General features: G+C 55.5%; 51 protein-coding genes and 2 pseudogenes (1 of these 53 running past the window's edge). 35 read left to right on the top strand and 18 right to left on the bottom strand.

Going from position 1 to position 57,671, the window contains the following annotated elements; translation table 11 throughout:
• From CAUR_RS07885 to CAUR_RS07830, 12 genes are all read left to right on the top strand, one after another.
• A protein-coding gene (locus CAUR_RS07885) for a class I SAM-dependent methyltransferase (RefSeq protein WP_012257385.1) crosses the window boundary here: on the top strand, positions 1-95 show its 3' end. It extends 742 nt beyond the left edge of the window; the window shows 95 of its 837 coding nt (coding positions 743-837); its start codon lies beyond the left edge, outside the window; its stop codon occupies positions 93-95.
• Positions 92-1,351: an O-antigen ligase family protein gene (locus CAUR_RS07880; protein WP_012257384.1), complete on the top strand. Its 1,260-nt coding sequence runs from the start codon at positions 92-94 to the stop codon at positions 1,349-1,351. The genes CAUR_RS07885 and CAUR_RS07880 overlap by 4 nt, the downstream gene beginning before the upstream one ends.
• Positions 1,348-2,505, top strand: a complete 1,158-nt coding sequence (locus CAUR_RS07875; protein ID WP_012257383.1) for a glycosyltransferase — start codon at positions 1,348-1,350, stop codon at positions 2,503-2,505. The genes CAUR_RS07880 and CAUR_RS07875 overlap by 4 nt, the downstream gene beginning before the upstream one ends.
• A 31-nt stretch (positions 2,506-2,536) precedes the next feature.
• Entirely contained in the window at positions 2,537-3,631 is a 1,095-nt protein-coding gene (locus tag CAUR_RS07870; RefSeq protein WP_012257382.1) for a glycosyltransferase family 4 protein, read from the top strand.
• Positions 3,632-3,633: 2 nt separating this feature from the next.
• Positions 3,634-4,398 carry a WecB/TagA/CpsF family glycosyltransferase gene (locus tag CAUR_RS07865; protein WP_012257381.1) on the top strand — a complete coding sequence of 255 codons (765 nt, stop codon included), beginning with the start codon at positions 3,634-3,636 and terminating at the stop codon, positions 4,396-4,398.
• A gap of 1 nt (position 4,399) precedes the next feature.
• Positions 4,400-4,642 carry a hypothetical protein gene (locus CAUR_RS07860; RefSeq protein ID WP_012257380.1) on the top strand — a complete coding sequence of 81 codons (243 nt, stop codon included), beginning with the start codon at positions 4,400-4,402 and terminating at the stop codon, positions 4,640-4,642.
• A 162-nt stretch (positions 4,643-4,804) separates the two neighbouring features.
• On the top strand, positions 4,805-5,650 hold the full coding sequence (locus CAUR_RS07855; RefSeq protein WP_242605100.1) for a phospholipid carrier-dependent glycosyltransferase: 846 nt from the start codon (positions 4,805-4,807) through the stop codon (positions 5,648-5,650).
• Positions 5,651-6,697: 1,047 nt separating this feature from the next.
• Entirely contained in the window at positions 6,698-8,068 is a 1,371-nt protein-coding gene (locus CAUR_RS07850) for a sugar transferase (RefSeq protein ID WP_012257378.1), read from the top strand.
• A 105-nt stretch (positions 8,069-8,173) separates the two neighbouring features.
• Entirely contained in the window at positions 8,174-8,542 is a 369-nt protein-coding gene (locus tag CAUR_RS07845; protein WP_012257377.1) for a HEPN domain-containing protein, read from the top strand.
• Positions 8,543-8,593: 51 nt separating this feature from the next.
• Positions 8,594-8,908 carry a nucleotidyltransferase family protein gene (locus tag CAUR_RS07840; RefSeq protein ID WP_012257376.1) on the top strand — a complete coding sequence of 105 codons (315 nt, stop codon included), beginning with the start codon at positions 8,594-8,596 and terminating at the stop codon, positions 8,906-8,908.
• Positions 8,909-9,165: 257 nt separating this feature from the next.
• A complete protein-coding gene (locus tag CAUR_RS07835) occupies positions 9,166-10,602 on the top strand; it encodes a glycosyltransferase family 39 protein (protein ID WP_012257375.1) in 1,437 nt (478 codons plus the stop codon).
• Positions 10,603-10,675: 73 nt separating this feature from the next.
• Positions 10,676-12,007: a Wzz/FepE/Etk N-terminal domain-containing protein gene (locus CAUR_RS07830; RefSeq protein ID WP_012257374.1), complete on the top strand. Its 1,332-nt coding sequence runs from the start codon at positions 10,676-10,678 to the stop codon at positions 12,005-12,007.
• A 662-nt stretch (positions 12,008-12,669) separates the two neighbouring features.
• Here CAUR_RS07830 and CAUR_RS07825 read toward each other — a convergent pair.
• Positions 12,670-13,242 (bottom strand): RNA polymerase sigma factor, encoded by a 573-nt coding sequence (locus CAUR_RS07825; RefSeq protein WP_012257373.1) that lies wholly within the window; start codon positions 13,240-13,242, stop codon positions 12,670-12,672.
• Between the two features lie 430 nt (positions 13,243-13,672).
• Here CAUR_RS07825 and CAUR_RS07820 point away from each other — a divergent pair, with 430 nt between their 5' ends.
• Together CAUR_RS07820 and CAUR_RS07815 are read left to right on the top strand one after the other, a co-directional pair.
• Positions 13,673-13,870 carry a hypothetical protein gene (locus tag CAUR_RS07820; protein ID WP_015909075.1) on the top strand — a complete coding sequence of 66 codons (198 nt, stop codon included), beginning with the start codon at positions 13,673-13,675 and terminating at the stop codon, positions 13,868-13,870.
• Between the two features lie 76 nt (positions 13,871-13,946).
• Positions 13,947-14,750 (top strand): annotated as a pseudogene (locus tag CAUR_RS07815) (transposase).
• A 186-nt stretch (positions 14,751-14,936) separates the two neighbouring features.
• Here the strand turns inward: CAUR_RS07815 and CAUR_RS07810 are convergent.
• On the bottom strand, positions 14,937-15,149 hold the full coding sequence (locus CAUR_RS07810; RefSeq protein WP_012257369.1) for a hypothetical protein: 213 nt from the start codon (positions 15,147-15,149) through the stop codon (positions 14,937-14,939).
• Between the two features lie 419 nt (positions 15,150-15,568).
• Between CAUR_RS07810 and CAUR_RS07805 the strand changes: the two genes are divergently transcribed.
• The 3 genes from CAUR_RS07805 (at position 15,569) to CAUR_RS21890 (ending at position 17,476) form a co-directional block, all read left to right on the top strand.
• Positions 15,569-16,375 carry an IS5 family transposase gene (locus tag CAUR_RS07805; protein ID WP_012256455.1) on the top strand — a complete coding sequence of 269 codons (807 nt, stop codon included), beginning with the start codon at positions 15,569-15,571 and terminating at the stop codon, positions 16,373-16,375.
• Between the two features lie 83 nt (positions 16,376-16,458).
• Positions 16,459-16,761 carry a helix-turn-helix domain-containing protein gene (locus CAUR_RS07800; protein WP_157866406.1) on the top strand — a complete coding sequence of 101 codons (303 nt, stop codon included), beginning with the start codon at positions 16,459-16,461 and terminating at the stop codon, positions 16,759-16,761.
• 463 nt (positions 16,762-17,224) lie between these two features.
• Entirely contained in the window at positions 17,225-17,476 is a 252-nt protein-coding gene (locus CAUR_RS21890; RefSeq protein WP_083772548.1) for a transposase, read from the top strand.
• A gap of 518 nt (positions 17,477-17,994) precedes the next feature.
• Here the strand turns inward: CAUR_RS21890 and CAUR_RS07790 are convergent.
• The 3 genes from CAUR_RS07790 to CAUR_RS21885 form a co-directional block, all read right to left on the bottom strand.
• Positions 17,995-18,567 carry an RNA polymerase sigma factor gene (locus CAUR_RS07790; protein ID WP_012257372.1) on the bottom strand — a complete coding sequence of 191 codons (573 nt, stop codon included), beginning with the start codon at positions 18,565-18,567 and terminating at the stop codon, positions 17,995-17,997.
• A gap of 160 nt (positions 18,568-18,727) precedes the next feature.
• Positions 18,728-19,255 (bottom strand): IS5 family transposase, encoded by a 528-nt coding sequence (locus tag CAUR_RS07785; protein WP_083772547.1) that lies wholly within the window; start codon positions 19,253-19,255, stop codon positions 18,728-18,730.
• Positions 19,162-19,533 carry a transposase gene (locus CAUR_RS21885; RefSeq protein ID WP_012257370.1) on the bottom strand — a complete coding sequence of 124 codons (372 nt, stop codon included), beginning with the start codon at positions 19,531-19,533 and terminating at the stop codon, positions 19,162-19,164. The genes CAUR_RS07785 and CAUR_RS21885 overlap by 94 nt, the downstream gene beginning before the upstream one ends.
• Positions 19,534-19,864: 331 nt before the next feature.
• Between CAUR_RS21885 and CAUR_RS07775 the strand changes: the two genes are divergently transcribed.
• From CAUR_RS07775 to CAUR_RS07755, 5 genes and pseudogenes are all read left to right on the top strand, one after another.
• Positions 19,865-20,062 (top strand): hypothetical protein, encoded by a 198-nt coding sequence (locus tag CAUR_RS07775; RefSeq protein ID WP_015909073.1) that lies wholly within the window; start codon positions 19,865-19,867, stop codon positions 20,060-20,062.
• 280 nt (positions 20,063-20,342) lie between these two features.
• Positions 20,343-20,471 (top strand): annotated as a pseudogene (locus CAUR_RS21745) (transposase); the annotation flags it as partial.
• 133 nt (positions 20,472-20,604) lie between these two features.
• A complete protein-coding gene (locus tag CAUR_RS07765; protein WP_242605099.1) occupies positions 20,605-21,555 on the top strand; it encodes an IS5 family transposase in 951 nt (316 codons plus the stop codon).
• Between the two features lie 9 nt (positions 21,556-21,564).
• Positions 21,565-21,714 carry a hypothetical protein gene (locus CAUR_RS21880; protein ID WP_423191603.1) on the top strand — a complete coding sequence of 50 codons (150 nt, stop codon included), beginning with the start codon at positions 21,565-21,567 and terminating at the stop codon, positions 21,712-21,714.
• A gap of 1,892 nt (positions 21,715-23,606) precedes the next feature.
• Positions 23,607-23,819: a hypothetical protein gene (locus tag CAUR_RS07755; RefSeq protein ID WP_012257369.1), complete on the top strand. Its 213-nt coding sequence runs from the start codon at positions 23,607-23,609 to the stop codon at positions 23,817-23,819.
• Between the two features lie 2,849 nt (positions 23,820-26,668).
• Here CAUR_RS07755 and CAUR_RS07745 read toward each other — a convergent pair.
• Positions 26,669-28,105, bottom strand: coding sequence for a transposase (locus tag CAUR_RS07745; protein ID WP_012257368.1), 1,437 nt, complete (start codon positions 28,103-28,105; stop codon positions 26,669-26,671).
• A 549-nt stretch (positions 28,106-28,654) separates the two neighbouring features.
• Positions 28,655-28,834: a hypothetical protein gene (locus CAUR_RS07740; RefSeq protein WP_015909066.1), complete on the bottom strand. Its 180-nt coding sequence runs from the start codon at positions 28,832-28,834 to the stop codon at positions 28,655-28,657.
• Between the two features lie 461 nt (positions 28,835-29,295).
• Here CAUR_RS07740 and CAUR_RS07735 point away from each other — a divergent pair, with 461 nt between their 5' ends.
• A complete protein-coding gene (locus tag CAUR_RS07735) occupies positions 29,296-29,841 on the top strand; it encodes a sigma-70 family RNA polymerase sigma factor (RefSeq protein WP_044233524.1) in 546 nt (181 codons plus the stop codon).
• A 1,457-nt stretch (positions 29,842-31,298) separates the two neighbouring features.
• Here CAUR_RS07735 and CAUR_RS07730 read toward each other — a convergent pair.
• From CAUR_RS07730 to CAUR_RS07715, 5 genes are all read right to left on the bottom strand, one after another.
• Complete coding sequence (locus CAUR_RS07730; protein ID WP_012257367.1) at positions 31,299-32,105, bottom strand: hypothetical protein; 807 nt, start codon at positions 32,103-32,105, stop codon at positions 31,299-31,301.
• Positions 32,106-32,211: 106 nt separating this feature from the next.
• Positions 32,212-33,747: an O-antigen ligase family protein gene (locus CAUR_RS07725; protein ID WP_012257366.1), complete on the bottom strand. Its 1,536-nt coding sequence runs from the start codon at positions 33,745-33,747 to the stop codon at positions 32,212-32,214.
• 34 nt (positions 33,748-33,781) lie between these two features.
• Positions 33,782-33,925, bottom strand: coding sequence for a hypothetical protein (locus CAUR_RS20810; RefSeq protein WP_012257365.1), 144 nt, complete (start codon positions 33,923-33,925; stop codon positions 33,782-33,784).
• Positions 33,926-33,927: 2 nt separating this feature from the next.
• Entirely contained in the window at positions 33,928-34,710 is a 783-nt protein-coding gene (locus CAUR_RS07720) for a CpsD/CapB family tyrosine-protein kinase (RefSeq protein WP_012257364.1), read from the bottom strand.
• 68 nt (positions 34,711-34,778) lie between these two features.
• Entirely contained in the window at positions 34,779-35,819 is a 1,041-nt protein-coding gene (locus CAUR_RS07715) for a GumC domain-containing protein (RefSeq protein WP_012257363.1), read from the bottom strand.
• Between the two features lie 310 nt (positions 35,820-36,129).
• On the opposite strand from CAUR_RS07715, the gene CAUR_RS07710 reads away from it, so the two are divergent.
• A complete protein-coding gene (locus CAUR_RS07710) occupies positions 36,130-36,693 on the top strand; it encodes an acyltransferase (protein WP_012257362.1) in 564 nt (187 codons plus the stop codon).
• Positions 36,694-36,845: 152 nt separating this feature from the next.
• Here CAUR_RS07710 and CAUR_RS07705 read toward each other — a convergent pair whose 3' ends face one another.
• Together CAUR_RS07705 and CAUR_RS07700 are read right to left on the bottom strand one after the other, a co-directional pair.
• On the bottom strand, positions 36,846-38,090 hold the full coding sequence (locus CAUR_RS07705; RefSeq protein ID WP_012257361.1) for a hypothetical protein: 1,245 nt from the start codon (positions 38,088-38,090) through the stop codon (positions 36,846-36,848).
• 18 nt (positions 38,091-38,108) lie between these two features.
• Entirely contained in the window at positions 38,109-39,713 is a 1,605-nt protein-coding gene (locus CAUR_RS07700) for an alpha-L-arabinofuranosidase (RefSeq protein ID WP_012257360.1), read from the bottom strand.
• Positions 39,714-40,431: 718 nt separating this feature from the next.
• On the opposite strand from CAUR_RS07700, the gene CAUR_RS07695 reads away from it, so the two are divergent.
• The 10 genes from CAUR_RS07695 to CAUR_RS07650 all read left to right on the top strand — a co-directional run bounded on the left by CAUR_RS07695 (position 40,432) and on the right by CAUR_RS07650 (position 51,169).
• Positions 40,432-41,175: an exopolysaccharide biosynthesis polyprenyl glycosylphosphotransferase gene (locus CAUR_RS07695; RefSeq protein WP_012257359.1), complete on the top strand. Its 744-nt coding sequence runs from the start codon at positions 40,432-40,434 to the stop codon at positions 41,173-41,175.
• A 14-nt stretch (positions 41,176-41,189) separates the two neighbouring features.
• Entirely contained in the window at positions 41,190-42,707 is a 1,518-nt protein-coding gene (locus CAUR_RS07690) for a WecB/TagA/CpsF family glycosyltransferase (protein ID WP_012257358.1), read from the top strand.
• A gap of 4 nt (positions 42,708-42,711) precedes the next feature.
• Positions 42,712-44,415, top strand: a complete 1,704-nt coding sequence (locus CAUR_RS07685) for a sugar transferase (protein ID WP_012257357.1) — start codon at positions 42,712-42,714, stop codon at positions 44,413-44,415.
• 57 nt (positions 44,416-44,472) lie between these two features.
• Positions 44,473-44,811, top strand: coding sequence for an STAS domain-containing protein (locus CAUR_RS07680; RefSeq protein WP_012257356.1), 339 nt, complete (start codon positions 44,473-44,475; stop codon positions 44,809-44,811).
• Between the two features lie 10 nt (positions 44,812-44,821).
• Positions 44,822-46,345: a PP2C family protein-serine/threonine phosphatase gene (locus tag CAUR_RS07675; RefSeq protein ID WP_015909064.1), complete on the top strand. Its 1,524-nt coding sequence runs from the start codon at positions 44,822-44,824 to the stop codon at positions 46,343-46,345.
• Complete coding sequence (locus CAUR_RS07670; RefSeq protein WP_012257354.1) at positions 46,342-46,782, top strand: ATP-binding protein; 441 nt, start codon at positions 46,342-46,344, stop codon at positions 46,780-46,782. Before CAUR_RS07675 ends, CAUR_RS07670 begins: the two co-directional genes overlap by 4 nt.
• A gap of 5 nt (positions 46,783-46,787) precedes the next feature.
• The gene (locus CAUR_RS07665; protein WP_012257353.1) at positions 46,788-47,174 is read left to right on the top strand and encodes a response regulator; all 387 of its coding nucleotides are present in this window, start codon (positions 46,788-46,790) and stop codon (positions 47,172-47,174) included.
• Between the two features lie 157 nt (positions 47,175-47,331).
• Positions 47,332-48,300 (top strand): glycosyltransferase family 2 protein, encoded by a 969-nt coding sequence (locus CAUR_RS07660; protein ID WP_012257352.1) that lies wholly within the window; start codon positions 47,332-47,334, stop codon positions 48,298-48,300.
• The gene (locus CAUR_RS07655; protein WP_012257351.1) at positions 48,297-49,826 is read left to right on the top strand and encodes a flippase; all 1,530 of its coding nucleotides are present in this window, start codon (positions 48,297-48,299) and stop codon (positions 49,824-49,826) included. The genes CAUR_RS07660 and CAUR_RS07655 overlap by 4 nt, the downstream gene beginning before the upstream one ends.
• Before the next feature lie 353 nt (positions 49,827-50,179).
• Positions 50,180-51,169 carry a 5-oxoprolinase subunit C family protein gene (locus CAUR_RS07650; RefSeq protein WP_012257350.1) on the top strand — a complete coding sequence of 330 codons (990 nt, stop codon included), beginning with the start codon at positions 50,180-50,182 and terminating at the stop codon, positions 51,167-51,169.
• 123 nt (positions 51,170-51,292) lie between these two features.
• On the opposite strand, the gene CAUR_RS07645 is transcribed toward CAUR_RS07650, so the two are convergent.
• Both CAUR_RS07645 and CAUR_RS07640 read right to left on the bottom strand, forming a co-directional pair.
• On the bottom strand, positions 51,293-51,691 hold the full coding sequence (locus CAUR_RS07645; protein WP_012257349.1) for a hypothetical protein: 399 nt from the start codon (positions 51,689-51,691) through the stop codon (positions 51,293-51,295).
• 99 nt (positions 51,692-51,790) lie between these two features.
• On the bottom strand, positions 51,791-54,994 hold the full coding sequence (locus tag CAUR_RS07640; RefSeq protein WP_012257348.1) for an AfsR/SARP family transcriptional regulator: 3,204 nt from the start codon (positions 54,992-54,994) through the stop codon (positions 51,791-51,793).
• 70 nt (positions 54,995-55,064) lie between these two features.
• On the opposite strand from CAUR_RS07640, the gene CAUR_RS07635 reads away from it, so the two are divergent.
• A complete protein-coding gene (locus tag CAUR_RS07635; RefSeq protein ID WP_012257347.1) occupies positions 55,065-55,361 on the top strand; it encodes a hypothetical protein in 297 nt (98 codons plus the stop codon).
• Positions 55,362-55,493: 132 nt separating this feature from the next.
• Here CAUR_RS07635 and fabG read toward each other — a convergent pair whose 3' ends face one another.
• Together fabG and CAUR_RS07625 are read right to left on the bottom strand one after the other, a co-directional pair.
• A complete protein-coding gene (fabG, locus tag CAUR_RS07630; protein WP_012257346.1) occupies positions 55,494-56,237 on the bottom strand; it encodes a 3-oxoacyl-[acyl-carrier-protein] reductase in 744 nt (247 codons plus the stop codon).
• A gap of 88 nt (positions 56,238-56,325) precedes the next feature.
• Complete coding sequence (locus CAUR_RS07625; protein ID WP_012257345.1) at positions 56,326-57,513, bottom strand: acetyl-CoA C-acyltransferase family protein; 1,188 nt, start codon at positions 57,511-57,513, stop codon at positions 56,326-56,328.
• Positions 57,514-57,671 lie beyond the last annotated feature (158 nt).

The raw sequence follows: 57,671 nt of genomic DNA, 5'->3' as shown, positions 1-57,671 counted from the left end.
ACCGGCTATTCAAGCGCAACAATACGCTTACTGAAATCAACCATTGGCTGGCCTGTGGCTACGTATGTATCGCTCGTAAACCGGTTGATATATGAACATGTTGCGACAACGCATCGAATTGGGCTGGCACGTGATCGCACTGACACTATTGTCTGGTGCGTTTATACCGTTGTGGCGGCAAGAGACTCTTGGAGATACTATTGCGACAAGTGGAGATCCTATCCAACAGGTCGTTCTCCTCTTCAGCTATAGTGGTTTGGTATTGTTGTGGTGGTACCGTCAACAGGCAGTGAGCGTTGCATTACGAGGATGGCTGATCTGGGTAATTATCGGCTGGGCCATTCTCTCTGTCCTCTGGTCTCAGGCACCAGCCCTCACCATCAGGCGCAGTGCTACCCTGCTTCTGGCAACCTTATACGGGCTCTTACTGGCGATCCGTTACCCACCTGCAACCGTGCTGCGTTTAATCGGCAGTGCGATGGCGATCATCGTCGTCAGTAGCCTGATTGCGATCGGTCTCGGCGCACCAGGGGCAATTATGGGTCACCCACATCCCGGTGCCTGGCAAGGGATTATGTACCACAAGAATGCTTTGGGGCGGATCTGCGTGTTAGCACTGATTGTTTTCGGTGTATTAATGTATCAAACTACAATGCCATGGCGGATTGGATGGGGGGTATTGATTGCGAGCTGTGTCGGTCTAATTGTTGGATCCCAATCAGTAACAGCCGCTGTAATCCTGTTTATCATTATCCTGGCCTGGATGGTGTTGATACCATTTAGTATGGCATCGCGCAGAGAAAAGTTTCAAATGACGATGATCAGTCTGGGGATAGCAGCTCCTATTGGCTATTTGTTGTGGAGCTACAGTGAAGACATTGCTCAGTTGCTGAACCGCGATCTCACATTAACGGGCCGCCTTCTATTGTGGCAGGCATTGCTACCGATAGGCTGGAAGCAGGCTTTGACGGGCTATGGCTTTGGCGCTTTCTGGACTGATCCATCTCGAATGATGGATGTGGATATTGCGCTAATGCGTTTGCGATTCTGGTGGGCTTTGCAAGCTCATAATGGGTACATTGATGTCTGGCTAGAGCTCGGGATAGTCGGTGTTTGCATCGTTTTCGCATTGTTGACTTTTATCGTACAGTATGGCATACTTTACACACAAACAAATCAAGCAAATAATAAATATTTTATGCATTTTTTGTTTTTGCTTGCAGTTTTTTTAATTACTTATAATCTTGCTGAAGCTGTCCTTCTTGAAACTAACCTGGGAAAGGCTATTTTTTGGATCATCCCTTCATGGTCTTACTTCGTTACCCAAAAGAACAAGCGAGTTGAACGATGAGCAGACGGGTAATTGTATTTTATAACCAGCCAATAGCGATTTCAGAAACGTTCGTCTACAATCAAATCGCAGGTTTGAAACGTTACCAGCCCATCGTTATAGGGATCAAACATCCACAAGGACCGGAGATTGATGTGTCTCATCTTAATATTCATCTGATCAATCAAGGCGGGATCATTGGTACTATTCGCGAGATTGGGATCAAAGTGCTTGGCTATGTACCGAATGATATCGACCGACTGGTTGATCAGGTACAGCCACACCTGATTCATGCTCACTTTGCTCCATATGGCGCTATTGCCATGCCACTGGCACGGCAGCGCGGGCTGCCACTCCTGGTGAGTGTGCATGGCACTGATGTAACGATGTCCGATACGGCAATCTGGCGTTCGTCATACATGGCACATCGTCTGTACCTGTTGCGGCGACGTGCTCTGGCACAAATGGTCAGTCGGGTTATTGTGCAGTCAGACTTCTTACACCGCATCGTTGTGGAACGACACGGTTTTGCACCCGCAAAAGTTGTGTGTATCCGTCATGGTATTGACGTACAACGCTTCAATCCCAAGACACAGATGACAGTCTGGGGAAAGATATTATATGTGGGTCGGCTGGCAGAGCGGAAAGGGTTACCATTCCTGTTACATGCGCTTGCCCGGCTGCGCAATCGATTTCCAGAGATCCAGCTCACAGTTATTGGCGACGGACCGATGCGCCAACAGTATGAAGCGTTGGGCCGTGATCTGCTTGGTCAGCGGGTCACCTTTCTCGGTGCTCAGCCGAACAAGGTTGTGCAGCAGCATCTGGCAGAAGCCTGTATCTTTTGCATGCCGAGTATTACCATGCCTTCGGGTGAAGCAGAGACCCTGGGTATGGTCTTTCTTGAAGCCATGGCAATGCAAGTCCCACCGGTGAGTTTTCGCAGCGGAGGTATTCCTGAGGTGATCATTCATGGCCAAACCGGGTTTTTAGCCCATGAGCGCGACGTGGAAGAACTGGCGCATTACATTGAGATACTGCTGGCCGATCCAGATCTCCGCCATCGGCTGGGTGTACAGGGCAGACAATGGGTGGAGCAGGAATTTAATCTGGAGAAACAGAATGCGAAATTAGAATCATTATATGATGAAGTTGTTGATGAATATCATCATTAATCGATGATTATTTTGACATTGAGAAGTTACCATGAAAAAACAACTTATTATCAATATTGTTACGCAAATGGAAGCGGGTGGTGCTCAAAAGGCGGCCGTTCAAGTCTGTGAAGGATTAATCCAAAGAGGATACACCTCAGAAGTCTGGTTTCTATACAAAAAACGCGACACTTATGTTAATCGTCCACATATTCGATGGCTTTGCGACGGTAGACCAAAGACGGTATATGATTTTATCCTGCTTTGCATCAAACTCTATCATTGGTTACGTAACGCAAAACCGAGTGGTGTCATAACCTACACACATTATGCAAACGTTATCGGGCAAACCGTCGCTTACCTGGCTGGCATCCCTTACCGCATGGCGACACAACGCAATCCAAGCTGGAGTTATCCGGTCATTGCCCGTTGGCTCGACCGATTGTTGGGTACAATTGGTATCTACACATCAAATATTTTTGTCTCTCACAGTGTAGCAGACTCTTTTCAATCGTACCCCAACATATACAAGAATCGGAGCAGAGTTGTTCTCAATGGACTATCTAAACCAAGGACGGAGTGTACGAAATTAGCAGCGAGAACCAAGTTTGGGTTGCCAGTAGATCGTATTATTGTAACGAACATTGGTCGTCTTGCTGCGCAAAAAAATCAGCAATTATTGATCAAAGCTATCGGTTGTATACCAAACCCCAATTGGTATTTAGTGATTGCCGGTGACGGTGAACTACGATGTGAACTTGAACAAATGATCCATGAGTATGATTGTACTGATCACGTAAAGTTACTGGGTGAACTATCCCCAGAGGAGATCGGTGATCTGTTAATTGCCAGCGATATTTTTGCCTTGCCTTCACGATTTGAAGCGTTCGGTTTTGCAACCGTTGAAGCGATGATGATGGGATTACCAGTAATCGCAAGTGATCTGGACGTTAATCATGAGATTATCGGTGATGCTGGTATTTTTTTGCCAACCACAGATTTCCAGGAATGGAGCGATGCTATTCAATCTCTAGCAAACAATGAACAAGAACGCAAAAGACTAGGAAATTTATCACTGATGAATGCCAAAAAATATGATCTTAATCAAATGATTGACGAATATATCAAGCACCTGTTTATCAAATAAAGATGAGTTGCCATCGCATTTCAGTACTTAAAACCGTTATTGACCCATTCCCGATCTCGGCTCTCAACCAATACATCGGCGAGGCCATTGCTTCGCATAAGCAACGAATCATCGCTCATCACAACTTACACAGCGTTTACCTGTATCATCGTGATGCCAAAATGCGGATGTTTTACGAACGAGCGGACATTATCCATATTGATGGCATGCCCCTTGTTTACTGGGCGCGCCTGTTAGGCTATCCGGTGTCACGTGACCAGCGGGTAACGTACGTTGACTGGATTCAGCCATTGCTGGCAATGGCTACGGCTGAAGGATGGCGTGTGTTCTACCTCGGTGGTAAACCAGGGGTAGCCGCCCGTGCAGCAGAGATCGTATGCCGGCAATACCCGACACTTACCATTGCCACACACCACGGCTATTTTCCGCCGGAAGAGAATGACACAGTATTAGCAACCATTGCCGCCTTTCAGCCCCATATCTTGCTGGTTGGCATGGGGATGCCGCGTCAAGAACATTGGGTACTGGACAATCTCGACAAGCTTACAGCGAATGCTATTCTAACTGCTGGAGCATGCTTTGACTATATTGCCGGCGCGATTCCCACGCCACCACGCTGGATGGGGCGTCTGGGGTTAGAGTGGCTCTATCGCCTCATCAGCGAACCGCGCCGCCTGGGGAAGCGATATCTGATCGAGCCGTGGGCATTGTTACCACTGATGATCGCCGATGTACGGAGCGTGTTGCTGAGGAAAGGAAGGAGCTAATATGCGATTAGCTGCTAATGCTCTACGTAAATCTGCTAAATGGCTGATGACCGGTATGGTTTTTTTACTGGTGCTTATTCTGTTTTCAGGAAGCCTGGATTCGTATCGTATATACCACCCCGATGAAACGTTCTGGATCAGAAGCGGACAGTGGACATTTCAGAAAATGTTTATAGAGAAAGATTTTTCTTCCATACAATGGACAAAAACATACACTGAACTATTCAGTCATTTTGGAATGTGAAATCCGAACCTGGTCAAAATCATTATTGGTGCATCGCTGTACTGGCAGGGATTTACTGACATTCCAAAAGTGTCCTGGGACTGGTCATTATCAACGCAAGCGAATATTGATGCTGGAAATGCTGTCCCGCGTCCAGAATTAAGGGCTGGCAGATACCCCATAGTGCTACTGACAGCACTCACTGCCGGAATCCTTTTCCTGATCGGATTTTGTTTCTCTGAAACATTTGGCTGGATATATGGACTTTTTATCGTTGGCTTCTTTTTATCCCATCCGTTAGTCGAAGTTTTAGGCAAGCAAGCAATGCTTGACGTACCGGCTATTTTCTTCAGTCTTGTTTCAGTATATTGTGCGTGGCGTGGAATACATTATCGTTCAGGAAGGGAAGCGTTCATATTCGGCATAGGCGGTGGTTTATTTAGTGGACTGGCAGTCTCAGCAAAGCTAAATGCCGGACTCGTTGTAATCTCAATCCTGACGATTGGTATCATCAACCTCTATTTGCGTAGAACCAGAAATGATATATTGTTTATTCTGCCTAATCTTATTCTTCCGGCACTCATCTTCTTTGTAGTAAATCCACAAATATGGCATGATCTTTTGACTGGGATCAGGGTCATGCTAGAGCATTCACAAATTATTGCGGCAAGACGAAGTTCACGTCCAAATGAAGCCCTTTGGACGATCAATGATGCGCTAAGAGCTTTTCAAGCCAGAGTTTTCGGTGACTACTTTCATCTGGCTCTATGGATAACCGGCTGTTTACTGATGAAGGCAAACCTCAAACAGAATTACCCATTTGTAGTCTACGGTTTCATCGTAATGGCAGGAGTGATTGCCTGGACGCCCCTGAATTGGGATCGCTTCTACTTACCGGCTGTACCGTTTTATGCCATAGTGTTGGGCTATACACTCGGTAGCTTTTTTGAATCACTGTTTGTAAGAATGACCCAGAAACATGCCATTCCTATGGAAACAAGCAACCCATTACCCGGTTCAAAAGATTAGAACTCATATCGCAATGCTTCACCGTGGTACCACAGGGTGTCCTACATGTAGAGGAACCCTTCAAAACCTGCACGACACAACATCGGGTTAAGCGTGTGCTAAAAATGTCGTCATCCTGGACCTGCCAGGCCCATGATTCCGTGAAGAGTGTATGCCAGCGATTCGCCGGATAGTACCAACTCTTGACCAGCAAGGTGCATTCTTCAGGTGTCAAGCCTGCAATGCGCGCTGATTGGGCAACAACGATTGCCACCCGTGTGACATCGGTATCCCGTAGATGGCTCTATCCTCCCGAACACGCATTGCCAGGTATGCCCGGCCGTGCACCCCTACCGGGCACTGTCAGGACAATCCCTGTTGGCATGCGACCAGAGCAATGCATGGGTGTGATACATTATACCGGCTACCATGCGCCGTACAGGTAATGAAAAGCGCCGGGGTGAATGCAAAGGGATCAGTGTGGTTCAGGAGCGCGTGCTGTGCAGTGGTGAGCGATCCGGAGTCGCGTGCTCCTGGAGCATACCCGTTTGCTCATCACAACAGAGTGTTCAGGGTCGTAGCGTGAGGGTGACGGTAGATAGTGTGCCATAATAAACCAGGTTTGATATAACCCTACGAAATATCAATCATTACCATCTCTGGATTAACTAATACACATTACATACCCAGGCTGTTCCAATGAACTAAATTTCTTACTCGTGCAGGAATTAGAGTAAATTTCTGTAAGTATGAAGACATACAGCTTCGATTTAATTTCGTGCAGTCCAACACATTTCATTCTTGCACATCTTTCATCTTTCATTTTACAAAAAGCAGATTGACTTCTAATCTTTGTTATGCAAAAAATCAACACACATCTCACTTATCTAACTTTCCATTCCCAAACGATATCCCATCAGCTATTGTCATAACCCCCTATACTTGCCTTCTCAGCGCTATCCGTGCTATACTATCAACCGGCATACCCCCTGGATGGGTTTGTACCGGTTGACATGGTGTGAAGGCGCGGCCACGACGCCGGCAGGCGCCTTCACGTAAGGAGCCGGCATGCTGGAACGCCTGCGCACGCGACTGATCGGGAGCGTTCTCGCGTGGGATCTGATAGCAACATTGCTGTGTCTCGCCCTCGTCGTTCGCAATGATCCAACTCTTACACGCCAGTGGCCGCTCTACGGCGGTGTTGCTGTGATCTGGACACTGGTATTCATCGTTCTGGCCCCACAACGGGCACTGTTCACCCGCACCCTTCTCGAAGCCTTTACCCGTCTCTTCCTCGCTGTACTGCTGGCGGCAACCTCATTCGCCGGGTTACTCTATCTGGTGAACGGGGTGGCTATTGATCGGGGAACATTCACCTGGTTCGTCATTCTTAATCTGGTCGTCCTGGGCGTGATCCATCTGGGATTTCGGACGTTCGCCCGCTGGCGGCAGCAGCGTGGAAATGGGCGACGAGTACTGGTGGTTGGCGAGGTGAATGCTGCCATCCGCCTGGCCGATGAATTTGTGCGCCGGCCATGGACCGGCGTACAAGTGGTGGGGTATGCCTCTGATGAGCGCGATGCCCCAACAAGCCTTCCCCGCCTGGGCGGTTTACACGATCTCGTGACCCTGGTGCGTCGGTGTCAGATCGATGAAGTGATCTTCGCGTTGCCACCATCACGCTACGATCAGGTGGTTGAGTTGTCGTTGCAATTACTCAAAGAGCCGGTGATGATTCACACAGTCCCAACGGCGCTCGATCTGGCGTTTGCCCGGACTCCAGTGGATAGTGTAGGTGGTATTCCACTGGTGTCACTCCGCGAGTCGGCACTGACCGACTCGCAACGGGTGGTGAAGCGTCTATTTGATATTGTTGTGAGTTTGCTGTTGATCGTGCTGCTCTCTCCTTTAATGCTGCTGATCGCGCTGCTTATCAAACTCGAGTCGCCGGGGCCGATTATTTTTCGTCAGGAGCGCATTGGTGAGCATGGGCGACGCTTTCAGATGCTGAAGTTTCGCAGCATGTACGTCGATGCAGATCGGCGCTGGCGTGAGGTAGCCCAGCGTGATGAACACGGTCGGCTTATTCATAAGATGAAAGATGATCCGCGCATCACTCGTATTGGGCGAAAATTACGCCGCACATCCCTCGATGAATTACCACAACTGTTCAATGTATTACGCGGCGAAATGAGTCTGGTGGGGCCGCGACCAGAGATGCCTTATATCGCTGCCGAGTATGAGCCGTGGCAGTGGCAGCGCTTCCGGGTTCCGCCGGGCATGACCGGCTGGTGGCAGGTGAATGGTCGTAGTGATAAGCCGATGCATTTGCACACCGAAGATGATCTGTACTACATCCAGAATTATTCATTCTGGCTCGATCTGCGCATCCTGCTCAAAACGGTGATCGTCGTCTGGCAGGGGCATGGCGCATATTGATAAGATCACGTACAATAGCAGCACAGGCGTAGTTTGCATCCCACGGCATCATCACCAGTAGATGCACAATGTACCCATTGACAGACGGCGTGAAGGTGTCATTCGATGAACCGCTGGCGCGACTGGTATGAGCAAGGTAAGCGTGATTACACACGCGCATTGTGGGCGTTTTTCACGTTGCAACAGGCGTCTGAAAAGGTGGTTAAGGCGTTGGGGCTGGCCAGGGGTGTGACCCTTTGGGGTCATTCTCTCACAGACAGGCTGAGACGACTGAACCAGGAGCTGGCGGTGCCAGAAGAGGTGCTGGATAGTGCTCGCTTGCTCGACCTGTACTACATCCCACCTTGCTATCCGAACGGTTTTGCCTCAGGAAAGCCAGCCGATTATGTTACCGAAACGCAGGCACAGGAGGGACTGCATGCGGCGGATCGAGTCATTCGGTTCTGTGAAAGCCATCTCCCTGGATCGCGCTGAGATTATACGTCGCCTGCGTGAGGTTGCCACCTCAGCACTGGTAACCTTTATGTGCGCGCCGTGTACCTGATTGGCTCCCTGGCCAGAGGATCGCACTCGGGCACGAGCGATGTCGCCCTCTTGCTGCGGGTCAGTGAGCGGGCTGCTAATCCAATCGAGGCAGTCCGACCGTATTTCTTCTTCTTTTCGCGCCAACTTGACATCGGGATTGATCTGTTGCTCTGTGATGATACGTCTTTACCCGACATCGAGCAGATGATGGAAGGCAGTATTCTGCTCGCCAGTCGTGATGCAGAAGAGCATCCTGAACACCAGGCATGTGGATCGGGGCAGACGAATAGCAGTGAGGGTCAAGCAGCGGGATAAGTCGTCGATGAACCAGCACCCTACACGTATCCGGTATGTAGTAGAGCTGGCGCTGATGTGTGGCTGCCAGGTAGCCATGTGACGAAACACGTGGGTTGCTGATTGGAGAAGGTTGCCAATCCGATAGTTAGATGGCTTCCAACCGGTACAGAAGCCTTGCCGCTACCTACCTGACGTAATGTGAATGGCTAAACCTCTTAGAGATAGGTGCTGACCGAACTGATAGCAAGTGAGACAACGATCCTGAGCACAATTCCATGACCCAGACTGAGGCAATCGTCGCACTACCTGAACAAGTGGTAAGCGAACAACTACAACCAAGGCAACGTTTCCTGGCTCTCAGCGGAGCAGAAAGGCGTGTAGTATCATGGCTGGCCCCACTTGCGCTGATTCACACCCTGATCTACGTGTTCCTGGTGCCACCCTGGCAACATTACGACGAGCCGGGTCACTTTTTATATGCGGCGTACATTGTGCGCGGTGGAATCACTGCCCCTGATGATGTCGCGATTGCCCGAGAAGTCGCCGACTCGATGTACCGTCACGCCTTCTGGCCCCCTGGGGTACGCCCCGATTTGCTCAGCCCACGTCCGCCTGGTATTCCAACCGATCAACGGCACCATCCTCCACTATACTACAGCGTTATCGCAACCCTGATCGGCCCGTTCCGGTATATGCCGGTCGAATATCAGCTTTATCTCGGTCGCGTATTCAGTGCATTCTTAATGATGTTGACGGTCATCGCGGTGTGGCGCATTGGCCTGACGATGGCGCCTGATGAACCACAGATGGCACTGGTGCTGGCTGTACTGGTAGCCGGCACGCCGGCATTCGTCGATCTGATGAGCGCACTGAACAGCGATGTTCTGATGAACTTTGCCGCAGCCACAGCCTTTCTGGGCTTTGCTATCCTGATCCGCTACGGCTGGTGTGGTAGTGGCGTGCTGCTGGCCGTATTGGGAACCGGCGTGGCCATCCTGACCAAACGCACGGCCATTCCGCTCCTTGTCCCCCTGCTCCTGGCCCTTGTGTGGAGTATGTACCGTCGTCCAGTACGCTGGTGGGTCTACCTCGTGGGTGGTGGTCTCAGTACTGGCGCGTTGCTGATGCTCGGTTTCACCTTCGATACCGCTGGTCTGCGCACCCAACCCTGGCTGGCCGCTATCGAACGCGACTATCTGCGGATGGACATTGTGGTGTGGCTGCAATCATGGTTAAACTGGGAGCGAGCGTGGCCGTGGTACATTCGCACGGTAGAGATCGCGCACAACCACTTTTGGGTACGGCTGGCTTGGGGGCACATTCCAGTCTGGCCTCCGATTGGCGACTGGCTCTTTGCCGGCTTGAGCATTGCGGCAATCATTGGATTGCTGCGTGGAACGCAACAGTGGTCAGCTATTTTACCGAACTGGCAACAACGCTGGCTATGGCTGTGCGCGATTGCAGTGGGGCTGGCGTGGTTCACGCTGCTTGGACGGCTACATCCTCTGGACGAGCAAGAGATACCATATATCCCCCGCGGTCGCTACCTCTTTTGGGCAATCGTGCCCACAATCTGGCTGCTGGCAGCCGGCTGGCAACAACTCTGGCCTGCTCGCTGGCAACCTCTGACACCCTATCTCTTGCTTGCAATCATCACGGTGTTTGATATGGCAGCATTAGCGACGTTAGTAACGTTCTACTATCTGCGTTGACGAAACCAGGTGGCCTCTGCTACAATCAGAAAGCCCGCCTGGTGAACAAAACAAACCTGTCAGGTCTATAGTTATGAATGACGAGATTGATTTAAGGCCATACCTGTCAGCGCTCTTACGTCGCTGGTGGATTATTCTCGGTACTGCCCTGGGGGTAGCATTGCTGGTAGGCGTGCTGGCCTGGATACGAACGCCTCCCCACACTGCCAGTACCTCGCTCCTCATCGTCCCGGCAAGTGCCCAGGTTACGCTCGATAATCGCTTCACCAGTCGCGACTCCCTGCTTTTCACTACGACCGTTAACCAACGTGAGGCATTGCTGGGACTGGCGCGTGATGCAACGCTTGAAGAACGAGTTGCGGCAATCCTGGAGAGCGAGGGAAGATTGCCAGATGGGTATCAATTGGGCAATCTAAGCCAACGCATAACGATAGAAACCGATGGCGATCTGGTACGGATAACTGCGCGTGCTGACACAGCCGATGATGCTCGCCGATTGGCGATTTTGTGGGGACAAGAGTATACACGGCTGGTGAACGAAACCTATACTAGAGATACCAGCTCGTTGGAACTGGTCGAACAACAACTGACCGAAGCCCGCGAACGTTATCAAATGGCTCAGGCCGAACTGGAAGCATTTATTGCTCAGGGTGAACTTGCCGCTGCCGAACAAGAAGTGCGCCGCCTGAGCGATCTGGTGAATAGCGCCCGTGCTGCGGGTACTGATCGTTTCGCTGATTACCTTCGGCGGGCGAATGATATTGAGCAAATCTTGCGCGATGCACAGCTCTTGCGGCAGCGGTTGGGCGATCAATCTGCCGACGAAGTCAATGTAGCAGATGCGTTAGCAGCATTGTTGCTCCGGATTCGCAATCTGAGTGATCAGGGCAGTGATCGTCCTATCTTACAGCTCGACAGCTCGCTGACGGATAATGCCGTCGTGACCGTAGCCGATCTTGACCGTTTAATCACTGCTCTTCGCGCTGAATATCAGGATGTGCGCAGCGAGGCTGAGCGGTTAAGTGAGCTACCACCCAATGAGCTAAGCCCCGACTCGAGCCTGTCATTGTACAACCGTCTGGCCGCAGCGCAGACTCGTCTTGAACAACTAAATGCTCGTCAGCGCGAATTGACTCGTAATCGCGATATTACGTTTGGGCTGATTGAAGTCCTGATGAGGCGTATCGATGAGTTACGAGTCGCAGATGCAGCCCCACAGGTCTCGGTACGCTATCTCGGTACGGTTACCAATCCTGTGGCAACGATAGGTCGTACAGTGGCAACTCAGGCTGCAATTGGTGCCCTGGCCGGCATCTTCCTGGCAGCAGTCATCATTGTGGTACTTGAAGCAGTTGCGGTTGCCCGTCGTAATACTGCACTGACCCCAAAACCGGCTGGAGATTGAGCGTTATTGTTTCGGTTGTTTAGCAAAGGTGAAGTGCATAGAGGAGCTAGCGGGTTAAAATCCTGCCTCAAGGCGTGCCAGCCCCTCCGGGGCTGGCCTTGCGACGGGGTGGGAGTACACGCTGGAGGAGACGGCGGGTAGACCCATCGGTAGGGTAAAACCCTGCCTCAAAGCGTGCAAACCCCTGCGGGGCTGGCCTGGCAGCGGGATATGGATGTCTCTTAGCCCTAGCGGGACTGCTGCGTCAGGCGGCAGGGCTTTAGCCCGCCTGACAGCGGGGTCGGCCTGACGGCGGGGGAGTTTCTCGCGTTCTTCTGCATCGCTACATGACTCCTCCCTGTATGCATCGACGTCAGGGGAGGACAGAAAATACGAGCTACCACCACTTCTGTCGCACAAGGAAGCCTGAAACCAGACTTCTGGTTCTTCCCTCGCCCGTAGCGCGGGCGAGGGGTTAAGGTGAAGGTGTTCAGAGCGTCCTCAAGCCCTCGCGCTTGTCTGCCTGTGCACGTTCTGCCCACTTGTGAACCGCAACGACAGGGTGAGTGGTACGCCAGAGTCACTTTACACACCGGTTGTCAGCAGTGGTTCATCAACAATACTGCCACCGCCCCCTCCACGTTCGTTAGCCGTGCAGGGGGCGGTCGCGCACAGACTCGCGCTCACGCCATCGGTGGTGTCAGCGTGCTGGAGTCGGTGCTCAGCACCTGCATCTGTTTACGTAGCGCCAGAACAGCCCGATAGAGGAGGGTCTTCGTTGCCTCCTGGCTGCGTCCCAGTTGATGGGCTATGTCGGGCAGGGCGAGCTGATACTGATAGCGCAAGAGGAGGACTTGCCGGTACTGGTCTGGCAGTCGCTGCAACGCCACGTATAGGGTTTGCCGATCGCTTTCCGCAATGAAGCGACTGTCCAGGTCAGATGACGTATCGGTCACCGTCGTGCCGGTGAGAGATACTGTGCGTTGGGGATGACGCAGGACGTCGACGACCAGGTCGCGCGCCACGCGGAAGAGCCAGGCCCCGACCGGTACCCCGCGATCTTCAAAGGTGGGAGCGCGTTCGATCAGGCGGGCAAAGACCTCGTGGTGCAAGTCGAAGGCCAGCTCAGGATCACCCAGGCGCCGCAGGATGGACGCATAGAGCCGACGAGCGTAGGTGGTGTATAGCCACTCGATGACGTGCGGATCCCGGGCACGCAGCCCAACGATGAGGTCGTGGTGGGTTGGGTGGGTCATACAAACCTCCGTGAGTGCTAAGCAACGATGAATGCGGATACGACAGAGTATAGGGAAATAGTGGGGGTATTTGGTAAAAAATTTGCATCACTTTGGTTGGGGCCTGGTGGAAAGACGCTTTGCAGAACTATGGGTTGAATCCTTGCCGCAGATACTCACCGCTCGGTACAGCTTTCGGAGCTGTTGGTTAGCGGCGAACGGGGAGTTCACACCCTGCCGCACGATGTGGCAGGTCGACAGGGTTGAGGCTTTGTGCGATGGGGCTTGGTGTCGATAGCACGGGTGGGCATATTATGGTATCACGTACAGTGTGGTTGTGCTCAGAGGAAGAACCTGAACAGATTGGTCCACGTGGGTGTACCTTTTTGGTTCATATTCCGGTTATATATGTACCAGCCCATGTTCTTGATCTTCAGACGAGGAAGACACCATGAAGCAGAACCTGTGCATTGTGCGTTTGCTCACACCACCGCCACCACCTGCACCACCTGCACCACCATCAGACCCTTCGGATCAGCAAGGATGGTGGTCAGAGGAACAATTTGAGCAAGATGGACAGATGCCAGCTTCACTTCCGTTCTGGCATCCGAAAGCGATCCGGCGTGCACTACAACTGCCGATGGTGTGAAAAGGCTTTGACGGAATAGCGCCTGGCCTTAGCGCCTGTGATGGGTGTTTAGGTTCTGCTCGTGTATCATTACGAAATGACACGAACAGCTTATCCACGTGATGATTCCGATGAGGAGTAGGGGTTTGTTGCGCCCTATCTGACGCTGATGGGCGAAGTGTCACCGCAGCGGAACTACTCCCTGCGCGACATCTCCAACAGACTACGCTCTCTGCTGCGCACGAGTGCGCCGTGGTGGATGCGGCCCAACGACGTGCCGCTGTGGTACGTTGGCTATTAACAGACGCAGCGCTGGTTGACGGCGAGGGTGGCGGAGCAGATGGTGCACGATGTGCGGATGCTGCTGCGCGACATCAATGACCGCACGCCCCAACCCCGTGCCGCGATAGTGGACAGCCGGACGCTGCAATCGACACCAGCAAGCGGGGGACGCGCTGGCGACGATGGGCATACACAGCGTAACGGCTCAACGGTGCATCTGGCTGTGGATACGCTGGGGCAGATGCTGGCGGTGGTGGTCACGCTGGTGAACGAACACGACTGTGCGCAGATGACTGCGCTGGCCCAACGGATTCAGGAGGTGACCGGTGAGACGATGGAGGTGGCCGTCGTCGACCAGGGCGCCACCGGTGAGCAACCGGCCGCCGAGGCTGCCGCCCATGGTTTCGCCTGGAGGTGGTCAAGCTGCTGACAACCAGGCGGGGCTTTGTCGTGCTACCTCGACGGGGTGGTCGAGCACAGGTTCGCCTGGATATCACGACTCCGGCGCCTGGTGCGTGATGACGAACGCCTGGTGGAGACCCTGACCGGGTCGTATTTCATCGCCTTCTCCATCGTATTGGCTCATCGATTTGTCTCTTTCATGGTTCAACGTTTATAACAGGCTCTACACGCATAAATGCTTGCGTTACCTTTTGAGCGAGCGTAAACACAGCTTCCACTGCCACCCGCTGCTGACGGGATAGGTGGCAGCCACGTGCTCGCTATTCGCTATATGGATGAGCGAGAGGCTGATGCATGACCAGCCAGTCCGGCTGGCAATCAACACACTTACATCGTCCCAGTATTAATCGGCTGCCACGTCACCGACGTGATCTACCTCATCATGCTGATCACGTGGCGACCACGCTTTCTCGTCAACAATCAATTCAATCGTCTTGAAGCGACGGCCAGTTTCAACATCATATCGATAGCGAACGCAGATGAGGCGATCACCATACAGTGCCTGTAACTTCTTGGTACCACGCTGACCGGGTTTCAGTTTGAGACGAGTGCGCATTGTAAGCTCCATCAAAAATCGATGACATGGCCTGGTACCAGGATACTGAGGCAGTGTTACAACATTGTTACCAAAAGGTTAAGATAGAGGCTTGACGTTTTGGTTTGGTCAGATATGCACCAATGCTAGAAGTGCTATACCCTTTCCTTGAAACCTGCTGCGTCGCAGATCGCTTGAAGGAGGCTGAAGCCTGTGATACTTATTGCGGATTTGCAGTAATCACAGACAAGTTGTACTCCTGAGTGAAGGAACCGACAGGGATAGGCGGGCGGCGTAGTGCATTATAGGCGGGGTGAAGAGTCGGCAAGTTAACCCCCTGCCTCACGACGTGGCAGCCCCTCCGGGGCTGGCCGGGCGGCAAGCAGGAGATACTAGAGCCTGTTATGGACTTTTCGGTTCTGCGCGTATATCATGACGCTATGACACGAACAGCCTATCCCAGTGATGGTTCTGATGAAGAGTGGGCATTCGTCGCGCCCTCTGTGACGCTGATGGACGAAGCAGCGCCGCAGCGAAACTACCCCCTGCGCGACGTCGCCAACGGGCTGCGCTCCATGCTGCGCACGGGTGCACCGTGGCGAATGCTGCCCACCGCCGTGCCGCCGTGGCCCGTGGTGTATCACCAGCCCCAGCGCTGGCTGAAAGCGGGCGTGGGTGCGCAGATGGTGCACGACGTGCGGATGCTGCTGCGCGACATCACCGACCGTGCGCCCCAGCCCCGTGCCGTCATGGTGGACAGCCGGACGCTTCAGTCGACGCCGGAACGCGGGGGCCGTGCTGGGTACGATGGACACAACCGCCGGAACGGCGCGACGGTACATCTGGCCGTGGCTACGCTGGGGCACCTGCCGGCAGTAGTGGTCACCCCGGCCACCGACCACGATCGGGCGCAGGTGGCGGCGCTGGCGCAACGCATGCAGGAGATACCTGGTGACACGGTAGCGGTGGCCGTCGTTGACCAGGGGTACACCGGTGCGCAACCGGCAGCCGAGGCCGCCGCCCACGGCAGTCGCCTGGCGGTGGTCACGCTGCCGACCGCCACGCGCGGCGTTGGCGTGCTGCCGCGGCGCTGGGTGGTCGAGCGCAGGTTCGCCTGGATGACGCGCTTCCGTCGCTTGGTGCGTGACGACGACCGTGTGGCGGCGACGCTGGCCGGCTTGCATGTCGTTGCTGTTGCCATCGTGGTGGCCCATCGGTTTGTCTCGCTCATGGTTCAACGTTCATAACAGGCTCTAAGTAAGTAACAGAAAGTACGTGGCGTTTTGTCTGCTCGTGTGCTCTGCGAGCGGCGGAGGATGCCATGATCTCTGTGAGAACACCAACCGATGACGAGATCAACGAGATCAAACGGATGACCCACCACGCGATCGAACGGGTCGCGCCGCGAGCGCACATGATCCTGCGCTCAGCGCAGCGGCGGACAGTGCCGGAGATTGCCAGCATGTTCGACGTCACGGACAAGACGGTACGCACGTGGATACATCGCGCTGCTGCGCACGGCCCAGGTGGCTTGGACGATGAGGCCCGGAGCGGCCGACCACACACGCTGACCGACCGCGTGCGTCCCACGCGCATCGCGATGATGGCGCACGACCCTGCGCACGCCGGGTAGCTGGCGACGTACTGGACAGTCGCCATGCTGGTGGTGGCCGTGCGCGAGCGCTTGGGTATGCCCCTGAGCGCCAGCACGGTCCGCCACGCCCGGCCCTATGCCACGCTCGCCTGGGGCCGACCGCGGCTGGCGATGCCACGCACGAATGATCCCCAGAAAGCCGCTCAGCAGTGGGCCATCGCGCAGGCGGTCAGCGACGCCAGTCCGGAGGTCATCGTGCGCTCCGCCGACGCATCGCGCATCCAGGTGCTGCCAGTGATCCGTGCCATGGGGCACTGGCGCGGCCAGCAGCTCCGGGTGCCGACTCCAGGGAGCACTGTCACGCGCAGCCTGGTTGGTGCCCGGACCATCCGTACCGGCCAGTGGACCCATCTGGTGCGCGACCATCTGTCCACAGAAGACGTCAGTGCCGTCCTGGACCACCTGGTGACGGTCTCCGCCAGCGGCCCGATCATCGTGATCGGTGACAACTACATCTCGCCACACGGCTGGCGCGGTCTACGCCTGGCTCGCAGCACAGCCCCGGCTGCGCCTGGTCACCTTGCCACCCTCCTGCGCGCACGTGAATCCGGTCGAGACTATCTGGCTGCGGCTCAAAAACGACATCGCCGCCAATCGCTTGCACGGATCGCGCCACTGCCTCCTGGATAGCGTCGCCAGCTTCTTCCGTGCCATGACTCCTGCGCATGCGCTGACGTGGGCGGCTGTCAAATGAACGTGGCACGTACTTTTTGCTACCTACTTAGACGTGCTCAACTGTAGCCCCGACGGGTTGCAGGGTCGGCGGGTTGAAACCTTGCCTCAATTCCTGAAAGCCCCTCCGGGGTTGACTTGGCGGTGGAGAGGGGCGGTAGCCGCGCCGGAGGAGACAGTGGGTAGGTCAATCGGCGGGTTACAACCCAACCTCAAGGCTTGAAAGGCTGGCAGGATTAACCTGGTAGTGAGTGGGGCCGTGGGTACTTCTGCATAACCTGTAGCACCCTGCCGGTGGTCAGAGAGAGCTTCCATCTATCTGAAGACGGGATTGGGTCGCTTGTGGATGTGCTTCCTCCCTGTCTTTAACGACTTCAGGAGAGGAGGGAAAATATGAGCCGGAGAACTTGGCTAAGGCTGCTGATCTTCCCTGCTCCCGCGCTATAAAAGAAGGCTAGAGGTGAGCGCACGCAGGATGCCCTTAAGCCCTGTTTCCCATATGTGCTCCCAGGTAGGGGGCGGTCGTGCACAGACTCGCCCTCACGCCATCGGTGGTGTCAGCGTGCTAGAGTCGGTGCTCAGCACCTGCATCTGTTTACGTAGCGCCAGGACAGCCCGATAGAGGAGGGTCTTCGTTGCCTCCTGGCTGCGTCCCAGTTGATGGGCTATGTCGGGCAGGGCGAGCTGATACTGATCGTGCAAGAGGAGGACTTGCCGGTACTGGTCTGGCAGTCGCTGCAACGCCACATACAGGGTTTGCCGCTCGCTTTCAGCAATGAAGAGACTGTCCAGGTCAGATGACGTATCGGTCACCGTCGTGCCGGTGAGAGATACCGTGCGTTGGGGATGACGCAGGACGTCGACGACCAGGTCGCGCGCCACGCGGAAGAGCCAGGCCCCGACCGGTACCCCGCGATCTTCAAAGGTGGGAGCACGTTCGATCAGGCGGGCAAAGACCTCGTGGTGCAAGTCGAAGGCCAGATCAGGATCACCCAGGCGCCGCAAGATGGACGCATAGAGCCGACGAGCGTAGGTGGTGTATAGCCACTCGATGACGTGCGGATCCCGGGCACGCAGCCCGACGATGAGGTCGTGGTGGGTTGGGTGGGTCATACAAACCTTCGTGAGTGCTAAGCAACGATGAATGCGGATACGACAAAGTATAGGGGAAGCGTGGAGAGTTTTTGGTAAAAAATTTGTATCATTTTAGTTTGGGCCTGGCGAGAAGGGGGGCTGTAGAGCTATAGGTTGCATGCCTGCCGCACAATAGAACTCATTTCAAAATTCGGTCAACGCACCACAACATGATAGCGACGAGACAGAACGCACGAGAGCTATGCAGATAACGATCAGAGCGCACCACCAACCGACGGTCATTGTCCATCCATGCGACGCACCGCTCGACCTTCCAGCGATGCTGATAGCGTGCGCCGGTACGCAGCGGACGCCCGCGCGTGGGACGCTGACGGTTGCGCCGCTCACGAGATGGCATGGTGGGTGTGATCCCACGCCGACGCAGGTCGTTGCGCAACGCTGCACTGTCGTAGGCTTTATCTGCCACCAGTTCGTTCGGTCGCGTGCTGGACCGGCCGCGTCGGCGTGGCACACGCATGGTCCGCACCGTCGCTTCAGCCAGGGTGCGGTCGTGCGGGTGTGCGCTCGCCACGTGCAGGCCGATGGGCACGCCAGTGCCATCGACCACGACCATCACCTTGGCGCCGTTGCCAACCTTCGTTGTGCCTCCGCCAGTGCCCCTTTGGTTGCCGGAACGACGCTGCCGTCCAGTAACGCACGTGCCCATGCCAGCGTGCCGTCCGCAGCGAGGCGGCTCAGGAGGGTGCGACACATGCGCTCCCACGTCCCGTCCTGCGACCACGCGTGCCATCGTCGCCAGCAGGTGCTGGGAGATTCGTCCTCCGTTGGCAGGTCTGCCCAGGCACAGCCCGTGTGCAGCACATACAACATACCATTCAGGGTCCGGCGGTCGTCGTTGCGCGGACGACCCCGCGCACGTGGTTGCTTGGGGATGAGCGGTTCGATCACCACCCATTGGTCGTCGGTGAGATCATGTCTGCTCATACCGCTATTTTAGCATAAGAAGACATTTTTTGAAATAGATTCTAGTGATACCTCGGTACGGCTTGCGACACTGGCGGTGATCGGTGGTTCAAACCCTGCTGCCTGGTGTGGCAGATCGGCAGAGCTGCGTGACGATAGGGCTTAGATTTCGTGCGATGAGGCTTGGATGTCGATAGTACGGGTGTGTATATTACGGGTTCCTATGTATGATGTGGTCGTGATCGGCGGAAGAATTTGAACAGATTTGTCCACGTGGGTGTACCTTTTTGGTTCATATTCCGGTTATATATGTACCAGCCCATGTTCTTGATCTTCAGACGAGGAAGACACCATGAAGCAGAACCTGTGCATTGTGCGTTTGCTCACGCCACCGCCACCACCTGCACCACCTGCACCACCATCAGACCCTTCGGATCAGCAAGGATGGTGGTCAGAGGAACAATTTGAGCAAGATGGACAGATGCCAGCTTCACTTCCGTTCTGGCATCCGAAAGCGATCCGGCGTGCACTACGACTTCCAATGGTGTAAAAAAAGCGTTGACAGGATAGAGCTTTACCTTTATTCTCGTACAATTCATGAGGACGAAATAGGTAGACCAGGCTTCTTCCTGCTGATGCGACGGGGCGAAAACCCTATCTCACTTCTGGCAAGTTCCGCAAGGCTCGGTGGTAATAGCCATCGATAGCGTGCACCTTTGCCCGTCACTCGGCAAACGTCGCAGAGATCAGGTCAGGGTGGCAGACCAGGCTGCAACCCGCCTGACTAAACCCTACTCTGAAGTAACCTTTTTGGGAATGAGTAAAAGCATATGACCTACTGGCAACTTCATTATCATCTCATTTGGTCAACGTATAATCGCCAACCAATCTTGACTGGTGAACGCGAAAAGATATTTTATGGCGTGTTATATCACAAAGCAGAGGAGTTAGGACTAAGAGCCTGTCTAATATTCCAATGGTAAGGGAAGGGAGCGTGCTGAACTGAACATATATAGCGTTTAACGCCACAACCCCCTCACTGATGGAGACTGAAGGTGATGAAGCCAACCAGTCAGACCAGAAGGGAGTGCCATGATGGTAGCACGAGCAGAGCCATGTGTCCAATCGTCATCCGAGTCGGGCGAGACCGATCTGACGCCTGCCGAATGGGCCGTGATTCGTCCGCATCTCGACATCCGAGCCAAACCTGGACCGGCGCGCAAGGTTGACGTGCGGCACGTATTCGACGCCATCTGTTCCACACTGCGCACCGGGTATCAGTGGCGCCTATTGCCCACGGGCGTTCCGAAGCGCTCGACAGTGAGGTATTCCTTCCAGAAATGGACGACATCGGGGGTGCTGGCGCATATCAACGACATCCTGCGCCGCCAGGTGCGCATCGCGGTCGAGGGGCGTGACAACGCCGAGGCGACAGCAGGCGTGATCGACACCCAACGTGTGAAGAGTACTGAAGCCGGCGGTCCCGAGCGCGGCGTTGATGGCGGCACATTGGTGTCGGGACGCAAGCGGAACCTGCTGGTCGACACCTTAGGGTTGTTGATGACGGCGGTCGTCCATGCCGCTCACGTCTACGATGGGGTAGGCGCCAAGCGCGTGTTTACGGCGACAGCGCAGCGGGGGATCCGGTTGCAGACAGTCTTGGCCGACCAAACCTATCGCGGTGATCTCACGGCATGGATGGACGAGCGGCAGTTCGGGGATCTGGAGATTGTGGAGCGCCTGCCAGGACAACGGGGCTTTCAGGTACAACCGCGCCGTTGGGTGGTCGAGCGCACCCACGCCTGGATGGGGCGCAATCGTCAGGTGAGCAAGGAATACGACCACAATCCACGCTCCTCCGAATGTTGGCTTTATCTTGCCTCCATCCGATTGCTCACCCGCCGTTTGACCAAAGCTGCATACATCTGGAGGCGCTATGGTTTGAATACTAGACAGGCTCTAAAGACTCACGCTGCTGGAAATGTGGACGATCATGTGCATATTATTGCATCTATTCCACCGAGATTGTCAGTAGCAGAATGAGTACGGCAGGTGAAAGGTGCAAGTGCTCATGCTATTAATCGCATGGTGGGTGGTAATGGTCAATTTCGGTGGCAGCGTGGTTACGGCGCGTTGACGATAGATGAAAGGACGATAGAGACGATAAAATCTTGGCTCATGTTCAAAAGTAGTGCAGCCTAACCAACCGAGCGATGAACTGAGGAGTGATTCGTTGCTCGTTGCTACGAACCTCGCATATCGCCACATACGCGGCTAAGTACATTTTATGTACACCACGAAACGGGCGGAGGAAATTGCGCACCATTGTCCACCGTCCCTCACAGGTGGTCACATGCACCTCGCGTATCCCATCACCATCCGCATCGCGTGCCCATACCCGGTGGCCGCGGTCAACCGTATGATGCACCTGCGTTAGCTGCGCATACTCGCGCCATTCATCAGGACAGACCACCGCCTGCGCACCGGTAACGCGCGTCACGTGCGCTGCCAGGATGGCGCGGCTGGTCCGCTGCACCACGCGGAGCCGTCCTTGCCCACTCGTCCGACCTACGTGCCCACAATCGGCGGGCGGTCGTGCTCGTCTGTGCCGTGTCCTCGCCGTCGGTTGGCCCGCCGTCGCGGGGGGGGCGGTCGGGTCGGCGTGTTTCGTTCCTTGTTTCCCCCGCATGCTGGAACAGCTCATCGGTTTCCGTGTATTGATCGTCCAATGGGGTATCCGGTTGCCGGTGCTGGGCGGTGTGCTGCATTGCCCGCCGGCGGGTGTGGTCCGTGGTGCGGCTGTTCCCCACGTCCGTTGCCAGCACCGTCGACGGTTCCCCGTTGCCCCCCCGCACCAGCAGAATCACCTGCGCCGGACGACGCTGCTTCCCCTGAACGATGGTTCCCGTGTAAACGGTATCCACCCGGTGACACTGACGACAGCGATACACCGTCACGTTACTGCGGCTCGTGCGCCGAAAGCGACGCGCCGCATCGATGCCACGCCCACAACCTGGGCATGGCACACCGTTGGGATGGAAAGAGGCCATCACCCACTGGTCACTGCGTTCCTCATCGAACAGGTCATCAATCGGAAATTCCATAGGCGTCCCGGTGATATAACGAGTCTCATGAGAGTATACTACATTGCACCGAGTTTGAACATGAGCCAATTGTTTTAATCCGCTGCCTGATTTAACCCGCCAATGAGGCACCTCATCGCCCGGCCCCCCTCCCACCGCCAGGCCAGCCCCACTGTCAGGCGAGTCAAAGCCCTACCTGACAGCGGGCAAGCCCTGCTGGGGCTAGAGGCAACCCTCCCCGCCGGCAGGTCAGTCCCGCAGGAGCTTTCAGGAATTGAGGCAGGGTTTCAACCCGCTGCCCCTGCACCCCGCTGGGGCTACAGTTGAGCACGTCTGGCCCCCTCCCACCGCCAGGTCAGCCTCGCTGTCAGGCGGGCCAAAGCCCTGCCTGATAGCGTGCAAGCCTCTCTGAGGCTAGAGGCACTCTCCCCGCCGGCAGGTCAGCCCCGCAGGGGCTTGCACGCATTGAGGCAGGAGTTCCACCCGCCGCCCCCACAACCCGCCGAGATAAACCCCGCCGCTCTCGTCAGGCCCCCCTCCCCGCCGGCAGGTCAGCCCCGCAGGGGCTTGCACGCATTGAGGCAGGGTTTTAACTCGCCAACCCTGCAACCCGCCGGGACTACGGTTGAGCATGTCTAGTATCGCCTACTTGCCGCCCGGCCAGCCCTGCAGGGGCTTCCACGTCGTGAGGCAGGGGTTTAACCCGCCAGTTAATTGCACCCGCCGATAACGCACCCCGCTGCCCGCCTATTCCCGTCGGTTCCTTCACTCAGGAGTACAACTTGTCTGTGATTACTGCAAATCCGCAATAAGTATCACAGGCTTCAGCCTCCTTCAAGCGATCTGCGACGCAGCAGGTTATGAGGAAAGGGTATAGCACTTCTAGCATTGGTGCATATCTGACCAAACCAAAACGTCAAGCCTCTATCTTAACTTTTTGGTAACAATGTTGTAACACTGCCTCAGTATCCTGGTACCAGGCCATGTCATCGATTTTTGATGGAGCTTACAATGCGCACTCGTCTCAAACTGAAACCCGGTCAGCGTGGTACCAAGAAGTTACAGGCACTGTATGGTGATCGCCTCATCTGCGTTCGCTATCGATATGATGTTGAAACTGGCCGTCGCTTCAAGACGATTGAATTGATTGTTGACGAGAAAGCGTGGTCGCCACGTGATCAGCATGATGAGGTAGATCACGTCGGTGACGTGGCAGCCGATTGATACCAGGACGATGTGAGCGTTACTTACCGGTCAGGCCGGCCTGTCATACGTCAGTCTCTCGTTCATCCACACAGCGAGCGCTTTCGCTGCCACATATCTGTCAGCGGCGGGTGGAAGCTGTGCTTACGCTCGCTGAAAAGGCGACATGGGGATTTCTGCGTGCAAGATGGCAGTAGATTGTCACTCTCCTTTGTAAGGATTGTAATAGGGGGTAGGAGGAAACTCAAGCACGAAAAGCTTTGACAGATAACCCGCCCCGCCCCAGTGTGACCACACGCACATGGTGCGTAACGGTCGCAAAGGCGAATGCTGGCGGTGGATGTATCGCGGATGCAGACGTTCGCTCGGTCTGACCTGGGTCACTCCCATGGAGCACCTGCACACGCCACCAGATGAGTAGCCCGAGCGCTACTGGTCGTCATGTGGCGGGGGAATTTGCGTGCGTCCGAGGAGATCACGGGACACAAGAACGAGGCTACCGGTCGTTGGCTCCAGGCGGTAATGAAACAGGTGACGGCGATTACCCAGGTGCTGATCCGGAACCTCCATTTGAACCAGGCGGACGTGATTGTCTTTTTGTCGTTTGTTAAAAAAGCTTGTGGAACGCTGGCGCTGGGCCAGGCACGACGGGCGAGGTGGGTTCGCAGTGAGGACGTCTGAGCCAGACCGCGCCAGCCGGTTTGGGGTGGCATGGGTGTCTAAACCATCGGAGTATGCCGCAGTGTCTAATGGGGTTCGGTTGACCTACTCGTGCGCAGGCTAGGTTACCCTGGGTCAGTGACGGATGGCAAGCGTATCCCCAGACGATTGTGCGGGTGTATCGCAATCCCCAACTTACGGGTAAGTGTGGGATCCCCCCCTTGATGCTAAGGCAGGAAGTGCGCCTGACACAAGCGGTCAAGCACCGGGTGGATAGGCGAATCGTCCGCGAAGCGATGCGTCCAGTCCTGAGTGCGTCCATTGTGTGTCTTGTATGAGGCACACGTGGAGCGTATGAATGGCGTGCCGCGAGATTGTCTAAACGCTTTTAATCCGCAATACCCATGCGGTCTCATTTTCAAATTCGGTGCAGTAGGGCATACTAGAACCTATTTCAAAGCTGAAGCCAACGGCTTGCTCGATAATGTTGCACACGCAATAGCAGACGGGGTCATAGATGGCGAAGCGACCTGGTCGGCAGCGGCCGGGTTGACGTCGGGGCGGGATGACGGCGCCGATGCCGTGATCTCAGCGCCACTGTCGGATGCGGTAGGTGTGGTCGACCTCGCTGCCGCCAATTCGGCGGGATTGACTGCGAGGGTGCCTCACCAGGCGTTGCACACGCACACTGGTCACAAGCGCCTCGAACTGGGTCGACTCGTAGGCCTGGCCGGGCAGCAATAGCGCACAGCGGGATGTCCGTCCCATCGCAGAGGAGGTGGTGCTTGGTGCCATACCCGCCCTGGGATCGACCGTGGGAGTACTCAGCAGGACCCTTTTTCCCGCCCCGGTGTCGTGGCAGGTCTGGATCTGGGTGCTGTGGATCACCATTGCGCCCAGTCTGGCTAGTCAAGCGCGTCGAGCTCGGTGCGTAACGCGACCAGCATTACCGTACACCGCCCCTCACGGCACCAGCGGCGATAGCGGTCACAGATGCTGCTCCACGGCCCATAGTGCTCAGATATGTTCCGCCATGGCACGACCGACCGCAGCTTACTCTACTCAGCATCCGCCGGAGTGGGGTGACGGTGTATCGCTGTCGTCAGTGTCACCGTGTGGACAACGTCTATACGGGAACAATCCAGGGGAACCAACGGCGCCCGGCGAAGGTGATTCTGCCCGTGCGGGACGTATGTAAAGGGAAACCGTCGACGGTGCTGGCTAAGGAATTGGGGATTAGCCGCACTACGGTCCACACCCTCCGTCGGGCGATGCAGCACAGCGCCCACCCGCGGCAATCGGCCCCCCCAGACAATCAGCACACCGAAACCGATGAGATGTTCCAACATGCGGGGGAAACAAGGAGCGAAGCCCCGACCCGACCGATCCACCACGACGGCGGGCCAACTGGCGGCGGGGGCACGGAACAGGAGAGCACGACCGTCCGCCGATTGTGGGTACGGTGGGCCGGGCGAGCGGGCAGGTACGGCGACGGGTGGTGCAGCGCACCAGCCGCGCCATTCTGGCGGCCCACGTTACTCGCTTTACCTGTGTGCAGGCGGCCGTCTGTACCGATGAATGGCGAGGCGATGCGCAGCGTGCACGGGTGCATCATACCGTCGACCACGGCCACCGTGTGGGCACGTGATGACGATGGTGATGGGAAACACGAGGTACACGTGAATACCTGCGAAGGACTTTGGACAAAGGTGCGCAATTTTCTGCGCCCGTTTCGTGGCGTGCATAAAACGTATCTGGCTGTGTCTGTGGCAATATGCGAGGTTCGTATCAATGAGAAACGAATCGCTCCTGGGTGCATCACTCAGTTGGTTAGGATGCACTACTTTTGAACATGAGCCGAACGTATTTCATAGAAGCTGTACTGCCGTGCTACCCGACCATTACCCAGGCGCATGAACGCTTGCCAATGCCAACGAACGATAGTCTATCCTGCTTCCAGGCTGCCGGTATGGCGGAGAGAAGGGTTGATGACTGACGCCAGGGTCATCACTCGTTGGATTGGGTGCCTTACCCGTTCGCCGTGCGTGTGTCGCAGCGTTTGGAGTGCGGCAGCATGGCTGCCGCACTGGAGGTTGGCTGTTTCGTGGACGCAGGAGGGATGACGAGAGTCGGGAGCAGATGCTGGCGACTCTCGGTTGCGTGCTGGTGGATGGGTCGTTTGGGGGGGGGTAGAAGGCCGCTAGCCCCCCCTACGCCCTGGCCGCCGCGCGTGCGGCGTTGGTCAGGGCGATGATCGTGTGCTCTTTGTTCAGCCAATCGTCCGCGGACGTCGTCCAGAGCGACCGACATGCTGCCGTGCCCCACAGGGCAGCCCGGTAGCTGCACCACCGGGTGGTGAACCTCCACCGCTGTGCGCCCCGCCACCAGCGTTCTGGTCGGGTGGGGCCGCAGATCCATCCCCACGTGCGATAGCCAGCCAGCACCAGCACCGCGTAGACCCAGCCACGCCACGGCCCACTGACCACCGCTGACCGCTGGTTCCAGCACTGGTTCTGACCGACCCCAACGCCAGCGTTCAGCTCGCGCTGAGCAACCTCCCGTTCCCAGCACTGCCAAACCCAGGCCAGGATCTGCCCGACGGACAGGGGTACCACCCAGTCCGTGTCCGTTGTCACCGCCGTGATCAGCGAGCAGGCCGGCTCACGCCGTCCCAGGCGCGGACGGCGCTTCACCCGCTGCCAGGTCGCCCCGCCAAGCACGATCAGGAAGACCGCGTGGTCAGGCACCCCGTCGCACAGGTATGGCCCGTGGACCTGATAGCGCATCGCGATCCGTCGCCCCCGCACCAGCACTCGTTTCCGCCGGAACAGCTCCTGCGTTGCGAGCCAGCTCGCGGGCTGCGGGGCACGCTTCCCGTACCGCCGCGGCCGACCGCGGCCCGTCGGCGGCGGCGGCAGCGACCGACAGCGATTGCGGGCGGTACGCACGATCAGCGCCACCTGCGCCGGCACCCCGCGCCACATCCCCACGGTGGCACACGCGCCATCAGCCAGCACCACCACCCACCGCGCAGCGCGGCCGGCCGCCGTGCGCTGCTGCCGCATCCATCTGATGCACGCCAACCCAACCTCCCATTCTTTCGCCGAGCGTGCGTCCGCCGGCGCAGCCGTGGGCGGCAACGCCGGCAGGAAGCGCAGCGGGATCGCCCGCGTGAACCCCTTCACCCGCGGTGGCAGCCAGGCGCAGTGGACACACCGGTGGGCACGGTGGATGCCACGCTGGAACACGGCGGTGTGGCGTGCACGCAGCCAGCTCCTACCAGGAAAGGTCAGCCTGCGCCGCGGAATCTGGGTGCTGTCAATCCCGATCACAGCGGGATCGTGCGTGGAACACCGCTTCAGCGTCTCACGAACGAGACACTCGTTCAGGGTTGCCTCGTCGAACCGTGACCGACGTAACAGGCGGGAGCACGCCGTCGGGTCCATGTCGTGCATACCGAGCGCGAGCAGCACCTGGGTGACGGTGTGCCTGGCAAAGGCAACCAGCGCGCCAACCAGCAGCGCCACCGCCCGCCGGAAGGTTCGCTCCTGACGAAACGCCGGGCGGTGGGCCGCGATGATCGGCATCAGGGTGGCGAGGAACATCGAGACAGGTGCCTGGGGGGGAGGGGCCTGCTTCCTGGGCATGGGTGCCTCCTGGCTGCTCGTCATGGTCATAACCGTATAGGATACCATATACCATGCTGGTACCCGCATGGCACGTCCCTCCCAGAAAGGGCCAAAGTCCAGGGCGGCAGCATGGCTGCCGCACCAGCCGTGCTCACGATCCGGCCCCTGACACTCAGTACGCCCTGCTGGTCACAGGGATACAGGGTGTGCTCGTCACAATTTGTGGAGTCGGTCGGCAATGAATGGGGTAACTTCTAGTAGATGTTTTGTGAAATAGGTTCTAGCATACCTCCATTCGCTGCACTGATGCGATCCTACACCATCGTTTCCACTCTGGCCCGTCGGTTGCCATACAGGCTCTGGTTTACCAACTTGAACGATGCGAAGTTTGCCGAGTGACAGGCAAAGGTGCACTCTGTCGCTACTACCATCGAGCTTTGCAGGAACTTGCCAGAAGTGAGATAGGGTTTTCAACCCGCCGGCTTAGTCGGATGAATTCTGGTCTCTCAATTTTGCCCTTATGGAGCCTGTGGAGATTAAGCAAAATTCTATCCCGCCGAAGATTTTTCACACTATTGGAAGTCGTAGTGCACGCCGGATCGCTTTCGGATGCCAGAACGGCACTGAAGCTGCCACCCGTTCATCTTGATCAAGTTGTTCCTCTGCCCACCATCCTTGCTGATCCGAAGTGTCTGGTGGTGGGGCAGGTGGCGTGAGCAAACGCACAATGCACAGGTTCTGCTTCATGGTGTCTTCCTCGTCTGAAGATCAAGAACATGGGCTGGTACATATATAACCGGAATATGAACCAAAAAGGTACACCCACGTGGACCAATCTGTTCAGGTTCTTCCTCTGAGCACAACCACACTGTACGTGTACGTGACACCATAATATGCCCACTCGTACTATCGACACCAAGCCCCATCGCACAAAGCCTCAACCCTGTCGACCTGCCACATCGTGCGGTAGGGTGTGAACTCCCCGTTCGCCGCTAACCAACAGCTCCGAAAGCTGTACCGAGCGGTGAGTATCTGCGGCAAGGATTCAACCCATAGTTCTGCAAAGCGTCTTTCCACCAGGCCCCAACCAAAGTGATGCAAATTTTTTACCAAATACCCCCACTATTTCCCTATACTCTGTCGTATCAGCCATCATCGTTGCTTAGCACTCACGGAGGTTTGTATGCCCCCCAACCCACCACGACCTCATCGTTGGGCTGCGTGCCCGGGATCCGCACGTCATCGAGTGGCTATACACCACCTACGCTCGTCGGCTCTATGCGTCCATCCTGCGGCGCCTGGGTGATCCTGAGCTGGCCTTCGACCTGCATCACGAGGTCTTTGCCCGCCCGCTCGAACGTGCCCCCACCTTTGAAGACCGTGGTGTCCCGGTAGGCGCCTGGCTCTTCCGCGTGGCGCGTGACCTGGTCGTCGACGTCCTGCGTCATCCCCAGCGCACGGTACCCCTCACCGGCACAACGGTGACCGATACATCATCTGACCTGGACAGTCGCTTCATTGCGGAAAGCGATCGGCAGACCCTGTACGTGGCGTTGCAGCGACTGCCAGACCAGTACCGGCAAGTCCTCCTCTTGCGCTATCAGTATCAGCTCGCCCTGCCCGACATAGCCCATCAACTGGGACGCAGCCAGGAGGCGACGAAGACCCTCCTCTATCGGGCTGTCCTGGCGCTGCGCAAACAGATGCAGGTGCTGAGCACCGACTCTAGCACGCTGACACCACCGATGGCGTGAGCGCGAGTCCGTGCGCGACCGTCCCCGGCGGCATGGCCGACGAACGTGGAGGGATGCGGCAGTATGGGTAAGGAACCACTGCTGACAACCAGGGAGTGCAGTGCCCTGGCGTGCACCCCACCCTGTCGTTGCGGTTCACAAGTGGGCAGAACGTGCACGGGCAGACAAGCGAGAGGGCTTGATGCTCCCCCTGAACACCCTAACTTTACCCCCTCGCCCGTGCTACGGGCGAGGGAAGAACAGAAGTCTGGTTTCAGGCTGCCTGGTGCAGGAGAAGTGATAGTAGTTCGTATTTCTGTTCACCCCTAATGTCGGTACATACAGGAAAGAGGGATAGAGCGATGCAGAAGCACGCGAGGAATACCCCTACCGCCAGGTCAGTTCCAGAGAGTCGTCCTCAAAGGGAGGCAGGTTTTTAACCCACCGATTGATCTGCCCGCTGTCTCCTCCAGTACGGCCACATCTCTCCCCGCCGCCGGGTCAGCCCCGCAGGGGCTTGCATGCATTGAGACAGGGGTTCAATCCGCCGCCCCTGCACCCCGCCGAGATAACCCCCGCTGCTCTCGCCCGGTCCCACTCCCCGCTGCCGGGCTAGCCCCGCAGGGGCTTGCACACATTGAGGCAGGGGGTCAACCCGCCGCCTAATTGCACCCCGCCAATAACGCACCCCGCCACCCACCTATCCCTGTCGGTTCCCTCACTTCTGTGATGACCGTAAATCTGCAACAGGTATCACGGGCTTAAGACCACTCTGTGGGTTCTGCAACGCAACAGCTTTCGAGGACAGGGTATAGCACTTCTAGCATCGGTGCATACCTGACCAAACCACCACGCCTCTGTTTTAACCTTTTGGTAGCAACGTTGTAACCCTACCTCTGTATCCTAAGACCGTGCCCTGTCATAGACGTTTGCTGGAGCCTGCAATGCGCACTCGCCTCAAACTGAAACCCGGTCAGCGTGGTACCAAGAAGTTACAGGCACTGTTTGGTGATCGGCTCATCTGTGTTCGCTAGGGAGGGGTAGCGTTGCGCTCTGGAATAATATGTGCAAAGTGCTGGCCGCTTTGATACTTCAGCGACGGTTTAAAGGGTCGATCCAGACAACACCCTCGCCATCTTGCCCGGCACGATGGTGCAGAGAGGGTTTAAGGGGGGTTGAGTTAGATACTTCAGCGACGATTTGAAGGGTCGATCCAGACAACGCCCTCGCCATCTTGCCCGGCACGATGGTGCAGAGAGGGTTTAAGGAGATTCAAGTTCCAAAGTTCGTAATAGCATCTAAGGAGCGCTACAGATAGTGTGATGGTCACGGGAATATATTCTGTAGCTCCTTGTATCTCTGAATTCCAGGCATGAAGGTCGAAGGGCGAGCAGCACGTATGGATGAACCCTACTTCTGCCGTAGTTCAATAGTTTCATCAGGTTTATAGTGCAACATTCATAACAGGCTCTGTCGGATTATGGCTGGTCACGTATCAGCCATTCAACCTGATCGACGTAGTATTTTGTCACCAGATCACTACTCGTCTTGAGGTAAAAACCGGTGACATACGTATATTCAGGTTCATAGATCAAATCATCCAGCCAGACATAAATCTCAGCCCACTCACCGGGTGCAATGGCCCGATTCAAACCCAAAAAATAGAGCCTGGTCTCCGGAAAGAGTGGTTCTGTGCTATCGGTCACTCTCCCCTCCAGACTTACCGAATTGTCATTGGGTTCCCAGTAGGGTACGCGATTGCTTCCCACCACCGAAATCGTCATCCCATCATTGGCAATTGGCGTATCACCACCGCTCAGCCTCAATCGCAAAGCCGCTACCTGATCACGGCGTAGCTCGATGCCGCTGTCCGGGGTAATTGTGAAGAAGAGAATACCAGTACTCTCACTGGGTGTCACCGCAATCGCATACTGACCAAGCGCGACCACATTCGTCTGCGTGAGGGTAAGACTTCCCAGTAACGCACTATTGGTAATACTCCAGCCGGTGCTCAGCGCATCACGGTACACTGGCAGAACCTGCAAGCTGCTGATCGCACTCGCCTGTGAACCTCCAGCTTCCGTCACCGGTGTTACCGGTGGTCGGGTAGGGAAGGGGGTGCGCGTAGGTGGTGGAATGAAGGGAGTTGCCGTCGGGCGCTCCAGAAAAAAGGGCGCCACTGTTGGAGTAGGAAAACCTGTAGGTACTGTATCAACGCTTAAACGGCGGCCACAGCCGGCCAGGACAACGATCAGGCAGAGTAGAATGGCAAGCCGCACGTGCATACAATCCTCACTCTCCAGGTGGCATTGCTGCCGAAACCGGCAACCTGCCAGCACGAATTCATCTTCATTGTCACGTGCAGTATACCGCTCTCGCCGATTATCGGCATCAGGCGGTATTATTCGTTACCGGTTGGGATGAAAACACTCGCCAGGGGCGAACCGGGAGAGGTTTCTCTGTGGCAATTTGTGGCAAGGCGTTAATCACTCCCATCATCGTGCCTACAAAGACCATACTACCGTTTTCCCAGGACATATCGACATAGGCGTAGACAAAGTGGGTAAAGATGTAGAGGGTGGCCGTCAGAGCAAAGACGCGCAATTGACCGTATGGCATCAGGCGCACCATGCGGGCACCGTAGAGCATCGTCAATGCTAATAGAAGGATGAGGCCGTAAAACCCAATCACCCCAATCTTCATCCAGACCCACATAATTGAGTTATGGGTGATATATTCCCACCACTCGAAGACACTAATATCGGGGAGGGGGACGATCATGTGAAATTTATTACCAAATCCAATACCCGTGAGTGGCGACATGCGAATATTAAACATAATGTTGATATTCTCTAAATCACGGTACACATTCGATGCCGCATCGCGGGCACTGGGTTGGCCAATAACCGAGCGAACAGCCCGGGCCAGAATGCCGATTGGCCCTTGATTATTCCAGAAAACGATCAGGTACGCCAGCAAACTCACCGCACCGGTTGGGGCAATGATGAAGAAGAGGCGTCGGTTCTCGATGTAGAGGAGCAGCACTATCAGACCGAGCGCCATGCCAAGGGTGAGAAATCCGGCCCGGCGAAAGTTGGCAACCAGGCTGAAGAGCACAAACGGTGCCATTAAAGTCATCGAGAAACGACGGGTCGCGCTATCGCGATAGAGCCATGCTGCAACCAACAGCACGAAGAAGAAGTTGAAATGGATCGACATGGCATGTTCGGCGATACGTTCCACCCCTGCCAGATCCCACTTCAACACATCGTGGACGTACCAGACGCCGGCGACCCCCTTCGCAAACAGAGCAATTGTCGCCACCCAGAACAGGGTATTCAAGTGAGCACGGGTTTCAATTAAATTACCGGCCAGCAACAACATCAGGGGAAGATAGAAGATGGATCGAACCTCCCACAGTGCTATCACCCGATTCCCGCCATTGGCCAGACCATACACCAATCCGATAGCGTTAAACACCAGAAAAATCGCTGCCGGCCAAAAGAGAGGCCCAAAATGGATGCGTAGGCGCCGTTCTGTCGCTGCTCGCACCAGCCAGACTACAAGTGTCCAGACGATTGCCAGCTCCTGGGGGCTAAGTGAGAACGAGTCGGAGACATACATAATCGACTCGGGACTCGACAGATTTTTCGTAAAGGGGTACCAGGGGTGGAGCGAGCGATCACCAAAGAGCGTCAGCCCTAAAATGGCATATACACCAAAACGGGGCTGAATTGCAGTGGCAATCAGGACACCGCCAAAGATCAGAAAAGCAAGTACTGACTCAGGACTCATCCGACGACGCAGTAACACCACAATCACGCCGGTGAGTACACAAACCACCAGGAATAGTATCCACCAGCGCCGCTCATTGCGGCGGGCAATCGTCATCACATCGGGATAGCGTGGAACAAGTAGATCAAGCATAAAGTATTCACCGGATACGCAGATTGCTCACCGGTCAAATCAGGTTGAGAAAGTAGTAGGCAGCAACCACTACTGCGCTCAGTCCCATCATCACAAGCACCAGATAACGCATCCGCCAGTTAGGAGTGAGCGCACCAATGAGCAGACACAATACCAGAAACCCTACAAAGAACGTCATACCTACTCCTGTGGGATCAGGCGATGTATCCAGCGCGGGGTTGCAATCTGCGCCTGGTTAAGAATAACACCAAGAATCGGTACGTGTTTAATGTCATTTAGAGCACGCTTAACCTCGGTGATTGGTGTCACACCGTGACGAACCACCAGGGCGCAGGCAGAAGTGAGCGCCACGAGGGCCAACGTATCGCTTGTTTCGAGTACCGCTGGTATATCAAACAAGATGTAATCAAATTGGGCATCGAGCGTTTCCAATAGCATCCGTAATTCAGGACTGCGGGCCAGGAGCGGTCGCTGATCGGCAGTTGTTGAACCGGCCGGCAGGAGAAACAGGCCGGCATAGTTGGTTGGCAATAATGTCTCTGCCAGTGATGCCTGCCCACGCAACACCTCAGCAACACCAGGACGTGGTGGTAATGAGCGTGACACTGATTCCGCTGCCTGACGACGGTCACGCTTACTGACTGGTGGGGGTGGATTAAGATTACTCAGCAGCCCCGGATGTAGCCAGTTGAGTTCCAAAACGCATACTCGTTTACCGGTATCGTGAGCCAGCGTAGCCGCACTGGCCAGCGTAATGTAACTGACACCTTCACCGCGCAGTGCTGAGGTAAACCCGACACGGCTGGGGAGACGCTGTTCGACCAGCAAATCGGTCAGCATGCGTCGGATCTGATCAACCTGCGATCCGGCAAAAGAACGGCGCAGGTTCTCACCGACCACCTCAATGGTCAAAGGGAGTTCACTCTCTGCTACACTGGTCGGTTTCTTCCGAAATCCAAACATGGCATTGCCTCATATCAGAATATATTAGGATGATGGCAAACGGTTATTCCTCATCATCTACAGCAGGATCACACTTGTGGTTGGAGTGAAGGTTGTTCAGCTTCTACCGGTGCTGTGGTAGATGCAGGAACTGACACTTCCTTGCTGAATGGCACCAGTGCCAGCAATGGTACTCCAAGGCCGTTTTGCACATCAACGGGAAAGCGGAGACTGCGATCCAGCAACGCACCACCGCCGATCAGACTGGCCGACAGGAAGACACCTATCGCCACGAATATCACCATATTCCTGATGAAGCCGGTGATGGAAAATTCGGCACGCAATGGAATCTCAGGCTGGTCGATAATCTGGTAGGTCTGACGGATCAAACTCTCGTTTTTCACCAGCGCCAGACGAGCGCTCTCCTCGTTCTCCTGGGCGGCACTCAACCGTTCTTCGGCACGGGCCAGCGCTGCCTGCAACTGATCGAGCTGGAATTGCTCACCGGGCGGCCGCTCGCCGCGTACCGGTTCCGGGTTCGCACTGAGAAAATCGATCAATGCCTGGCGAGCAGCGTCAACATCGGCCTGATACGGCGCAATCAGCTCTTCAAAGAACTTTTGCGCCGCAATGCTTTCCTGAAAATCGTTGTTCATCTTCCATTTCAGATAGGTGTCCATCGTTGCGACAACCATCTGATACGAAAGCTCTGGATCATCGGTGGTAGCGCGAATTTCAACCAGCTTATCACCGAGTGTATTCACACTAATAGTTTCACGGAAGAAGGTAAACGTCTCCCAGACGACATCTGGTCCACCGGCCATTAGAGGTTCGAGCTTGGTTTGCTGGATCGCTGAACGAACGAAGGTGTTCGTCGCCAGCAACTCGTAAATCTCATTCGAGGTTGCCTGAGCTGGAGTTACCCACCATGAGACATCACTATTTGATGAGGTTAAGGACGCCAGCAGGCTCTCCTTTTCGACATAAATCTTTCCACTTGAGAGATATTCAGGCGGTGAGAACAAAATGTATCCGACACCGATCAACAGTGCGAGCACAAACGGTGCCAGACTGAACAAAGGTCGGCGGAAGAAGCTTTCCAATAGTCGTAGAACGATCAACCGTACCATGCAACCTTCTCCTTACAAGGACAGCATCTGTCGTTCTGTAGATGCTGCCTACATCATACCAACTATCATCTCGTGTTGTGTGAATAGCAGTTTGTTAATTGTTCATTCAGTAGACGATCCGTTGCCATTCGTGATTTGCAGAATGTTGCATCAATATCGGATGGTAACCGGCCAGTGACTGCTATGTTGCGGATGGCAATTGGGCAGGAGATAGTTAACAGTTTCTTCAGACATGACGTATCTTATAGCACAAGACGAACCAATCTGGCACAATAGAACTGAATGGTATCGCTGCTTTGAGGATACATTCATGAAAGAGCGTATCTATCAGAAAGTATTACGTGTATTAGGCGAGGAGTTAGGAGCTGCCCAACCACGACTCTGGCTTGCCGGATGGCTGATCCACCTACTGCCACGCTATACCGCTTCACGGCTGCGTCCGGTGCTGCTAAGGCTGGCCGGTTTTCGGATTGGTTACGGTACCGTTATCGTTGGACCACTCAGGCTTCACGGCTTTGGGGGAATCCACAACAGGCTTCAGATCGGATCACACTGTTTCATCAACACCGATTGTTTCTTCGATTTGAATGATCACATTACTATTGCCGATTACGTAAGTCTTGGGCATGAAGTCATGATTCTCACCACGTCACATCAGATCAGTAGTGCTGCACATCGAGCCGGTTCGCTAACTAAAGCGCCGGTTGTGATCGAGAACGGAGCATGGATCGGTGCCCGCGCTCTAATCCTCCCCGGTGTGCGAATTGGTGCCGGTAGTATCGTCGCTGCCGGTAGTGTCGTGAATCGGTCGGTACCGCCCAATACGCTGGTTGGTGGTGTTCCGGCTAAGCCAATTCGTCAGCTTGATGAGTGAGTAGATTGTACAAAGTCGCGACACGCTCAGCCGGAACGGTTCAGAATACCACCGACACCCTTGTTAACCGCCATCCCACTGTGCCCCTCGTGTCTTGATAGTGGCTTGTTGCACCACAGCGACACAGAGGGCACAGAGGTTTAGGACAGCTTTCAGCGCAGCACTGTCGGCAAAAAGTACTGATACGGCGTAAAGATTGTCACCGTTGTGCCACTCTCATTCACTTCCTTTGGGTCGCCGTTGCCATTAGGATCGGGATCGAGGCCAGGGTTAGACGTGTCGGTCACGATCACATTTCCCGAAACGGCTGTAAGCTGCACCTGATTAGCGAACACAACTGGCCCCTCAGGGGGTTGCACCCAAACGATCAGGCGTAAGCGGGCAGTGAGACCGGCAGCCAGACTCTGACCAGGTGCCAGCAGTTGTTTGTCTGTCTGACCATTGAAGTTCGGGTTCACCGTTAATGGTACAAAACCGCTCTCGTTCACATTTTCCAGGACCATCACTACCCATGCCTCAGCATCGGCGAAAACCGCGGCCAGATCATCTATGGCCTGCAGGTTACTGACCGGATCAGCTCCCAAATTGCGGATTGTGATCAGATACTCCAACCGATACCCATCCTCACCATGATGCTGCGCGACCTGGGGTGGAAAGGCGTACTTGGCAGCGCCTACACCACTCACACACTGCTTCAAATTGATCTGGGTCATCGCAAAATCATCGCCAAACGTGTTGTTGGTCAGGCTATCGATCTGGAGCGTGAGGCTGGTGACACCGGTTCCGGTGGTGAAGGCAAATTGTATCGGCACCCAACGATCTGGGATTTTTGGTACAACGGTTGTGCCGACCGAGGTGTTATTGACACGCAGCTCAATAATCGGATCAGCAGTACCGTTAGCACTCTTCACCGGATCGAGCAGGTTATCGAAGTAGGCAAAGAAGTTGTAAGTAGTGTTTGGCGCCACACTCACTACCTGTGTCCACAGATTTACCCGACCATTGCCGGCACTGTAGTTTGCAGCACTGGGGTTTGAATAAAAATAGGTGTTACTCGGCGGCACGTCGCGTTGCACATCACCTGGGAAAGGGCGGCCAAAGAGGTAAGGATTACTCTCAAAGGGAGGATATACAACACTGCCATTCTGGATCGAAAAACCACCCCCGCCAGTGTCATCCGGGTAGACACCATTACCTCGATTGGTGAGTGCCGAGCTAAAACCACTCGCGCCCTGAGCAAAATCACCGTTCTGTACCAGGTTGTTTCCACCCACTACGGTGTTGACCGGACAACCACCGGAGCCGATGTTGTGAATTGCGGCGCTGGCCGGTTGGGTAGCGATAGAATTACCCCACAATAATATGATGATTGTGATCGCCATAAACGGTTGTCGCATATGATCCTCCCTCCTGCATTATGGACTGGTAAAGGTTAAGAAGGTCACCGCATATGGAGCAAACGTATAGACACGATCCGGAGTATGGGCAGTTGGTGCTTCGTCACGATTGACAGATACGGTCTCGGCTAACAGATCGCTGGCGCTCACGGTGGTGGCTTTCACCTGCCATTCAGCTTCGGGTAAGCCAATGGCCGCAACAAGTGGCTGGTCGGTTTTGTTGATCGCCAGTAGTGTCAGTGTTCCATCGGCGTGTCGTCCGGCATAAACACTTAACGTTGTCGCCGGATCAAATGTTGTCTGAACAGAGAGCATCTCATCGCCGAAATCGCGCCAGATCAGCAGAGCGTAATATTGAGGATGCGGCTCGAAGGTATCGGCGTGGAGAAGACCGTAATCGGTGTCGTTGGCAGCACGTCCATTGGCTAAATCCCACTGATTGGCTATCACCACGCCATGCGTTGCCATCTGCCCAATCGTATCGGCAATGAAGAGCAGATTAACTCCCCGCCGCATCAACTGAGCGTTATCGAGGTCCTGGAAGGCGATCAGATTGTATTCAGTGACCGCTACTGGCACCCGTCGCCCCAGATGGCGCTCAAAGGCGTTGTTAAGTTCGGTCATAATAGTTGACCAGCTTCGTTGCGGTTGTTGGAGGGCACCACGCGGATTCTCTGGGGGCTGAAAGTATGGATAGTAATGCACCACATAAAAATCGAGCTTATCACCGGCACCAGCAATCACCCGATTCCCCCAATCGCTCCACTCATCAGGCTTTTCAACGCCAACGGCACCAATCTGAATGGTTGGATCAACCGCTTTCATCGCGTCGTAGAAAGCCAGATAGCCATCATAAGCGATACCATTGACCGTTTTGCCGCGCAGATATTCATCGGGATCGCATGTCCAGACGTCTTCCCACCCCCATTCAGAGCAATTTGGACCAACCTCGCCCTTTGCCCCGTACACCTCATTACCGACTTCCCAATACCGTACCGGGAAAGGGTCGGTGCTACCGGTCTCGGCGCGCAACCTGGCCCAATAACCGACGGTCTGCCAGTCGCGGCCACGAGCGTCAACCCCTATCGGTCGCTGGTCATCAACGGTGCCATTGAAGAAGGCAACCAGTGCCGCTGCCTCTTGCGCTGAACCATTGATCGAGACTGTCCAGATGATGTCAGCATTCACTGCACGGGCAAAGCGCAGAAAATCGGATGGTTTGGCCGCCCACGGCCAGTAACACTCTTCACCACCGGTTTCACAGGCTGCCCAGGCATAGCCATTACTCCAGCTTCCTCCTGGCATGCGTAACAGACTCAGTCCAAGATCGGCAGTACGTTGAATAAACGTCTCGTCGTTCAGCCGGTAAGGACTCAACCACGCCGGGACGTTGGTGCCCAGCAACCGGCGATCAAAAGGTTGCGCAGTGGTTGGATCGATCACAATTGTGGGTACGTTACTGATGGAGGTTGCAGCCGGTAACGTAGGAGCTGCCGTGGTCGGTAGGACTGCCGTCGGTGCAGCAACCGGCGTCGTGGTTGATCCAGGCGTGGCAACAGGAGCGTTGCACCCTGCCAAAATGAACACCAGAATCATCGTATAGAAACGACACAGGAATGTCATGAAGAACTCCATCTGACTACAACGATAACCGGAATGAGCGTAACAGCGATAATACACTGACTATATATACAGTGCCACAGTAATCTGACAAACGAATGGTTAGAGGTTGAGTGGTATATACGTAGACCAGATAGCATTGTAATGCGACAACAGGGCAATAATGACCATATTTGAACAATGTTTTATGAAGAAACGGTAAGGTTCGATAATGACAGTTTGCATGCTTGGTGGATAGACAACCAGCCTGGAGGATCTTTCGATAAAGAGAAAAAGCACTGAAAAAGGGGTGAGGAGAGAAGTTGTTTCACGACAGACCTTTGAAAAGGTTTAGAAGCGACGATCCATACATTACTACGACGTTTCATCGTAAACTACGGGGTGATCGTGAGCGTTGTTTAACCATCGCTACATACCCTGTAGCTTGTGCAAACCCGACCGGGAGAGGGAATGCCCCGCGCAACGCACCCGATAGAGACGTGTAATGAGGTCCTGGTTTTCTACTGATAGCCTGGCTACAATCTTCGTCATATAGACTGCATTTGTACGAATTGCATAGTACTATAGATGTATACACTTCAGCATAGGATACAGGCAGCTCTGGCAGTGATGGCGTGTTACGAGTGACATATTCTTCACTGATAACTCAATCGTTGTAAGGAATTTGTTCGTTCGATGGGGTATAGTGAGAGTGGTCACGAAACGAGTGAGGTACCCTGCTATGAACGTTGTCAAACCGAAATCGCACCATCTTGATAATAAGACAGAGCGCATGCTCACCATCTTTGCCGAGCGTCGTTTTCAGCGCACCCGCGCCAATCAGCGTTTGCGACTGGCCTTATCGTGGTGGGTGATTCGTACCAAACTGCTCTCACGTCTTAAGCGAGTGTTGGATGTGACGGTTGCGGTGATTGCGATTATTTTGACGTCGCCAATCATGCTGATGACAGCACTGTTAATCAAACTCGAGTCACCGGGACCGGTGATCTTCAAACAGGTGCGTGTCGGCAAAGATGGCGAACATTTCTATTGTTATAAATTCCGCTCGATGTACGTTGATGCCGAGCAACGGCTGCGCGAATTGCAGGCCAAAAATGAAGCCGATGGCCCGGTATTCAAGATGAAGCGCGACCCGCGTGTAACCCGAGTCGGTCGGGTGATCCGGAAGCTCAGTATCGACGAATTGCCACAACTCTTTAACGTACTGAAAGGCGAGATGAGTCTGGTTGGGCCACGCCCTGCCTTACCGAGCGAAGTCGCGAAATATACCTATGAGCAGATCGGGCGCCTGCACGCCATTCCTGGCATCACCGGTTTGCAACAGGTGTCAGGGCGAAGCGATCTCGACTTTAAGCGTTGGGTTGAGCTGGATTTGCAATATATTGCCGAGCAAAGCATCTGGAAGGATATTGAAATTCTGTTACGCACCATTCCGGCGGTTCTGCTGGGACGAGGTGCTTACTGACCGGGAAGAACACCATGCGCAAACTGCTCGTTATTCTGGGTGTGCCGATTGATAACTTGACCATGGCTGAGGCGCTTGATCGCTGCGATGAGTTTATCGCGGAAGGTCGGGCAACCGGTCGTCTCCATCAGATTGCGACGGTCAACGCCGATTTTGTGGTCAATGCGCTGCACGATCCCGAACTACGGCGTATCTTGCAAGAGGCGGATATGGCGACTGCCGATGGGATGCCGCTGGTCTGGGCATCAAGGCTATTGGGAGGGCCACTGCCGGGGCGCGTCACCGGGGCCGATATGGTGCCGGCACTGGCTGAACGGGCAGCCCAGCGCGGTTATTCGATCTTCTTTCTGGGTGCGCGGGAAGGCGTAGCGGCAAAAGCAGCAGCTATCTTGCAAGAGCGGTATCCCGGACTTAAAGTCGCCGGTGTTCTGTCGCCACCCCCCCGCTCAGTCCTGGAAATGGATCGCTCGATTGTCGAGACGGTGAAGGCTGCCCAACCAGATATTTTGCTGGTGGCTTTCGGTAACCCGAAACAAGAGAAGTGGATTCGCATGTACGCCCATGATCTGCGGGTACCAATTGCCATTGGTGTTGGTGGTACGTTTGACATGATCGTTGGCGTTACCAAACGCGCCCCGCTGTGGATGCAACGCAGTGGGCTGGAATGGGTGTACCGACTCGTCCAGGAACCTCGCCGCTTGTGGAAGCGATATGTTCACGATTTTGTCTACTTCGGGTATTTCTTTTTCCGGCAGTGGTGGGCAATGCAACGGGGAAGTGCCCTGAGTATGGTGCCCAACCCGGAACCAGCGCAGGTGCCGCCACCAATCGAGCCGGCAGCCCCACCAATACCGTGGCCGGTGCTGACTGTCGGGCATCGCCTTGACGTTAATAACCTGGAGTCATTCAGACAGGAAGCGTACCGACTGTTGGGTGAACAGCATTATCTCATTCTCGACCTGAGCCAGACCCAATTTCTCGACAGTTCAGCACTTGGCGCCCTGGTTGCTCTGGCCAAGCAGGCGCGCGCTAAAGGCGGCGATCTGTTCCTGCTTAACGTGCAGGAACCAATTCTCCGCATTCTCGACTTGCTCAAACTGGATCGCTTCTTTGAGCGCTTTCCTGATTTGTCGGCCATCGCAGACCGGATCACTCAGGAACAACACCCCCTGCCGGCATCGTCAACCACAACGCACGGCTGGACGATTATATCTGCACCGCGCCTGTTTGATGCGGCAACCGCAACCACCTTCCTGAACGAAGCCAGCGCAAAACTTGATCAAGGCGAACGTCTGATTATCGATTGCAGTGGTACGACCTTTATGGCCAGTGCCGGCATGGCTGCGCTGGTCAAACTCGACCGACTTGCCCGCGAGCACAACAGCGCCCTCCGCCTTGCCGGTTGTTCACACGATGTGCTGCGGACACTGCAACTGGTACGCCTCGATCAGGTCTTACACATCTTTCCAGATGTCACGGCGGCAACAACGGCACCTTTGCCTGACACCTCTGTAGCCACTGAAGGAGCCTGAACCGATGACTATTGCTTTCATCATTGCTACGGCTGAAGAGCGTCGGTTGGCCCCCTTAACCGACGTTGCACCTGATGTGTTATTACCGATTGTTGACCGCCCGGTGATGGCGACCACGATTGAAATTCTGGCCCGCGCCGGTATCAAACGTATTCTGATTGCGCTCCACGAACAGAGTGCTCCCATTACTGCGGTGTTCGGTAGTGGCAGACGTTGGGGTGTTGATATCGAGTACGTTTCACTGAACGAAGCGTGGGCAGATGGCGGTGCGCTGCGCTGGGCAGCGCCCCTTATTCACGAGACCTGTCTGGTCATTCCGGGAAACGCGATTATTGATGTTGCGATAGAAGCAGCGCTTGATCATCACCAGCGGCAGGGAGCACTGCTGACGGCGATTACCCATCAACCTCACCCGCATCAGGCCACACCATATGCCGTGGTCGCGGCTGATGGTCAGATCGGTGCCGTGCTCGAAACACCAACCGGGGCTGATGTCGTTGCCCTTACCGGAGCGTATATTGTTGAGCCGGCGCTGATTGAACACATCCCGCTGCGCAGTCGTTGTGTTATCGCCACCGATCTGCTACCGCGCTTGATTGCCGGGCAAACACCGGTACAGAATTTTACCTTCAGCGGTTACTGGAATCCGCTCACGACACTGACCGACTATTACGCAGCTCAACAGGTCTTCCTCTACAGCGCCTATCGAGCACTTGATCCCAACCTCACCGACGGACCTGCGGACACGGTTCGCTACCCTTCGCTCAGCGGACGCAAAATTGCCCCAGGCATCTGGGTTGGGCGTAACGATTCGATCCATCCGAGTGTACGGATTGCGCCCCCCCTGTACATTGGCGACAACTGCTGGATCGGGCGTGAGGCTGAACTCGGCACGGGAACGGTCATCGGTAGCGGTTGTATGGTCGATGATGAAGCCACCGTCACGGCCAGTATTGTGTGGAGCGACACCTACGTGGGACAACTGGTCAATCTCAATCAACGGATTGTCTATCCTGGGATGATTGTAGACCCGGATACCGGTGAGCAGACGGCAATTGTCGACGCCTTTCTCATCGGGCGGGTTTCAGCAGTGACCGCTAGCGTTGGGCGATTTGCCAGTTTCCTGAATCGGCTCGCTGCGCTTCTGCTCTTGATCCTGCTCAGCCCATTGTTTTTACTGACGGGTATCCTGGCTGCTCTGGGGAGTGGTGGACGACCACTGGTGGGGGTCGCACGGATTGGTGAACGAATTATCTTGCCTGATGGTCACATGACTCTGCGGCCTTTCACACTCTGGCGCTGGCACACGCGCCACGCAGACGGGCGCTACCGCTGGTTTGGTAGATGGCTGGAAACGTATGAATTGCATCGTTTACCAGAACTCTTAAGTGTCCTGCGTGGCGACTTGCAACTGGTCGGCGTCAAACCCCTGACACCAAATGAGGCAGCGCTGTTAAACGAAGAGTGGCAGCAGCGACGGCACGATGTGCCGCCTGGAGTGACCGGTTTGTGGTATGTTCAGGCTTCATCCGATGATCTCGATACAGTGATTATTGCCGATGTATACTATAGCGCGACACGCTCGTGGCGAAGAGACCTTGACCTGTTGGTTCGGACCCCGGTTGCCTGGCTACGCCGGGTAACAAAGGCGCATCAGACTGTCAGATCGTCATTGACACCCGATCTGACCCTGCCACCTAACCGATAGGTCAGTTTGTCGCCGTCACTAACCGGCAGTTTGCGCTACTTAAGGAGGATTTAGACTATGGAAATGAAGCCACGGATGGTCGGGAATGTGGCAGTCCTTGCCATTACAGGCCGACTTGATGCCAATACAGTACCACCGGTCCAACAGTGGCTGGAACAGGCGACAGGCGCACCTGGGGCACGGGTACTGGTTGATCTGAGCGAAACGACGTTTGTTGACTCAACCGCTCTGGCAACCCTGGTTTCGGCATTGAAGCGTTGCCAGCAGGGACAAGGCGAATTTGCGCTGTGTGGTCTGCGACGGCCCGTGTTAATGATATTTGAACTGACCAGACTCGACAAAGCGTTCACTATTTTTGTTGATGCCGATCATGCACTGTCCGTTTTGAATGCCTGAGAGAACTTCCATGCTCGTCTCGTTGCTCAGCTCGCAGTATACACGCTTTCAGGCCATGGCCGAGGCCTGGTTAGCGCAGGGAGCACAAACGTTTGGCGTTTACGAACAGGGGCGTCCATTGGCCTATTGGCCGGCAGGTCAGCGTATGCTCCCGCCTGATCTGACAGCGGCTATCTATCGCTACGATGAAGTCATCGGTGAACTGCGACTGACCGGCTTACGCGACGAGGCAGCACGGCAGCGGTTACAGGCAGAGGCGGGGCTGATTAGCTATATCGTCCAGCTTGAGCATGAACTGCAATGCATGACCGCCGATCTGGTTACCAGTCAGGATCAGCAACTGGCGTTGTATCGATTAACCCAGGCCATGCGCGATCTGGTAACCATTCGTGAAACGCTCCAGGCCGTCGTCAATGAAGCACTTCGCATGCTCAAAGGGCGAGCCGGGTTTGCAACGTATGTTGCTGCCAATGGTGGTGAACCGATTGTCGTGCAATCTTCAGCCTGCGGCTTGAACAACGAGGTCATCTGGCGCCTGTATTGGCAACTACAGACAGAAGATCGGCCACTGCTGCTCAGAGAAGATGATGGCGATTTGCGACGACCACCCGGCGTTCACAACTTACTGCTGCTGCCAATACGGGTGCGCGGCATGATGATGGCGAGCCTGGGGATTATTGATCGTGCCGAAGGCTTTGGCACACCGGAGCTAAAATTAGGCCGTGCGATTACCGATCAGGCTAGCGCGCAAATTGAGCGGATTCTCCTGTACCAGGAAATGGTTGAGCAGGCCAGACTACGCAGTGAGATGGATCTGGCCCGGCGTGTCCAGACCGATCTCTTGCCCCGCACATTACCGGAAGTAGCCGGTCTGGACATTTACGCATATTCGCGGCCCGCACTCCAGGTGGGGGGTGATTTCTTCGATTTTATCAACATCCCCAATCACCCCTTCATCTTCACGATTGGCGACGTAAGTGGCAAAGGGGTCTCTGCCGCTTTGCTCATGTCGATGACCCGCACCGCCCTGCATAGCAAAGCGCAATTTATGCCATCGCCGACGCCGGCATCGGTGATGCGGCAATCCAGTGAAGATCTGTACAACGATTTTACCCGGATCGGCGTCTTTGCAACTATCTTTGTTGGTCAGTATGACCACAGCAATCGTGAAATTATGTATACCAATGCCGGTCATGCCCCGGTCATCTACCGGCCATGCCACGGTAAGGCAGAGTTGCTGTTAGCCGACCACACAGCAGTTGGTGTACTGCCGGTGAACAACTTTCAAAACCGTTATCTGGCGATGAGGCCGGGTGATCTGCTGATTGTTGCCACCGATGGCTTTAGCGATGCCCGCAATGCCGATGATGAACTGTTTGGGATTGATCGTCTGTTAGCGGCTGTCGATGAGCTGGCCGAACAACCGGCACGGGCAATTGCCGATGGTTTATTTAGCGTGGTTGATCGGTTTAGTGCCGGTCATCCCCAGGATGATGATCAGACAATCATCGTAATCAAAGGAGCGGCGCTGTGAGCCTGCAACACAAGGAAGTGATCCGGCTCGATCTGCCGGCCCGGTATGCCTATTTGCATCTCCTGAGCGAAACAATTGCAGAGTTGCTCCGACAGGTAGATGCAGTCAATGAAACGCTGGTATACAATATACAGCTCGCAGCCCACGAAGTCTGCACAAACATCGTTAGCCATGCCTATCACAATCGGCAAAACGGTGAGGATCGGATCAGAGTGACACTCGTCTTGCATCCACAGCCGGCTCGCCTGGAGATTGAGTTGCATGATACGGGTGATTCGTTTGATCCGGAGCTGGTACCACAACCCAATCTGGTCGAAGCCCAAATTCATGGCTATGGCCTCTTCTTAATCCGTCACTTGATGGATCACGTTGCATATACATCGCGTGCGGATGGTAACTACTGGCATTTGGTGAAGTATCTGGTATCGGGGAGATAAACGTTATGACGACAATTATGATAGTTGATGATTACGTTCCCAGCCATCGGCTGATGAGTTTTGTCCTCGAACAGTACGGTTATACAGTGGTTACCGCTATCGATGGTGTCCAGGCTTTACGTCACCTGGATACGTATGCCGTCGATCTGGTAGTCACCGATTTGACGATGCCGCGGATGGATGGCATTGAGCTGGTACGTGAAATGCGCGCCAATGAACGCTTTAGTGGTATACCGGTCATTATCGTTACCGGTAGTGTTGAAGAGCGGGATGCAGTAAAAGCAGCCGGCGTTGGAGTCAACGCCTTCCTCACCAAACCGGTCGACTCGGACGATCTGATTCACGAAGTAGAGCGGCAACTCCGCGGCGAGGCACTTCGGCGCACTGCATAAACACGGGCTGACCCGAATGGTGAACCAGCAAACGGATGCTTTGTAGCGCAGGTGACGGTCTCGTTAACTACGACTAGCCCTCATTTCAGCAAAGTGTTAACTTGTAGCCGTACACTGCTGCCGTCAACGGCGGTTAGATCAGGCGGGCAGCAATGTTATGAATACGACAACCGTAGATGTCGTGATCTCAACGTATGGGCGAGGGGCAGCGATTGATGCCACTATTGCCAGCTTACGGCGGAGTACCTATTCGCAATTCATCCTGTGGGTGCTTGATCAGAGCGAAGATGATCGAACCGAACAATGTGTACGTTCCCATGCCGAGTCTGATGAGCGTATCCGGTATGTGCGGCGACCCGTGCGTGGCATTTCGGCGACCCGTAATGCCGGCGTAGCAATGGGGAATACGCCGTACATTCTGTTTACGAATGATGACTGCGTGCTCGATCCGAACTGGATTGGCGCCCTGGTTGCAGAGCTACACGATCCGCAGACCTGGCTGGCATTCGGGGCTGTTTTACCGGGGCCGCATCAAGAGGGTGCCGATGAACTGGTGCTGGGAACGTGCAATGGTTCCCGTCATGTTTTTCAGCACAATCGCTTCAATTTAGCGTTCGGTCATGGCCATAACATGGGTGCTTGCCGTGATGCCTTTGAACGACTCGGTGGCTTTGATGAATTGATCGGCGCCGGCGCGCCGCTGGGTGCCTGGGAAGAGCGCGACCTGGGGTATCGAGCATTGAAGGCTGGTGGACGAATCGTCTTCACCCCAGAGGCAATCGCCTATCATCACCACTGGCAAAGCTGGCAAGGTGCACGACGCAGCTTTCGCGCCTACGGCATTGGTGCCGGCGCAGTTGCCGGCAAATATTTGCGCTGCGGCGATACAGGTGGCATTGTGATCCTGGCCGAATGGTTGTTTAGTCAGGGATTGCGCCAGATTGCTTCGGGAATTATCAAGTGGCATCGCCGGGATAAAGTGCTGTTGGGCCTCGATCAGCTTTATTACCCCTTCGTTGGCTTACGCAAAAGCCTGAACTACCAAATCAATCCTGAAACGTGTTGCTACATCGCACCAGATCGGGTGGCTGGTGCCGACCCATCACACAGGGGAGTTTTACCGTGAGTAGCCATGCAACCTCGCCGGCGCCGATCAGTGGCGCCCGGCTGGCCCGTAATGCCAGCGCAATGATGGCAGCACAATTGCTGACGTGGGCAATGGCGTTCCTGGTGGCCATTTTTCAGCCTCGTATTCTGGGACCGCTGGCAATCGGTCAGCTCTCTATTGCCCTCTCGATCTGGATGATCGTCGGTGTGTTGATCACCTTTGGCATGGACACCTACCTCACAAAGGCGGTGGCCCGTGAACCCCATCGTACCGGTACCCTGGTAACAACCAGTCTGCTGGTACGCACCGCTCTGTGGCTTCTCGGTTGTCTGGCCGTCTTTGGCTATGATCTGGCCGCCGTCTCTGCCGATCCGACCCAGACGGCACTGATCTGGATCATTGGTCTCATGACCCTCTTCTCGGTGTTGAGTGGTGGGCTGATTGCAACCCTGAACGGTCTGGAGCAGACGCATTATGTATCGCTGGTGACGGTGGCAAGCAAGATTGTGCTGACGGTCGTCAGCCTTGGCTTGCTTTTTGCCGGCTTTAATGTAATTTGGATCGGCTGGGCGAATGTGCTGGCAGCCGTAGTTGCTTTCCTCGGCGACGCATTTTTCCTCTTTCGCCAACACCGACCACAGTGGCGAGTTGATCTGCGAGCAGCAAAGCAAATGCTGCTCGATTCGAAACAATATCTGGTGACAGCACTAACGCTCATGGTGTATCAACAGATTGATCGGCTCTTCATCGCCATGTTTGCTTCGACCGAAGCTGTTGGCTGGTATGGCACTGCTGTCAATCTGTTCGGTACATTAATGTTCTTTCCGGTGGCAATTGGGACGGTGATCTTTCCAACTTTAACCCGCCGGTTTGCCGCCGGCCAAGAACATCTAACGATGGCGGCCCGTCCGATTTTTAACATAATGCTGGCATTGAGTATACCCATCGGTCTGGGATTGCTGGCGCTGGCCGAACCGATTGCGCTATTACTCTACGGCGAAGCATTTCGTCCAACCGGGGTGGTGCTGGCGGTGTTAGGCCTGGTCTTGATCTGCACCTACCTGAACACCGTCCTGAGCCAGTTGTTGATTGCTGCCGAGCGAACTGCGGCACTCAATGTGATCATGATCGCAGCGACGGTGGCGACGTTGCCGTTGGATTTTGTGCTGGTGCCCTGGACCGATCAGGTGTTTGGGAACGGCGCTTTGGGTGGCGCACTGGCCTACACGGTGACTGAATTAGGCATCTTGATTGCCGCAATAAAGCTGCTGCCGAGAGGCACGCTCAATGCCCAAAACTGGCGAGCAGGATTACTCACGAGCATGGCCGGGGTAGGGATGGTTCTCTCGATCTGGTGGCTACGTGACTCGACCTTCTTCTTCCTCGGTGTACCATTAGGGGCAGTCGTATACGTGGGGCTGGTACTGGCACTGCGGGCATTGCCTGACGAAGATATGACGATCATCAAAGACGCGCTGAGCAAGGTGATTGAACGTATCCCCTTCCTGCGCGGGAAATTGCGTGCGGTGCAGCCTGAGCCGTGATCCCGAAGCTCGCCTGGATAGACTAAGAGAGCATCGGGGCGATCATGTGAGTCGCGCATATGCCAACACCCGGTATCATTTACACGATACCGGGCAATTATTATTAACCCAGGTTGCTACCTTTGTCACCACAGAGGCACGGAGGACACAGAGGATAGGTATTACCTGAGTTGCAGCCTTGAGGCGTGACGTAGCGCGTCGATGGGAACTGGATTCTACCCACATCGTTCAGGCATGTACGCTGCAGGGTGTTACGCGACGTCGTGCTGTTCATCCTGGCAGTCAGCCTTGGCCTGCTCACAGAATAGGTGGCAATTTGGGTTATTATTATCAGGCTACTTTGGATTGGCCCTATGACACTCGCAACGATTGACATCATCGCCAGTGGCCCCTTGCTAACCATTCAAGATGGTGGACGGCTCACAGCCCGACGCTACGGCGTGCCACCGGGAGGGGCCATGGATCGATTCGCCCTGGTAGCAGCGAATCGTCTGACCGGCAATCTTCCAGACGCACCACTGCTCGAATTGACCGCCGGCGGGGTGAGCATGCGCTTCAACAGTGCAATGCTGATAGCGCTGACCGGTGCCGATCTCCAGGCCCGGCTCAACGAGATACCACTTGCACCATGGCAAAGCGTGGTAGCCCCGGCAGGCAGCATCCTAAACCTGGGCGGACGCCAGGGTAGCTGGGGCGGACGTGCTTATCTGGCGATAGCCGGCGATCTCGAAGCTGAGTGGGCGGTTGGTGGTGCAGGCACCTGTCTTGCCGGTGGATTTGGCGGGTATCAGGGCCGCGCATTACGGGCTGGCGATCAGATCAAGGTCCGGACTCGCGCATTAAATGGAGAGAATGGATACCGTTGGTGGCCGACAGATCGGCGTCCACCGTACTGCGCCCACCCCTGCCTGCGCGTCCTCCCCGGCCCGCAACGTGATCTGCTGCCAACGGCCTGGGAGTCGCTCCTTTCACAAGACTTTCAGCTCGATCAGGCTGCCAGCCGCCAGGGGTATCGCCTGAGCGGAGCGACCCTTCCAGTTCATCACCTGTCACTACCCTCATTTGGCGTTATACCGGGCGCAATCCAATTACCGCCCGATGGTCGACCCATTTTGTTGATGGCCGATGCCCAAACGACCGGTGGTTATCCGGTGATTGCGGTGGTTATCGGTGCCGACCTGCCGCTGGCTGCACAACTCTTGCCGAACGACCGACTACGTTTTGCTGAAACTGACCTGGCTACGGCCCAGGCAGCATGGGCCGAACAGACCATGTGGCTCGCCGCCGGTCCCGCCGATGACGAGGATATCCAGCTACTTGCCCAGGCCGGAGCATTGGGGTGACACTGGTGAATTGTGTTTTTCTGTAGGGGCGGGTTTGGAACCCGCCCCTACAGCCCCTCTCGCCCCGACGGCCAACCGGTGACACTGGACGCGCGGCGATATGCGTGGCTCATCAGACCTGCGCTATGCCATCATCGCAATCATCACATTACTGAGCACCAACACCAGAATGATGCCAAGTGCCGATGGCGCTGCCCAGCGCCCGAGACGGGCAAAGGGGCTGCGGGCACCAATCAACAGATGGGCAACGACGGCGGTAGCAAAACCAAGCAGTGGGTGGAGGATAAAGGGGAAGCTGAGAAAATAGTCTACACCGGCAAAAATACCAACCAGCCAGTAGATCAGACCTAGTGTCACCTGAATATCGATCAACACCGGGAAGATGCGTGCCACCGGACTACGAGGTGCGTTCGGGCGATAGGTGAAGGCAAGGTAGATGGCTGCGGCAACTATCAGAACCGACAACACCTCGCGACCGAAGATCGCGTGAATGGAACGAATGGTGGCAAAGATTGGGTCCATAACATCATGCTCCTTAGACGAAGGGAATCAGGCACTGTCTTCTCTTCGACAGCGCTGATACATTCAGCAAATTCATCGTACAAATTATCACAAAGGTTGTCAAATCGGCTCGTTTTGCCGGATACGATGGTAGAGGGCTTCTGTTTCGGGGAGAGGCTCTATCCCTAATTCCTCGCGTAACGCCTGCACACAGCGCGTATAAGAACGTATCGCCTGTGACCGACTTCCGGCCCGTGCATGTGCTCGCATTAGCAGTTGATACGCCTCTTCATAACCCCGGTCACGCCGGAGCACCTGTTCGGCGATTTGAATGGCTTCGTTATGCCGTCCCTCGGCACTCAATTGTTCGCCATACGCGACCGCCGTTGCCAGATACCGGGCCAGAAGTCGTTCGCGCTCCTCAATCGTCCAGGGATCGTACAATGCTTCGGCAAGATAGTCGCCGCGATAGAGTTGTAATGCGGCCTGTGCACTGCGACGAGCAAAATCCGGATCGGTACTTGTCAATGCGCCACTGGCCCGTAGCTCAAATTCATCCACATCAATCCACGCCCCAAAAGAAGGGGCAAAGCTGTACGCCAGCCCCTGCCGACGGATGAAGAAAGGGGGAACACGGGGCGGACGATGCGGTTCGAGCGCAGCATTCAATGTATTCAGCGTCACCTTGAACTGACGTTCAGCAGCCTCCAGATCGGCGTCAGGCCAGAGCCAGGCGCAAATCTGTTCGCGTTGCACCCAATTGCCGCGCATGGTTAACAGAAGCTGAAAGAGCTGCTTCGCTTTTTCGCGTTGCCACTCGCGGGCCTGAATCTCCTGATTCCCGCGCCAGACCCGGAATGCTCCCAGCATCTGTACCCGCAATGTAAATCCTGGATGATAGTCATCGACCGTATCATCAGCAGCAATGGAAGGAAAACCCTGGCGGAGCAGGTACATGGCGGTATCTCGATGTACCGGCATCGAGCGCGCCCGTAAGAGCAATGGTACCAGCGCAGCAATATCGCGCGGGCCAAAGAGGCTGGGTCCAATCAAGACACTTTCGTAACCATATTCGACGGCCTCGCGTATTACTTGATCAACAAGCTGATCAACCTCTGTTGTCCGTCCGGCCCGTAACGCAGCCAGCGCGCGCCAGAGATGAACGAGAAACAGGCCAAACGTATCACGACCGGTCTGAAAGCGTTTCTCGGCCTGATCAAGCCATTCGTAGCCGCGCGGATCATCGGCCATCAGCGTCACACTTCCCAGCGCGAGCAAGATGAGCGCAGCGACCCATTCATCACCAGCCGAGGCGGCCAGGAGCAATCCTTCGCGTGCATCGGCTTCAGCACGCGCCAGATCACCGGCGTGGCCGTGCAACAACGTCAATCCCAGGTAACCCTCAGCCCGGGTCCGTGGAACACTCACTTGTTGCAGCAGGCGCAAGCCCCGGCTGTAATGCTGACGTGCGATCTGCTCGTCGCTACGGGCAATCACCTGATAGGCGTGGCCGAGGCGTAATTCAGCAATCGCTTCGGTCACCGGATTATGACTCTGTTGAGCTTCGCTGAGCATACGGTGTGCAAAGGCCAGGGCCTGGGGGCCAATACCGAGGAGTGCATGTATCAGTGCCAGCAACAGCAGCGGCTCACGATGGGCTGAGGCACGAACCAGCGGGCGCTCCATCCAAAGACGCTCTTCGAGCAATTGGCGAGCTTCACGCAACCGCCCGGATCGTAGCAATAAGCGTGGTTGCAGGGATTCGACTCGTGCCTGATAGACATCTGTTAATCTGTACGCCTCGGCCATCCTGTACGCAGCACGTTCCAGGCGCTGCCCAATATCGACACGACCGCGGTTTGCCCAATTTTCGGCCTGCATCAATAGCAACTCAATGCGTTCGGCACCAAACTGGCGTGGCAGTAGTTTCAGGGCACGGCGCAGCAAATCGGTAGCTGGCGCCGGCTGTACTGTATCAAGATAGATCGCAGCCTGGCCTCGCAGACAACGAGCCTGACCGAAACGATCACTCACGGCAGCAAAGGCGCGTTCAGCCCGCCGATACGCAGCCAGTGCTGCTTCCAGTCGATTCAGTTGATGAAACGCTGCGGCTTGAATCTCGATCAATTCAGGCGACTCATCACCGGACAGAGCCAGGCGTCGCATCCAATCTAACACTGCCTCGGCCCGCCGTTCGGCCAGGAGTTTGCGCGCAAGCGGGAGAAAGGTTGCCACTGCGGCCGGATCGCCAGCCGCAATCTGGTGGTACAGCGCGCTTTCGTGATCGCCACGTTGCTGGAAGTAGATCGCCGCCTGGCGATGGAGCTGGGGCCATTCTGGATCAGCAGCAGCTTTGCGGGCCAGCCATGCGGCAATGATAGGTTGAAACTGCACTCCCCGTTCACCAAATGGCGTAACAAACAAACGCCGACGTTGCAATTCGGCAATCAGTTGTGAGGCATTCAGGGATGGATCAAGAGCGCTACAAGCATCGGCATCGATCCAGCGCAAACCGGCGCTACGTTGCAGACAACGACGCAGCAGCGGCGGCAACGGTGCAAACACCTCGCGTTCGAGATACTCATCCAGCATTGGTGATGGCTGATCACGCAAGCCAAGCGCACGCCGCCAATCGGTGGCATCAAGGGCAATGCGCAAAGCCAATGCCCACCCGCCACTAAGCGAAATCAGTTCATCGAGGTCGGTCGGCGCTGAACGACCTGCCTGATGCCAGAGCGCCATCGCCTCTTCAGCCTGAAAAGCAAGGTCAGCAGGTTCTATCAACAACACTTCGCCGCGTAGCCGCGCTGTCGCAATCAACGGTGAAACCGGCTCGCTTCTACCCGCCAGCACCAGATGGAGACGAGGTGGCTGGGCACCGATCAAGCGCTCAATTAACGCCCGTAGATCCGGTCGTTCGTCGATCAGATGAGCATCATCGATTACCAGTAACGTCTCATCATCAAGTTCGCTGGTTAATACATTGATCAGGGCATCAATAGTCGCGGGCGGATTGTCGGTATCGAAAGCAACAACTCGACTTAGTGCAGCAACCAGGTGGCGGAGCAGGCTGGCGGGATCATCACTCGCATCGGCACGACACCAGGCAGCCGGCCAGCCGCCATGGGTTGCCAGCATTGCCAGCGCCACCGTCTTCCCGCTACCGGGTGGTGCCACAACTATCGTGAGTGGCGCTTCGAGGGAAACCGCCAGACGTTGTTCGACGCGGCTCCGCCGTATACGGTGCAACGGCGCCGGCGGTGGTAGCAGACGAGGTCGTAAGAGATATTCGTTATACTCACCTGTAACCGCTTGTGATACCATGATAGCGGCAGAGATCGTATATATGTAACCCGATTCTTAATACGTCCTATTGTACACAAGGTCAGATACAATGTCGAACAACGAAGAACGCCATCAACCAGGCAATGATCAATCGGTCACACCGGACATAACCGACCCAATGTTTCAATCGATTCGGGCGTGGAATGAACTCCTCGCCGCCAGTACGGATATGGCATTTGATTTAGTGCTGAAACATTGGGACTACAGTCGTAGTCTGCGTCATTCGACTGAACAGGCCGTTGCTGACGCGATTCGCACCCAGCAACGCTTGAGCCAGGAGATGATGCAGGCGTGGCAGGGATACGTGGGTGATATTCAAACCATCATCCAGCGCATGCGGAAATAAAACGTAGCGCTGTCATCTGACAGACCATCTGACAAATTTCGATGAGCCAGCGAGGGCGGAAGCTATACTTCCGCCCTTCGTGTGAATCGCTGCTCTATCCGACAGAGCGCTCAGCTTCAGCGCCCTCACAGTTTACATATACACACCGCCGTTAACATTGATCTGCTGGCCGGTGATATAGTCACCATCGGCGGCCAGGAAGACCACGGCTTTGGCAATCTCTTCGGGTAGACCAAACCGCCCCATTGGAATACGAGCCTTGATCTGCTCCTGAATCTGCTCTGGTACCTTAGCCAGCATATCGGTCACTGTAAAGCCAGGCGCCAGGGCATTCACTGTGATGTTATACTTCGCCAGTTCAAGAGCTGCGGTTTTGGTGAAGGCGATGATACCACCCTTCGACGCCGCATAGTTGGCCTGACCAAAATTACCTGCCTGACCGACAAATGAGCTGATATTGATAATACGGCCGTACTTCTGCTCCATCATCGTCTGCATTACGGCCGTCGTGCAGTAGTAGACGCTGTTGAGATTATTTTGAATGACGGTGCTCCAATCCTCATCGGTCAGTTTGCGCAGGGTGCGGTCGCGGGTAATACCGGCGTTATTCACCAGAATATCAACTCGTCCCCAGCGATCAATCACTTCCTGCACCATACGGCGAGCCTCATCAGCCTGGCTCACATTTGCCCGTATCGGCATTGCTTCGCCACCATTGGCGACAATAGTATCTACCACCTCTTGTGCTGCGGCCTCACTACTATTGTAGTTGACAGCAACTTTGGCGCCCTCTGCGGCCAACGCCAGCGCAATTGCCCGTCCAATCCCCCGCGAAGCGCCGGTAACAATTGCAACCCGGCCGGTTAACTTGCCCATTCCTACCTCCAAAACGTGCGATTTTTGTTCCTGGAGCCGGCAACACCAACGCTGGGTGCCGGCTCGTAGCCTCACAATTGTAGCACACCTACATTCGCTCGAAGATCGCAGCAATCCCCTGCCCACCACCGATACACATCGTGACCAGGGCATAACGGCCACCGGTGCGGTGTAGTTCGTGAATTGCTTTGACGGTCAAAATACAGCCGGTGGCGCCAATCGGGTGACCGAGGGAGATACCACTACCATTGGGATTCGTGCGATCAGGCGGCAACTCCAGATCGCGGATCACAGCCAGCGCCTGCGCTGCAAAAGCTTCGTTGACCTCGAAAAGATCAATATCACTGATGCGCAAGCCGGTGCGCTCAAGCAGGCGTCGTACAGCCGGTACCGGGCCAATCCCCATATACTTTGGCTCAACGGCTGCGTGGCTGTAACCGACCAGACGCGCCAGCGGCTTGTAGCCACGCCGCTCAGCGGTGGCCCGATCCATCAGCACTACCGCCGCTGCTGCATCATTGATGCTCGAAGCATTGCCGGCCGTCACCGAACCATCCTTCAGAAACACCGGGCGGAGCTTGGCCAGCTTGTCGATGGTCGTATCGCGGCGTACCCCTTCATCAACCATGAATTGGGCGGTACCACCCTTGACCTTAATCTCAACCGGCACGATCTGATTGGCGAAACGTCCTTCGTCAATCGCCCGCGCTGCGCGCATATGGCTCTCGTAAGCCAGTTGATCCTGATCTTCGCGGCTGATTCCCCACTTTGCCGCCACGTTTTCGGCAGTTACCCCCATATGGCAATCGTCAAACGGGTCGGTTAGGGCACCGACCATCATATCGACGACCTTTGAATCATTCATACGGGCACCGAAACGCATGGCCGGCAAGCTGTACGGGCCACGGCTCATACACTCGGCACCACCGGCAACGGCTGCTTCAGCATCACCTTGCAAAATGTATTGGGCCGCCGACACGATAGCCTGCAACCCACTACCGCAGAGCCGGTTAAGCGTTAGGGCTGGAGTCTCTACCGACAGACCGCCGCGTACCGCCGCATAGCGAGCCAGATACATATCATGCGGTTCGGTATTGATCACGTGCCCGAAGACCACATGACCGATTTCGTTTGGTTGCAGGCCAGAGCGGGCAACTGCTTCACGGGTAACCAGTGCCGCCAATTCGGTTGGCGGAATATCCTTCAAACTACCACCAAATGTGCCAATGGCCGTGCGCACGCCGCTGAGCACCACGACCTCTCGCTTCTCGCTCATGACGACCTCCTTGCGACGGATCGCCGGGCGACTCCGCCAGTTACTTGCCGAACTTCAAGGAACACGTACAATTATATCAGGATTAGCAACAAGGAATGGGTTGAGAAGATCTGTCATCGTTCATCGTGCCAAACCACGCCCGATCATTTCGATTTCGG

It is taken from the genome of Chloroflexus aurantiacus J-10-fl, assembly GCF_000018865.1.
GTDB lineage: Bacteria > Chloroflexota > Chloroflexia > Chloroflexales > Chloroflexaceae > Chloroflexus > Chloroflexus aurantiacus.
Note: the sequence above shows the minus strand (reverse complement) of the source record. Positions and strands in the feature narration are given on the sequence as shown.

Coding starts and splice junctions, on each gene's coding strand:
- CAUR_RS07880 (WP_012257384.1), top strand. CDS start 92: ATGAACATGTTGCGACAACGCATCGAATTGGGCTGGCACGTGATCGCA.
- CAUR_RS07875 (WP_012257383.1), top strand. CDS start 1,348: ATGAGCAGACGGGTAATTGTATTTTATAACCAGCCAATAGCGATTTCA.
- CAUR_RS07870 (WP_012257382.1), top strand. CDS start 2,537: ATGAAAAAACAACTTATTATCAATATTGTTACGCAAATGGAAGCGGGT.
- CAUR_RS07865 (WP_012257381.1), top strand. CDS start 3,634: ATGAGTTGCCATCGCATTTCAGTACTTAAAACCGTTATTGACCCATTC.
- CAUR_RS07860 (WP_012257380.1), top strand. CDS start 4,400: ATGCGATTAGCTGCTAATGCTCTACGTAAATCTGCTAAATGGCTGATG.
- CAUR_RS07850 (WP_012257378.1), top strand. CDS start 6,698: ATGCTGGAACGCCTGCGCACGCGACTGATCGGGAGCGTTCTCGCGTGG.
- CAUR_RS07845 (WP_012257377.1), top strand. CDS start 8,174: ATGAACCGCTGGCGCGACTGGTATGAGCAAGGTAAGCGTGATTACACA.
- CAUR_RS07835 (WP_012257375.1), top strand. CDS start 9,166: ATGACCCAGACTGAGGCAATCGTCGCACTACCTGAACAAGTGGTAAGC.
- CAUR_RS07830 (WP_012257374.1), top strand. CDS start 10,676: ATGAATGACGAGATTGATTTAAGGCCATACCTGTCAGCGCTCTTACGT.
- CAUR_RS07825 (WP_012257373.1), bottom strand. CDS start 13,242: ATGACCCACCCAACCCACCACGACCTCATCGTTGGGCTGCGTGCCCGG.
- CAUR_RS07820 (WP_015909075.1), top strand. CDS start 13,673: ATGAAGCAGAACCTGTGCATTGTGCGTTTGCTCACACCACCGCCACCA.
- CAUR_RS07810 (WP_012257369.1), bottom strand. CDS start 15,149: ATGCGCACTCGTCTCAAACTGAAACCCGGTCAGCGTGGTACCAAGAAG.
- CAUR_RS07805 (WP_012256455.1), top strand. CDS start 15,569: ATGACACGAACAGCCTATCCCAGTGATGGTTCTGATGAAGAGTGGGCA.
- CAUR_RS07790 (WP_012257372.1), bottom strand. CDS start 18,567: ATGACCCACCCAACCCACCACGACCTCATCGTCGGGCTGCGTGCCCGG.
- CAUR_RS07785 (WP_083772547.1), bottom strand. CDS start 19,255: ATGGGCACGTGCGTTACTGGACGGCAGCGTCGTTCCGGCAACCAAAGG.
- CAUR_RS21885 (WP_012257370.1), bottom strand. CDS start 19,533: ATGAGCAGACATGATCTCACCGACGACCAATGGGTGGTGATCGAACCG.
- CAUR_RS07775 (WP_015909073.1), top strand. CDS start 19,865: ATGAAGCAGAACCTGTGCATTGTGCGTTTGCTCACGCCACCGCCACCA.
- CAUR_RS07765 (WP_242605099.1), top strand. CDS start 20,605: ATGATGGTAGCACGAGCAGAGCCATGTGTCCAATCGTCATCCGAGTCG.
- CAUR_RS07755 (WP_012257369.1), top strand. CDS start 23,607: ATGCGCACTCGTCTCAAACTGAAACCCGGTCAGCGTGGTACCAAGAAG.
- CAUR_RS07745 (WP_012257368.1), bottom strand. CDS start 28,105: ATGCCCAGGAAGCAGGCCCCTCCCCCCCAGGCACCTGTCTCGATGTTC.
- CAUR_RS07740 (WP_015909066.1), bottom strand. CDS start 28,834: ATGAAGCAGAACCTGTGCATTGTGCGTTTGCTCACGCCACCTGCCCCA.
- CAUR_RS07730 (WP_012257367.1), bottom strand. CDS start 32,105: ATGCACGTGCGGCTTGCCATTCTACTCTGCCTGATCGTTGTCCTGGCC.
- CAUR_RS07725 (WP_012257366.1), bottom strand. CDS start 33,747: ATGCTTGATCTACTTGTTCCACGCTATCCCGATGTGATGACGATTGCC.
- CAUR_RS20810 (WP_012257365.1), bottom strand. CDS start 33,925: ATGACGTTCTTTGTAGGGTTTCTGGTATTGTGTCTGCTCATTGGTGCG.
- CAUR_RS07720 (WP_012257364.1), bottom strand. CDS start 34,710: ATGTTTGGATTTCGGAAGAAACCGACCAGTGTAGCAGAGAGTGAACTC.
- CAUR_RS07715 (WP_012257363.1), bottom strand. CDS start 35,819: ATGGTACGGTTGATCGTTCTACGACTATTGGAAAGCTTCTTCCGCCGA.
- CAUR_RS07710 (WP_012257362.1), top strand. CDS start 36,130: ATGAAAGAGCGTATCTATCAGAAAGTATTACGTGTATTAGGCGAGGAG.
- CAUR_RS07705 (WP_012257361.1), bottom strand. CDS start 38,090: ATGCGACAACCGTTTATGGCGATCACAATCATCATATTATTGTGGGGT.
- CAUR_RS07700 (WP_012257360.1), bottom strand. CDS start 39,713: ATGACATTCCTGTGTCGTTTCTATACGATGATTCTGGTGTTCATTTTG.
- CAUR_RS07695 (WP_012257359.1), top strand. CDS start 40,432: ATGAACGTTGTCAAACCGAAATCGCACCATCTTGATAATAAGACAGAG.
- CAUR_RS07690 (WP_012257358.1), top strand. CDS start 41,190: ATGCGCAAACTGCTCGTTATTCTGGGTGTGCCGATTGATAACTTGACC.
- CAUR_RS07685 (WP_012257357.1), top strand. CDS start 42,712: ATGACTATTGCTTTCATCATTGCTACGGCTGAAGAGCGTCGGTTGGCC.
- CAUR_RS07680 (WP_012257356.1), top strand. CDS start 44,473: ATGGAAATGAAGCCACGGATGGTCGGGAATGTGGCAGTCCTTGCCATT.
- CAUR_RS07675 (WP_015909064.1), top strand. CDS start 44,822: ATGCTCGTCTCGTTGCTCAGCTCGCAGTATACACGCTTTCAGGCCATG.
- CAUR_RS07665 (WP_012257353.1), top strand. CDS start 46,788: ATGACGACAATTATGATAGTTGATGATTACGTTCCCAGCCATCGGCTG.
- CAUR_RS07660 (WP_012257352.1), top strand. CDS start 47,332: ATGAATACGACAACCGTAGATGTCGTGATCTCAACGTATGGGCGAGGG.
- CAUR_RS07650 (WP_012257350.1), top strand. CDS start 50,180: ATGACACTCGCAACGATTGACATCATCGCCAGTGGCCCCTTGCTAACC.
- CAUR_RS07645 (WP_012257349.1), bottom strand. CDS start 51,691: ATGGACCCAATCTTTGCCACCATTCGTTCCATTCACGCGATCTTCGGT.
- CAUR_RS07640 (WP_012257348.1), bottom strand. CDS start 54,994: ATGGTATCACAAGCGGTTACAGGTGAGTATAACGAATATCTCTTACGA.
- CAUR_RS07635 (WP_012257347.1), top strand. CDS start 55,065: ATGTCGAACAACGAAGAACGCCATCAACCAGGCAATGATCAATCGGTC.
- fabG (WP_012257346.1), bottom strand. CDS start 56,237: ATGGGCAAGTTAACCGGCCGGGTTGCAATTGTTACCGGCGCTTCGCGG.
- CAUR_RS07625 (WP_012257345.1), bottom strand. CDS start 57,513: ATGAGCGAGAAGCGAGAGGTCGTGGTGCTCAGCGGCGTGCGCACGGCC.